We start from the raw sequence: 56,219 nt of genomic DNA on the forward strand, positions 1-56,219 counted from the left end.
GCCCCGGGCGGTCCCGTGCTGGTCAACGAGGCGGGCGGTTCCTGGGCGGCGACCGCGGGCGCGGGCGACGTGCTCTCCGGCATCATCGGGGCGCTGCTCGCGGCGGGGCGGGAACCCGCATGGTCGGCCGCGGCGGCCGCGCGCGTGCACGCGCTGTCCGCGAACCTCGCCGCACATGACGCCGCCCCCGCGGGAACCCCCATCTCGGCAAGCCTGCTGGGAGCTCACCTCCGCCCCGCCATCGGCGTTCTCCGTGGCCTGGCACACCCCTTCTGACTGTTTCCGCCCGCTACGGTGATGGAACCGGTACGAGCCGATGGCCGCATTCAGCCGGACCGACGGGTTCCGGCGGGCGCAAAGCTGAGGCGCTGAGTGCCGGGTGCCGATGGCGTCGACGTATCGATGCTGGTCGTGGCGCTCGACACACCGGCCCGAGCGCCACGGAAACCGATTGGAACCAGAATCGAGCGCGCCAATAGACTCGACCGGAATCAACGCAACGACTGATCTCGAGAGCATATGGGTAACTCGTCGGGCACGCCCGAAATCCAGGCGGCATCAAACGCAGGACCTGAACGTGAATCCTGCGCGTCCGACTGGGACGGCCCGGATACGCGGAGAGGCGGCACAGCGCAAGTGGAAACGGTCATCGACCTGGACGCCATCGCCCACAACGTGCGGATCCTGCGGGAGCACGCGGGTGGCGCCGCGGTGATGGCGGTGGTGAAGGCCGACGGCTACAACCACGGCGCGGTCGAGGTGGGCCGGGCCGCTCTGGCGGCGGGCGCGGCGGAACTGGGTGTCACGACGGTGGGCGAGGCCGTGCAGTTGCGTGCGGCCGGGATCACCGCGCCCATCCTGTGCTGGTTGCACAGCACGGACACCGACTTCGCGCCTGCGGTGGCCGCCGACGTCGAGATCGGGATCTCTTCGGCGGCTCATCTGCGAGCGGTCGAGGCCGCGGCGCGCGAACTGGGCCGTCCGGCGACGGTCACCCTGAAGGTGGACACCGGCCTGAACCGCAACGGCGTGTCGCCGGACGCGTACCCGGAAGTCCTGACGGCGCTGCGCGTTCTGGTCGACGAGGGTGTGGTGCGGTTTCGCGCGATCTTCTCCCACCTCGCGCACGCCGACGAACCCGAGCATCCCAACAACGACGCGCAACGCGCCCGGTTCCTGGAGGCCATCGCCACGGCCAAGGAGCACGGCCTGGAACCGGAGCTGGTGCACATCGCCAACTCCGCCGCTACCCTGACCCGCCCTGACCTGGCCTTCGACTTGGTCCGGCCGGGCATCGCCATGTACGGCCTGTCCCCGATACCGGACGACGATTTCGGCCTGCGGCCCGCGATGACGTTCCAGGCAGAGGTCGCCCTGGTCAAACGAGTGGCCGCGGGCGAAGGCGTTTCCTATGGGCACCAGTGGATCGCGCCGCGCGACACCACCGTCGCGCTGATCCCGGCCGGTTACGCCGACGGCGTTTTCCGCCCCCTGAGCGGACGTTTCGATGTCTGGCTCGGCGGGGCGCCGCGCAGGAACGTGGGGCGGGTGTGCATGGACCAGTTCGTCGTCGACCTCGGAGACAACGCGGCGGGCGTTCAGGAAGGCGACACCGCGATTCTCTTCGGTGCGCGACCGCACGCCCAGGAGTGGGCGGACCTGCTCGACACCATCCACTACGAAGTGGTGTGCTCACCGCGCGGCCGGGTTACCCGGCGCTATGTCGGTGGCGTTCGATGAGCCGCTTCCGGGTGACCCCGCTGCGCGGCGGGCTGGCCACGGCTGGATTCGTCGGTGCGCTGGCAGGCGCCCACGCCTTGCGTCGCGCCGGTGCGCGGGTGTTGTGGCCCGCGCGGGGCGACGACTACCGCGACGAGAATTTCGCGCTGATCGATGCCGACCGCGCGGGGACGGTGCTCGCCGACGACGGCGTGCCGTTGGCCACGCGGATCTGCGGCCCCGACGACGCACCGGTGACGGTGATCTTCGTGCACGGCTTCTGCAACAGCATGGCTTCCTTCCACTTTCAGCGTCGTGACCTGGAAAAGCGCTACGGCGCAGGACTTCGCATGGTGCTGTTCGATCTGCGCGGACACGGCCGTTCCGGTGTGCCGAGCGCCGCGAGTTGTACCGTCGCACAGCTCGGGAGCGACCTCGCCGCCGTGCTGAACGCCACCGCACCGGCCGGGCCGGTGGTGCTGGTCGGGCATTCGCTGGGCGGGATGGCGATCCTGGCCGCGGCCGCGCGATTCCCGGAATTGTTCGCGGCCAGAGTGATCGGGATCGCACTGCTGTCGACCGCGGCCGCCGAGGTCACCGCGGCGGGAATCGGGCAACTGTTGCGCAATCCTGCGATCGACGGGTTCCGGGTGGCCGTGTACACCGCGCCCGCGCTGGTGCAGGCGGGCCGCGTCACCGCTCGGCGGGTGATCACGCCGATCCTGCACGTCAGCTCGTTCCACGGACCGGTGAGCCCGACGCTGTCGCGCTTCACGACGCTGATGATCGACCAGACGCCCGTGGCGACCGTAGTGAAGTTCCTGCAGGCCATCGAGCTGCACGACGAGTCGGCGGCGTTGCCCGCGCTGGCGGGCACACCGATCCTGGTACTCGGCGGCGGGCACGATCTGGTGATCCCGTTCCGGAATTCGCGTGCGCTCGCCGCCGCTCTGCCGGGCAGCGAACTCATCCGGTTGGAAGGCGCGGCGCACATGCCGCATCTGCAATACCCGGACATAGTCAACGCCGCGCTGGATCGCTTGCTGGTGCGCGCGGGCGTGGTCGACCCGGCGCCGGGGGAGGCCTCGGAGGTGGCCCGTGGCTGATCCGGGGCATCGAGTGCTGCCCACCGTCGCCGACACCGAGGCGCTGGGCCGGGAACTGGCCACCGATCTGCGTGCCGGGGATCTCGTGGTGCTGGACGGTCCGCTCGGCGCGGGCAAGACCGCACTGACCCGCGGCATCGCCGAAGGTCTTGGCGTGCAGGGGCGGGTCAGTTCGCCGACGTTCATCATCGCCCGCCAGCACCGCGCGGGGCAGCGCGCAGGCGGCCCGTCGGTGCCCATGGTGCACGTGGACGCCTACCGGCTCGGCGGCGACCTGGACGAGCTGGACGCGCTGGACCTGGACACCGATCTGCATCAGGCGGTCGTCGTGGTGGAGTGGGGCCGCGGCGTGGTGGAGCACCTCGCGGATCGGCATCTGCGTGTGGTGCTGTCGCGGGCGCCGGACTCGGATGTGCGCACCGCCAGCTGGGAATGGGTCAATTAGCTACCGGGTAGCTCTGCGTCGGCCTCACCTACCACCCGGTATCGTTGGCCCAATCATGCTTGTACTAGCCGTCGACACCGCGACACCCGCCGTCACAGCGGGACTGGTGGACTTGGAGCAGGGCGCCGACGCGGCGAATCCCGTCCGGGTACGCACCGTCGCATCCCGGGTGCGGGTCGACCCCCGCGCCCATGCCGAGGTACTCACTCCGCAGATCCTCGAATGCCTCACCGAGGCAGGTCGTTCCAGGACCGAGATCGACGCGCTCGTGGTCGGGGTCGGTCCGGGTCCGTTCACCGGCCTGCGCGTCGGCATGGCCACCGCGGCCGCGTTCGGCGACGCGCTCGGGATACCGGTGTACGGCGCGTGCAGCCTCGACGCGATCGCAGCCGACGCCGCTGTCGACCCCGCGGTGCCGCCCCCCGTCGAGCTCCCGCCCGAAGCCGAACTGCTCGTGGTGACCGATGCCCGGCGGCGCGAGGTGTATTGGGCGCGGTACCGGGAGGGCGCGCGCGTGGCCGGACCCGAGGTGTGCAAGCCCTCCGACTTGGACGCGGGCGAGGCCACGGCGATCGCCGGATCCGCTTCGCACGTCGACTTCTTCGATCTGCCCGTGCTCCCCGCCGAGACGCCCTCGCCCGCCGGGTTGGTCCGCGTCGTCGCCGCCGAGGTGCTGTCTCGCAGCGTGCCGGAGCCGCTGGTTCCGCTGTACTTGCGCAGGCCGGACGCGGTCGAGAACGCCTACCGCCGACTCGACCGGACGGGGGCGTGAAGCCGGTGACTTTCCGAATCGCGCCGATGGTGGCCGCCGACATCACGCGCTGCGTCGAGCTGGAGCAATTGCTTTTTCCGGAGGACGACCCGTGGGCCGCCGTGGCGTTCCAGTCCGAGCTGGCCGGGCGGCACAACCGCTACATCACCGCGCGCGACGACGACGGGCGAATGGTCGGCTACGCGGGTATCGCCCTGCTGGGTGATGCCGAACACCCCGAGGCCGAGGTCCACACCATCGGCGTCGACCCCGGCTGCCACCGCACAGGTGTCGGCACGCTCCTGCTGGAGGCGCTGCTCGCCGAGGCGGACCGGCGCGGTGGACCGGTGTTCCTGGAGGTCCGCACCGACAACGCGCCGGCGATCGCGCTGTACGCCAAGCACGGGTTCCACATCATCGGGTTGCGCAAGAACTACTACCACCCCAGTGGCGCGGACGCGTACACGATGCGTCGCCCCGCGCTGACCAGCGGGGAGCGCTGGCGCACACGGGACGAGGTGTTGTCGTGATCGTCATGGGCATCGAAAGCTCCTGCGACGAAACCGGAGTCGGCATCGTCCGCAGGCACCCCGACGGCACCTGCGTACTGCTCGCCGACGAGGTCGCTTCCAGCGTCGACCAGCACGCGCGCTTCGGCGGCGTCGTCCCCGAGATCGCCTCGCGCGCGCATCTCGAGGCGATCGTGCCCGCGATGCGCCGCGCGCTGTCGGCCGCGGGCATCGCGAAACCGGACGCGTTGGCGGTGACCATCGGCCCGGGCTTGGCCGGTGCGCTGCTGGTCGGTGTCGCCGCGGCGAAAGCGTATGCGGCGGCGTGGGATGTGCCCTTCTACGCGCTCAACCATCTCGGCGGGCACGTCGCGGTGGACACTCTGGAGCACGGGCCGATGCCGCCGTGCGTCGCGCTGCTGGTGTCGGGCGGGCACACGCATCTGCTGCACGTCACGGATCTGGCCGAGCCGATCGTCGAGCTGGGCAGCACCGTCGACGACGCGGCGGGCGAGGCGTTCGACAAGGTGGCGCGGCTGCTCGGGTTGGGCTTTCCCGGCGGTCCGGCGCTGGATGCCGCCGCGACGGCCGGTGATCCGCGCGCTATCGCCTTCCCTCGCGGCATGACCGGGCCGCGCGACCCGCGCTACGACTTCTCCTTCTCGGGTCTCAAGACCGCGGTCGCCCGTTACGTGGAGGCGGCCCAGCGCGACGGCGTCGCCGCGGAGGATCTGCCCATCCCCGATATCGCGGCGTCTTTCCAGGAGTCGGTCGCGGATGTGCTCACGATGAAGGCGGTTCGCGCGGCCCAGGATGTCGGCGTCGGCACGCTGGTGCTCGGCGGCGGCGCGACCGCCAACTCGCGGATCCGCTCGATGGCCGAGGAACGCTGCGCCGCGGCCGGTTTGACCTTGCGGGTGCCCAAGCCTCGGCTGTGCACGGACAACGGGGTGATGATCGCCGCGCTCGGCGCGCATGTCATCGCTGGTGGCGCGGCTGCTTCGCCGCTGACGGTCGCCACCGATCCGGGTCTGCCGGTGTCGGTCAGTATGGTTCGCTGACCGGCTCGGATTCAGCGCACGAAGCGGCGGCGGCCGCACCGGGTTTCTTTCCGGTGAGATCGCCGCGAAGGGCCGTCGTGCGGCCGGATCAGTTCGGTGCGAGCAGTCCGGGATGCGACGCCGACCCCGAATTCCCCCGGAGGAGCGGCAGGCTCGACCGCGCGGGCGCCTGGGTGGGCGTCGGGCTCGTGCCGGGCGCCGGAGCGGTCGGCGCCGCCGGGTACCACGTCCGGCTCGATGGCGATTCGGGCGAACCGTTCGGTGCCGCATTCGGATTCCCGAACAGGGGGCCGAGCAGTTCGGGGAACGGAATCGGCGGAAGGTTCGGATCCGGGCGCAGCGTGGGCTGCGTGGGTGTGATCACCTGCGTGGACGACGGACCGCCGGTCGTGCTCTGCGGTCCGCGTTCCGTGGTCGTCGGTGCGATGCTGGTGTTGTCCGGCGTGCGGTTGTGCGGCGTGGCGGCAGCCGTGGTCGCGGGCGGCGCCGATGTCGGGTTGGGCAGTTGCGACGCGCTGCTCGTGGTCCCCGCGGGAGAGACCTCGTCATCCGAGGTCGGCGCGAACGTCTTGACCCCGTAGCCGACGATCAGTCCGACGACCACGATCGCACCGGCGAGCGTGCCGAACACCTTGGTTACCGTCCCCGCGGGCGCGTCGCCGCCGAGCCCGGCGACCGGGAACACCGACGGCTGCATCGAATCGGCGACCAGCGCCGCGCCTTTGGCGGTCACCGCCTCGGGATCCGGCACGGTGAACACGGGGATGTCCAGGGCGGCGGTGAGCGTATCGAGCACCGCGGGGATGTTGGCGCCGCCGCCGATGACCGTGACCGCCTGCGGCTGCCTGGGCGCCCGGGCGAACGACATCGTGACGAACCGCGCCAGGTCGCGCAGCAGGTCGGCGATCAACTCTTCGAAGTCGGCCCTGGTCAGCTTCAGCGGACGACCGGCGACGTGGTCGATGGTGACCGCGGGCGCGATGGACAGGTGCTCCTTGGCCGCGCGGCCCCGGTTGGTGAGCATGCCGCGGTTCGGGCGGGTACCGCGCCGGGCGAAGTGCAGGTCCACCAGATGGTGGTAGATGAGATCGTCGATCGCCTTGCCGCTGACGGTCGCGGTGCGATCGGAACGGAGCAGGGAGCCGTCGGCGCGGTCGGCGACGGTGACGCCGAGCCCGGAGGCGCCGAGATCGACGATGGCGACCGTGTCGTAGCGGTCCAGCAGGCCGGTGTGCCGCAGGTAGGTCAGCGCGGCGGTGCCCTCCGGGATCAGCCGCAGGTCGCGCTGTTTTCCGGTGGCCGAGCGGATGATCTGGGCCTGCTCCTTGGTGCGGTAGGCGACCGCGACGCTGGTGGGCGGGTGACCCGTCGCCGGCTCGAAGTCGCGTGGCCCGCCCGCGAAACGGCCGCCGACCGGGCGGATGATCTCGCGTGGCGGCTGCGTGGTCGGCAGCTGGGTCGTCATCAGCTCGATCGAGGACGACACCAGGTCACCGAGATCGGAATGAGCCGCGTCGGCGGACACGACGCGGTAATCGAAGCTCTGCGTGCCGTTCGGTGCGGTGGAGACCAACGCCGAGCACACGACCTCTGCCCCGGCCGAGATGCCGAGGGATGTTCGCATGTTCACCTCCCTTCGAGCGGATGGTCATGGTGTCGCCGACCATCTCGAATGGACTGCCGGACCGCCGTATGGATGACGCGCGACCCGGACCGGGAAACGAACCGGCCCCTCGTCCGGGTGGGTCGCGGGGACCGGCCATGGATCACGTGTGTCTTGCTCTCTGGTGAAGCTGGTGGTGCAACGATCGTGCTGCGGCGCTGCGGGTTCGGCGACGCTGTGGTACCTCTGTGCCGCCTGGCCGCCGCTCGGAGGAGCGACGAACCGGCGGCCGGACCGCAACCGTCGTCAATAGTGTCACAATCCGTTATCCGAACGTTACTGTTTTCCCGAACTTATAGCCAAGCTCGCAGTGTCGCCGGGCGCGCCGCGCAAAGTTGGCACCGCCCAGCCTTGAGCGCTGGCACTCTCATGTATAGAGTGCTAGTCGGCACTGTGTGTAGTGCTTGTGCCAGCAGCTTGACCACTGGGCAGGGGTCCCGGCACCCGCGACGACGGGGCTATGCGCAGGGTCAGCATCGTGACCAACCGACGAGTTCGGAGCGACGAGTTCCGGACGACCGAATCCCCTGAAAGTGGAGGGCTCAACGTGGCGAGCGTGAACATCAAGCCGCTCGAGGACAAGATCCTCGTCCAGGCCAACGAGGCCGAGACGACGACGGCCTCCGGCCTGGTCATCCCTGACACGGCGAAGGAGAAGCCGCAGGAGGGCACCGTTGTCGCCGTCGGTCCCGGCCGGTGGGACGACGAGGGCGAGAAGCGCATCCCGCTGGATGTCCAGGAGGGTGACACCGTCATCTACAGCAAGTACGGCGGCACCGAGATCAAGTACCAGGGCGAGGAGTACCTCATCCTGTCGGCGCGCGACGTGCTGGCCGTCGTCACCAAGTAGCCGATCAGGCACGCATGCGTTCCGCCCCGGTGTCTTTCGTGACCCGGGGCGGAGTGCGTTCGGCGCCGACACCACGGCACTGAAACACGCGGTGCGAGCGACGGGCCCTGAGGCGGCAGCCTGCGTGACGACGGGACCCGGGAGCGCCGCAATCCACTACAGGAGCGAATCCCCATGGCAAAGCAGATCGAGTTCGACGAGAAGGCTCGCCGGGCTCTGGAACGCGGCGTCGACAAGCTCGCCGACGCCGTGAAGGTCACCCTGGGCCCGCGCGGACGGCACGTCGTACTCGCGAAGTCCTTCGGCGGCCCGACCGTCACCAACGACGGCGTCACCATCGCGCGCGACATCGAGCTGGAAGACCCGTTCGAGAACCTCGGCGCGCAGCTGGTCAAGAGCGTCGCCACCAAGACCAACGACGTCGCGGGCGACGGCACCACCACCGCCACCGTGCTGGCCCAGGCGCTGGTCCGCGCCGGGCTGAAGAACGTTGCGGCCGGGGCGAACCCGATCGTGGTCGGCTCCGGCATCGCCAAGGCCGCCGACGCGGTCTCCGAGGCGCTGCTCGCGCTGGCCACCCCGGTCTCCGGCGAGCAGGCCATCGCGCAGGTCGCGACCGTGTCCTCGCGGGACGAGGAGATCGGCGAGATGGTCGGCAAGGCGCTGACCACCGTCGGCAAGGACGGCGTCGTCACCGTCGAGGAGTCCTCGACGCTGCAGACCGAACTCGTCGTCACCGAGGGCGTGCAGTTCGACAAGGGCTACCTGTCGCCCTACTTCGTCACCGACCCCGACAGCCAGCAGGCCATCCTGGAGGACGTGTTCGTCCTGCTGCACCGCGAGAAGATCAGCTCGCTGCCGGACTTCCTGCCGCTGCTGGAGAAGATCGCCGAAAGCGGCAAGCCCGTCCTGATCATCGCCGAGGACGTCGAAGGCGAGGCGCTGTCGACCCTGGTGGTCAACGCCATCCGCAAGACGATCAAGGCCGTCGCGGTCAAGGCGCCGTTCTTCGGCGACCGCCGCAAGGCGTTCCTCGACGACTTGGCCGTGGTCACCGGCGGCACCGTGGTGAACCCCGATCTGGGCATCACCCTGCGCGAGGCAGGCCTCGACGTGCTCGGCAAGGTGCGCCGCGTCGTCGTCACCAAGGACGACACCACGATCATCGATGGCGCCGGTTCCGCGGCGGACGTGGAGGCGCGCGTCGCGCAGCTGCGCCGCGAGATCGAGGCCACCGATTCCGACTGGGATCGCGAGAAGCTGGAGGAGCGGCTGGCCAAGCTGGCAGGCGGCGTCGCGGTGATCAAGGTCGGCGCGGCCACCGAGACCGCGCTCAAGGAGCGCAAGTACCGCGTCGAGGACGCGGTGAGCGCCGCCAAGGCCGCCGTGGAAGAGGGCATCGTGCCCGGTGGCGGCACCGCGCTGGTGCAGGCGAGCAGCAAGCTCGTCGAGCTGCGCGATTCGCTGTCCGGTGACGAGGCCGTCGGCGTCGAGGTGGTCCGCACCGCGCTGCGTGCGCCGCTGTACTGGATCGCCACCAACGCGGGCCTGGACGGCGCCGTGGTGGTCAGCAAGGTCGCCGAGGGCAAGGACGGCTTCAACGCCGCCACGCTCACCTACGGCGACCTGCTCACCGACGGCGTCGTCGACCCCGTGAAGGTGACCCGTTCGGCCGTCGTCAACGCGGCGTCGGTCGCGCGCATGGTGCTCACCACCGAGAGCGCCGTGGTGGACAAGCCCGCCGAGGAGCAGAACGACCACGGCCACCACGGCCACGCGCACTGAACCCGGTTTTCTCGGGACAACGCACGGACAAGGCCCCCGAACCACGCGGTTCGGGGGCCTTGCCGTACGCGGCCTCGACTACCGGTTGGACCGAGAGAGTTCCGAATCGCCTGTCTGCCGCGGGATCGGAGGGAGGCCGCAGGAAGCTCAGGACCGCTGGGGTCGGTACGCGCGGGGCGGGAATGCCTGGCGGGACGCCGGATTCAGCTGGCGACCGGTGGCTGCTCGGCGGCGATGGCCGCGAGTAGGCGAGCACGCAGCGACGGCGGCGGAGTGGCCGCCGTGGCTGTGGCGAGAACGGCGAGCGCTTCTTTCGTGTCTCTGACTTCCTGGATGAACTCCGCGCGTAGCACGGGGTCCTCGCTGTCGAACAGCTCCTGCACTTCCTGATGGTCTTCGTCGTCGATCGATCCGAGCGCGACGGTGTGCGCGAGATCGATACGGCGTTCGTTCATCTCACGTCACCCCCAAACTTTTCTTCAGTCGTGTCAATCCGTCCCGAATCCGGGACTTAACCGTAGGTAACCCTACGTCGAGGTAGGTAGCTACCTCCGCATAGGTGCGTCCGCCGTAGTAGGCGAGCGAGATGGCTTCCCGCTGGGTTTCGGTGAGTGTGGCCAGACCGGCCAGGACGGCCTGTTGTTCGAGCCTGCGCTCGACCTCTTCGGTGACCTCGTCGAATTCGTTGCCGAGCACCCGGATCCCGTACGCGACCTCGCGCTGGGTGTGGGCTTGCTCGGCGCGGACCCGGTCCACGGCGCGCCGGTGGGCGAGCGTCATCAACCAGGTGACCGCGGAACCTTTCGCCGGGTCGAAACTCGATGCCATACGCCAGACCTGCAGATAGACCTCTTGCGTGGTCTCCTCCGCGTAGCCCGGATCGTGCAGAACGCGCAAAACCAAACCGAAGACGCGCGCACACGTCCGGTCGTACAACTCGGCGAATGCTTCCTGGTCGGCTCGACCGCATCGATGCAAAAGCGCGGCGAGCTCGATACTTTCGGCTGCGCGTGCCGTAACCGCAGAATCCACCGTGGGTGGGAAGGCTGCTCTTCGGAACGAGTCGCCCTCTGCGGCCGACGGCCGCGTTGTCACAACGCTCCATTCTGTGTCATCGGTCACTACCGTAGCGCGCCGCTATGACCTCCCTTCGGGTGGGGTGGCCACAAGGCTCGTCGTGGACCGGCGCCGCGTTGCGGAAAGCGCCGATACGCCGGACATCTCGGGAGCGACACGCCGTGACACGCCGAACCGTCGCACCGTGCCGGAACGCCGGGTGCACGGCCTCCGGCCTCGCTCGGCGGCCGGCCGATCGATGGTGACGATCGGAACCCACGCGCCGACCTTCGGCGCGGAACCGGTCACCGTGTCATGTGAGCGGCTCGGCCGAAGCATGTTGCAGTGGCCCGTTGTTTGCTAGGAATTCGACGCCCGGCGGCGTGCGGATGGGAGGGGATTGATTCAGACGGCCATGCGGCGGCGGCTGCGCCGCGCGTGCATCTCGCGCTCGGTCTCCGACATGCCGCCCCAGATGCCGTAGGGCTCGCTGACTTTCAGCGCGTGCGCGCGGCACTGCATGAGCACCGGGCAGGTGCGGCAGATCTCCTTGGCGCGCATCTCACGGGCCGTGCGGGCCCGGCCACGCTCACCATCGGGATGGAAGAACACCGCGGAATCCTGCCCGCGGCACGATCCTCGCATCTGCCAATCCCAGACATCGGCGTTGGGTCCCGGGAGGTGGGTCGGCATGGGCATGGTGAACTCCTCGTGGTGCGAGCTCGTCAGCGTTGTCGAGCAGTTGTTCTGCAACAGTTGTGGGCCACGACGCCGTGTCGGCGGGGGTACCCGGGGGGCTCGCCCTTCGTGGTCGCTGCAATTTCGCGCGGCGCCGTCCGTGGCGATGAGCTACGTTAGGTCCAGCCGCGAAATTCCGTCAATAGTTCGGCGCAGCACTTTTCCAAATCTCGCGCTGCCAAATTTAACCTCCGAACTGTTTACTTTTCGTGCTGGTTCCGGCGATACTGTTCGGTTGGCCGGAGGCCCGTGGCTGCCGCATGTGCCGCAACTGATCCAATTTCCGCTGGTAGAGGCGATTTCATGGTCGTAGCGCCGACGCGACGCCGATCTCGTGCCGATGATGTCGGTCACTGCCGCGGCCGAGGGGGTTCGTGGGGTGTGGATCCGAAGATGGCGGTAACGGGGCGGGCAGGTTAATTACGCGAAACACGCATGAATTCCCGGCGTGGCCGCTCGGCGATAGCCAGGACGAGATTTACCTAATGGCAACATCCGCTCGGCGACGGAAATCCCGAGTGTCGCCGGTCGGCCGTCGCTCACCTTCCTCGCCGGAGCCCGGGTGCCGCACGGGATAGAGTGCGCCCGTGTTCGCGCCCGCTCCGCTCGGAGATCCTCACCTCGCGGTCCTCGCCGAGGCCGCCTTCGGCGCCGCTCCGGGTCGCGCCGCCGCCGACCTTCCGTCCGCGTCGGACGCACTCGGCCGGTGGTATCGCGCTGTGGTTCTCGGCGGCCAGGGCCGTTATGCGGCGGCGCGCGCCGAATTGCGAAGGGTATGCAACCACAGCAACGACCCCGTACTCCTCTCACTGGCGGGAAGTACCGAGGGTTCTTTTCTTCGGCAGCTCGGCTGGCATGAGCGCGCCGCGGCGTTCGACGGGCGGGCGGCCGCGTTGATCCTCACCGCCGGCGCCGGAGCGGAGCCGGACAGCGCCGAGGAGTTCGGCGGCTACCGTCCCAGCCGCGCCGACGCGATCTGCGACGCGCTCACCGGACTCGCCGCCGACGCGCTCGGAACCGGGCGCCTCGCGCTGGCCGACCGCTTGCTGCGGCGCAGCGCGTCGGCGGCACAGCAGTATCGGGCCGGTTGGCGTCCCGCGATCCGCTTGCGCTGGGTGTCCGCGGAAACGGCGCTGGCGGCAGGCGATTTCGAGGTGGCGGCGGCGCACGCGGCGGCCGCGCTGGAGCTGGCCGAGCGATCCCCGTCGGTGCGCCACCGGGTCAAGTCACGCTTGCTGGTCGCCGCCGCCGACGTGGCGCTCGACGCGCGGGGAAGATCGGGCGTCTCGGCCGAGGATGTCGCCGAGCAGTGCCGCGAGCACGGCCTGCTGCCGTTGCGCTGGGCTTGTGCCATGCTCCGCACCGGATCGGGCGCGCGGGACGCGGCGGCGGAGGCGGCCGAATGTGCCGCGGCCATCGCCCGCTCCGGCGGCGTGTTGCGCCCCATGGCGGGGTGGTAGGTGATCACGGAGTCCACCGTGTTGACCAGTTCCGGCCAACGGGTCGCTATTGTTAGATCCGTTCCGCCCCTTCGGTGGAAGCATTGGTCGTCACCTGACCATGCCACTTTGTAACGCCGGGAATATCTCTGACGATGACGCACACGGGCGAAGAGTTGGACCTCGCCGTCGCTGCCGCTGCGCAGGGCGACAGATCCGCTTTAGCTCAGGTACTGGAGATGATCCGCCCGCTGGTGGTGCGCTACTGCCGCGCGCGGATCGGAGCCGCGGAGCGTGGGCAGCTCTCCGCGGACGACGTTGCGCAGGAGGTTTGCCTGGCTGTGATGACAGCCTTGCCCAGGTATCAAGACCAGGGCAGGCCCTTCATGGCCTTTGTTTACGGAATCGCTTCGCACAAGGTCGCCGACGCGCATCGCAACGCCGCCCGTAACAAGGCGGAGGCGATGGCCGAAGTACCAGATGTCATATCCACCGACCAGGGACCGGAACAACGAGCTCTCGAGTCCGAGACGAGCAGGCAGATGAACCGTCTGCTCGCGACGCTTCCCGAGAAGCATCGAGAGATCTTGATCCTGCGCTTGGTCATGGGTTTGTCAGCGGAAGAAACCGCGGTCGCCGTGGGCAGTACGGCGGGCGCGGTACGGGTCGCCCAACACAGGGCACTCGCGAAACTCAAGTCACAAGTGGCGAGGGCAGGTGAAATGTATGGCTAGGGATGGCGAGCGCGGTCGGGGTGACTGGAAGGCGCGGCTTGGATCGCGGAACAGCGGTCCCTACGCCGAGGCGTCCGGTGACACCGGCCCGGTCGACATCGCCGCGGTACGCCGCGACGATGCTCTGATCGATGCCATCGCCAGCGATGGTCCGGTGCACACCGACAGCGCCGAGGAGTATCAGCTCGCGACGTTGCTCGCGGACTGGCGAGCGGAGTTGATCGCGCCTCCGATGCCGGCCGAGCCGGACCTGGACGCGATCGTGGCCGCGGTCAACCAGGAGATCGGCGCGCGGCAGGTTCGCATCGGGGCGCACGGCGGCGGCGGGCGACTGCGGCTACTACGTCCGATCATGGGCACGGCGGCCGCGCTGGCCCTGGTCATCGGCGGCATGACGGCGTTCTCGTACAACGCCGAGCCGGGCGATCCGCTGTGGCGGGTCAAAGAGGTCGTGTTCAGCGAACAGGCCCAGACGACCGTGGTCCAGCGGGCGGGCGACGACCTGAACGAGGCTTCCACGCTGGTCACTCAGAACCCGACGCAGGCCAAGGTGCGCCTGGAGCGGGCCAAGGAGAATGCCGCGCAGGTCAGCGATCCGGACAAGCGCGCCGAGCTGATGACCGAGTGGGAACAGTTGCTCGCGAAGCTGCGCGAGGTCAATCCGGAGTTGGCCGATCAGCTGGGTGCGACGGTGCCCAAGACCACCGACCCGCGTGCCACCCCGGGCAACGCGACCACGAAGCCCAGCCCGACGCCAGGTAGCGGGACCTCGACGATCGTGCAGCAGCCCGGTCAGCCGACGAACAAGCCTTCGCCCTCGGCCGACGCCACCGCGCCCAATGGTGGTGGAACGTCGAACAGCGGCGGAACGACGAACGGCGGTGGCGCGCCGACCACGGTGCCGCCGGTGACGACACCGCCGCCCGTGACCACCCAGCCGCCGGCCACCGTGGAACCGACGGCTCCGCAGGAGCCGCCGGTCACCGAGGTCAAGCCGCCTGCGGGCGGACCTACGGGAGACACCGGTAATCCGACGGCGCCGCAGCAGCAGCCGCCGACAGCTCCGGCGCCGGGCAACACCAATACCCACAACAGCAACAATCAGCCGCCGCCGACGTTCAGCGTCCCCGGCATCCCCAACCCGGGCTCGTTCGTGCCGCCCGGCCGCTGACAGAAGAAAACGGTCCAGGCAAGAACCGATCGCCAGCCAGGCGGTCGGCTTTTTGTCTTTCGGGGAGAAGTCGGTCTAGCCAACGGCTGACCATAGGGTGGTAACTCATGGGCGTGTCCGCCCGCGACGGAACCTCGCGGTGCGTCTGCCGAAGTAATCGTGTGCGTCGAAAATCACAGCGGCAAAGGCGAGGTACGCGAGCCTCGAAAGGCCCGCGTGCGGTTCGATCGAGCCCGAATCAGCCGTCGAATCCGTCGAACCCGTCGCCGTGGAAGGCCTCGTTCATCGACGCGTCCGCGTAGCCCCGGCAGTAGTCCCAGGTGACGTACGCTTCCGGCGTCGGGTCGTAGGCGGGCTCGTGCGGGCGGACCGTGCCGTCGACCAGCAACTGAAGCAAGTTGGCGCGCAACATGTCCCAGTCGTGGTAGTGGTCCTGCCTACAGTCTTCGCAGCTGACCACGAGTCCGCGGATGCCGCGGTGGGCCAGCAGCGCCTCGTACACCGCGAGGTCGGCGAGATCCTCCTCGACCGCAAGGCGCTCGTGGGGATCCAGCGGTTCGCCGGGCTCGATGGCATCGAGCGCGGCGGACGGGTCGGAGGGGTCTCCGGCGAACGGATCCGGCGGCAAGCCAGGTGGTAGATGGTCACGCACATCCCCACGGTACGCAGAACAGGGTGGTCTGCGCCAGCTATGCGGCCTGCCAGTTTCGGTGGTGGGCTCACTTCGTCGGCGAGTTCACCGGACAGATACGATGGAGCACAGGCTACGGCGGGTCCCGATCGCACCGCCGCCGAACCACGTCCATCCCATCAGCCGTCACGGCGCCGGTGACACCGGCGCCGGTCGCTATCGACGTCCAGGAGGGGTCGATCCGAATGAGTAATCCCGTATCGGGCGAACGAATCGCAGTCCGCCCTCCTACGGGTGGCGACGATCCGAACAAGATCGCCATGCTCGGCCTCACGTTCGACGATGTGCTGCTGCTGCCTGCCGCCTCGGATCTCATCCCCAGTTCTGTGGAAACCTCCAGCGTGCTGACCAGGGAGATCCGCCTGCGCACGCCGTTGGTCAGCTCGGCCATGGACACGGTCACCGAGGCGCGGATGGCCATCGCGATGGCGCGCGCGGGCGGCATGGGCGTGTTGCACCGCAACCTCTCGACGGCCGACCAGGCCGCCCAGGTGGAGACGGTCAAGCGGTCCGAGGCCGGTATGGTCACCGACCCGGTGACCTGTCGTCCGACCGACACTCTCGCCGAGGTCGACGCGATGTGCGCCAGGTTCCGCATCTCGGGTCTTCCCGTGGTGGACGAGACCGGTGCGCTTGTGGGCATCATCACCAATCGCGACATGCGTTTCGAGGTGGATCAGAACCGCCGCGTCGCCGACGTCATGACCAAAGCCCCCTTGATCACCGCGCAGGAGGGCGTCACCGCGGAAGCCGCGCTCGGACTGCTGCGCAGGCACAAGGTGGAGAAGCTGCCGATCGTCGACGGCAACGGGCGCCTGCGCGGCCTGATCACCGTCAAGGACTTCGTCAAGACCGACCAGTACCCCAACGCCACCAAGGACCGTGACGGCCGCCTGCTGGTCGGCGCCGCGGTCGGTGTCGGCGAGGACGCCTGGTCGCGGGCCATGACACTGGCCGACGCGGGCGTCGACGTGCTCGTGGTGGACACCGCGCACGGTCACCAGGTGCAGGTGCTGCAGATGGTGACCAAGGTCAAGGCCGAGGTCGGCGACCGGATCCAGGTGGTCGGCGGCAACGTGGCCACCCGCCAGGGCGCGGCCGCGCTCGTCGAGGCGGGCGCGGACGCGGTCAAGGTGGGCGTCGGCCCCGGCTCGATCTGCACCACCCGCGTGGTCGCCGGTGTCGGCGCGCCGCAGATCACCGCGATCCTGGAGGCGGTCGCCGTGTGCAAGCCGGCAGGTGTCCCGGTGATCGCCGATGGCGGCATCCAGTTCTCCGGCGACATCGCCAAGGCCATCGCGGCGGGCGCGTCCACGGTGATGCTCGGGTCGTTGCTCGCGGGCACGGCCGAGTCGCCGGGCGAGCTGATCCTGGTCGGCGGTAAGCAGTTCAAGAGCTATCGCGGTATGGGCTCGCTGGGCGCCATGCAGGGCCGCGGCCAGGCGAAGTCGTTCTCCAAGGACCGTTATTTCCAGGACGACGTGCTCGCCGAGGACAAGTTGGTCCCCGAGGGCATCGAGGGCAGAGTGCCGTTCCGCGGCCCGGTCAACCAGGTGATCCACCAGTTGGTCGGCGGTCTGCGCGCGGCCATGGGCTACACCGGCTCGCAGTCGATCGCGCATCTGCAGGAAGCCCAGTTCGTGCAGATCACCGCGGCGGGTCTCAAGGAGAGCCACCCGCACGACATCACCATGACCGTCGAGGCCCCTAACTACACCGGACGGGGTTAGCCCACTAGGTTCATGTACAGGACCAACCGGTCCGTGCATGATGGAGCTTGCCCACCGGCTGTGGCGGTGAGCGACCTGCGGCGAGTTGGCGGTTTTGTGCTGCCCACCTGCCCCCACAAGTAACCACTGGAGGCGCGAGTCTTACGAGCGCCCGTTCGCGGCCCGGCTCGCGTTCCAGCGGTCGAAGCGCATGCGCCGCAGGCGCGAGTCTCGACCGCTGGAACGCGAGCCATAAGGGGCCGCGAACACGCAGCGCCGCAGGCGCTGCAAATCAGACAAGGAGATTTCGCGTGCGCGACATGGTGGAGATCGGCATGGGCCGGACCGCCCGGCGTACCTACGAGCTGGACGACGTCGACATCGTCCCCTCGCGCCGGACCCGCTCGTCGAAGCAGGTCTCGCTGTCCTGGCAGCTGGACGCCTACCGCTTCGAGATCCCGTTTCTCGCGCACCCCACCGACGCCCTGGTGTCCCCGGAGTTCGCCGTCGAACTCGGCCGCCTCGGCGGGCTCGGCGTGATCAACGGCGAGGGACTGTGGGCGCGGCACGCGGATGTCGGCGCGAAGATCGACCAGTTGCTAGAGCTGGTCGGCAAGGGCGGTTACGAGCGCGCCGTGGCGTTGCTGCAGGAGTTGCACGCCGCGCCGATGCAGCCGGATCTGCTCGCCGCCGCGGTGGCGCAGGTCCGCGCCGCCGGCGTCACCGTGGCGGTGCGGGTGAGCCCGCAGAACGCCCGCACGCTCACCCCGGCGCTGCTGCAGGCGGGGATCGACCTGCTCGTGGTGCACGGCACGATCATCTCCGCCGAACATGTCGGCGACGGTGAGCCGCTGAACCTCAAGACCTTCATCGCCGACCTGGACGTGCCCGTGGTCGCAGGCGGCGTGAGCGATCACCGCACCGCGCTGCACCTGATGCGTACCGGAGCGGCGGGCGTGATCGTCGGCTACGGCTCCTACCCCGGCGCGACCACCACCGGCGAGGTACTCGGCATCGGCGTGCCGATGGCCACCGCGATCGCGGATGCCGCCGCCGCCCGCCGCGATTACCTGGACGAGACCGGCGGTCGCTATGTGCACGTCATCGCGGACGGCGACATCTCCACCTCCGGGCAGCTGGCCAAGGCGATCGCGTGTGGCGCGGACGCGGCCATGCTCGGCGTCCCGCTCGCCGTGGCCGCGGAGGCGCCGGGCCGCGGCTGGTACTGGCCGTCGGCGGCCGCGCACCCGTCGGTGCCGCGCGGGTCGATGCTGCACGTCGACGATCCGTGGGATCTCGGTGGCGAGCCGGTCGGCGACACGGTGCGCCCCAGCCTGGAGCGGGTGCTCTTCGGCCCGTCCGACGATCCGTTCGGTTCGCTGAATCTCGTCGGCGGCCTGCGTCGTTCGATGGCCAAGGCCGGTTACTCGGACCTCAAGGAGTTCCAGAAGGTGGGCCTGAGCGTACGCGCTTGAAGGTAGGCCTGAGCGTACTGCGGCGCACCCTCCCAGCCACCCGGCGATCACCGGAGAAGCGAGTCTTACGAGCGCCGTTCGCGGCCCGGCTCGCGTTCCAGCGGTCGAAGCGCATGCGCCGCAGGCGCTGCAAATCGACACAGCGTTCAGCGCACGCGGGTCGGTTTCGTTCGTGCGCGCAGGAACTGCTGGATCGCGTGGTTCACCGGCTCGGGGTGGGTCATCGTCACCGCGAGTCGGGCTTCGGCGATTTCGATGAAGGTCGCGCCGGACAGCCCGTGGGCCAGTTCCTGGGCGCGCTCGCGGTCCATGCCGCTGTGGGTGGGGTGGATCACCAAAGCGGGGCAAGCGATTTCGCGGAGGCGGTCCAGTACCGAATCCCGGCTGAGCAGGCAGCCCGCCGCCACCTCGATGCCGCGGCGGTCGCGCACCAGCCAGCGTTGGGTCCAGATCGAGCGGTACCACTCGTCGTCGCCGATCAGCCAGGAAGCCAGCTGGTGCACGGCTCGTTCGCGGGAGCCGTCGTCGTACCACTCGTCGAGGAATTTCTGCGTCGCGGTGGACTGCTCCGGGGTGGGACCGTGTGCTTCGGTGCTGATCAGGATCAGCGCGGAGACGCGTTCCGGTGCGATCAACGCTGTGCGCAGCGCCGTGAAACCCCCCTGCGCGGTGCCGCCGACGACGGCCCGCTCGGCGCCGAGATGATCCAGGACGGTCAGCGCGTCCCTGGCCGCGGTCCAATAGGTGAAGGGTAGGCCCTCGTCCCTGGTGCGGCCGTGGCCGCGTGCATCCCAGGAGACGATCCGGAATTCCGGTGCGAGAGCGGCCGTTTGGGCGGCGAACATGGTGCGGTCCATGAGGAACTCGTGCGCCAGCAGTACCACCGGGCCGTCCCCGCCGCTGTCCTCGTAGTGGATGTCGGCATCGATCGCGCGGGCGAAGGGCACGAGCAGAAGGATAACCAGCGAGCCGGGCCGCGGGTGACGATTCGGGCGGTCGGCTCGCCTCCCACACGGTGCCGCTGTGCCGATGATTCGCTCGTTTCGCCGCTCACTAAACTGGGCGAGTGGCACAAACCCAGAGACCGGTCCTCGTCGTCGACTTCGGAGCACAGTACGCCCAGCTGATCGCGCGGCGGGTTCGCGAGTCGAGCGTGTACTCGGAGGTGGTTCCGCACACCGCGACGGTGGAGGAGATCGCCGACAAGCAGCCGCTCGCGGTGATCCTGTCCGGTGGTCCGGCCAGCGTGTACGCCGAGGGCGCGCCGCGGCTGGATCCGCGGTTGTTCGATCTGGGGCTGCCGGTCTTCGGCATCTGCTACGGCTTCCAGGCGATGGCCCAGGCGCTGGGTGGAACGGTCGCGCACACCGGCACCCGTGAGTACGGACGCACCGAACTCAACATCGACGGTGGTTTGCTGCACGGCGGCCTGCCCACCATCCAGCCGGTGTGGATGAGCCACGGCGACGCGGTCACCGACGCGCCGGAGGGCTTCGAGGTCACCGGCACCAGCGCGGGCGCGCCGGTCGCCGCCTTCGAGGATCGCGCGCGCCGGTTGGCCGGTGTGCAGTACCACCCGGAAGTGCTGCATTCGCCGCACGGGCAGCAGGTGCTGAGCCGGTTCCTGCACGAACTCGCAGGCATCCCCTCCACCTGGACTCCGGCGAACATCGCCGATTCGCTGATCGCCTCGGTACGCGAGCAAATCGGTGACAAACACGCGATCTGCGGACTGTCCGGTGGGGTGGACAGCGCCGTCGCCGCCGCCCTGGTGCAGCGCGCCATCGGTGACCGGTTGACGTGTGTGTTCGTTGACCACGGCCTGCTGCGGGCGGGCGAGCGGGAGCAGGTGCAGCAGGATTTCGTCGCCGCGACCGGCGCCAAACTGGTGACCGTCGACGCGGTGGACAAGTTCCTCGGCGAGTTGAAGGGTGTGACCGATCCCGAGGAGAAGCGCAAGATCATCGGGCGGGAGTTCATCCGTTCCTTCGAGGACGCGGTGGGCGAGGCGGTGCTCGAGCACGGTGCGGCCGACGGCGAGACGCCGAAGGTCGAGTTCCTGGTGCAGGGCACGCTCTACCCGGACGTCGTGGAGTCCGGCGGCGGCAGCGGCACCGCGAACATCAAGAGTCATCACAATGTCGGCGGTCTGCCCGACGATCTGGAGTTCGAACTCGTAGAACCGTTGCGGTTGCTGTTCAAGGACGAGGTCCGCGCGGTCGGACGCGAGCTCGGGCTGCCGGAGGAAATCGTCGCTCGCCAGCCCTTCCCCGGTCCCGGTCTCGCCATCCGCATCGTCGGTGAAGTCACCGCCGACCGGTTGGAGACGCTGCGCAAGGCCGACGCCATCGCCCGCGAGGAACTGACGGCGGCCGGTCTGGACGCCCAGATCTGGCAGTGCCCGGTCGTGCTGCTCGCGGAGGTCCGCAGCGTCGGCGTGCAGGGCGACGGCCGCACCTACGGACACCCGATCGTGCTGCGCCCGGTCTCCAGCGAGGACGCCATGACCGCCGACTGGACCCGGTTGCCCTACGAGGTGCTGGAACGCATCTCCACCCGCATCACCAACGAGGTGGCGGAGGTCAATCGCGTGGTCTTGGACGTGACCAGCAAGCCGCCGGGCACCATCGAGTGGGAGTGAACTCCCGGCCGCCCAGCGGGCGGTGACTACTCGCCGCCGTCATCGCGTGCGAGATCAGCGGGGGCGGTGGAAAGCGCTGTACAGGATCACGCGGCCCAGAAGTACGCCGTTCGTGATGCCGGGTCTGGGATCGGGCGGTGTGGTCCGGGTGGTGGGTGGCGTCTGATCGGCGGGTTCGTCGCGCTTCATGCGGTTGTCCTGTCGTAGGAATGCGGCCCGGCTACGGCGGCGGTGGCTCGGGGCTGAACGCGAAACGGCCCGTCCAAGTGGACGGGCCGCACGCTCATCGTCGTCTGCGGGGGGAGATCACCAGCACGATGCCGATGACGATGGCGGCGAGCACGACGATCCAACCGATCGAGATCATGCCGGCCGCGGGCCAGGACGCCGGGCCGACGAAAGCCCACACGCTGATCGCGAGGGACAGCAGTCCCGCGATGAGCAGCGAGGCGGCGGGGCCGCGGCGGGAGTCGGTCGTCTCCTTCTTCTCGTTTTCAGCCACGCTGCACCTCCACGTTGCCGACGCGGACGTCGACGTTCAGATCGAGCACCGGCGCGCCGGGAGTACCGGGACCACTGATGCCCTCGGGGCAGAGGGCCTCGGCCATCGTCGCCGTGCACGTGGTGCGGACGGTCATGTCGGCGGGCAGCAGGATGTGGGCTTCGCCCATCCGGACGTCGATGTCCACGGTGCGGTTCTCGGTCAGTTTCAGCGACCGCAGGTCCAGCGTGCCGGTGCCCATGGTCAGCTTGTAGTTCTGGGCCAGATCGGCGGCGGAGGCGGGCGCCCAGGTGCGGTCGCCCAGTTGATCGGATTCGATCGGACCGATCGCGGAGGCGAGCAGGACGAACCCGGCGAGCGGCGCGGTGAGCACGAGCAAGCCGTAGCCGCGCCGCAGGAACGCGCCGACCACCAGGCCGAGGCCGATCACGGCCAGCGCCGCCGCGGCGATCCGGCCGGGGGTCATCCATTCCGCGCCCGAGGCCGCCGCCGCACCGGCACCCGCCGCCGCGAGGATGGCCAGGCCGATCACCACCGGCGTGAGGCGCGAGCGCGGACGCTTCTGCGGCGGGGCGACGACGGTGCGGGCCGGGGTGGGCTCCGGCAGGTCCCAGGCGAGTGGAGCTACGCCGAGCGGATCCCAGGACGGCGGGGTCGGGCCGCCGATGATCGCGGGCTGAGCGGCCGCGGGGCCACGCGAGCTCGGAGCGCGGCCCGGGGCCGGAGCGTCTTTGCCGAGTGAGATCGCAGCGTCGGACGATGACGGTCTCGTGCCTGGTCCGCTTTCGGCTCGATCGTCATGAGTCGAGTCCGATCCGGCCGAATCGGCTCGGTCGGTGTGAGTCGTGTCCGATCCGGCTCCGCCGACCGAATCGATCCGGCCGCTGCCGACCGCCGCCGGGCCGTCTTGATCGCCGACCGTGGCGGGCGAATCGGTCTGATCGGTGACCTGAGCGTCGGTTTCTCTCTCGTCGGCGACCGAACTCGTCGCTGATCCGGCAGCGGGCGCGGCGACGTTGTCCGGTACCACGGTCGCGTCATCGACGGCGGGCTTGTGCAGCGGGACCGTCGCGCCGTCCGCCGCAGGCGCGGACGTCTCCGGGACGTAGGAATCCGGCAGTTTGGTGTACGGCGTGTACACGGCGGTCGGCGGCACGTACAGATCACCGACCGTCCGGGTCGCTCCTTGCGGGAAGACCGCGCCGGGGTAGCCGGTGGCGTTGATTCCGCTCTCCGGGGCGAATCCGCCGAACACTTCGGTGGTCCCGGGTGGCGGGTTGGGGGTGCGCAGGTGCAGCATCCACCAGCCCGCCAGCATCAGGGCGAGGCTGATCAGGCCGGATCCGCCGAGACCGACACCGACCGGTCCCATCGTGCTGACCGCGATGGCCAGCGCCACGATCAACACGATGGTCTTGGTCTGCGACTGCGAGCTGTGGCCTTTGCCGACCAGCGACTCGGCCGCGGATGCCTGGTCGCCCGCCGCGCTCAGCAGTAGCCAGGCCAGCAGGTAGAGCACGATGCCCGCGCCGCCGAAGATCGTCGAGACGACGAACGCGACCCGAACCAGTACCGGATCGATCTCGTAGCGGCGCGCGAACCCCGCCGCGACGCCCGCGACGGGCCCCTGCTGCGGCAATCGGATCGGCCGGGTCTGCCATATCTGCTGGACCTGGTCGCCGAAGCTCGTTTTCGTCATGTTTCCCATGGTGTGCCGATCCGTGAATCGGCGCATCGGGGGGAACCCTGAAAACAGCCTGAACACTTTGGACCGATCCACCGATGCAGCAAACTTTCAGCTATGCACGGGTTCGATCGGGCCCGTCCGCGTCCGCCCTGGTCGGCGCGGGTGTGGTCGAGCAAGCGAGATCAGGGTGAATCCCGATGCTGGCAGCTTCGTCGCCGTGCCAGTATCGAAGACATGTACCCGTCTGTTCCCGCGTTCGACACCCGGGGGTTCGACGCTGCACGTGGGCTGGGTCCCGCGCCCGCGCCGGTCCCATGGCCGCCGCAGGCGCGGATCTTCCGCCGGTCGGGCGGCCGGGTCGTCGGCGGAGTGGCGGGCGGTCTGGCCGACCATCTCGGTGTCGACGTGTTCAAGGTGCGGATGGCGTTCGTGCTGCTGTCCGCGCTGGCCGGGGCGGGCATCGTCGCGTACGGGCTGCTGTGGATCTTCACGCCCGGTGGGTCGGATCAGGCGAAACCCTCCGGTACGGAGCGGCGGCAGGCGATCGGGCTCGCGATGCTCGGGCTCGGGCTCGCGATCGCCGTGTCCTGGGTGTTCAGCGGGACCGCGGCGAAGGTGATCGCGCCGATCATCGTGGTGGCGGTCGGCGCGGCGCTGGTGTGGCGGGAGTACGACGTCGACGGGCCGCGTTCGCTGCTCGGGCTGCCCGCGCGTCCATCGGTGGTCACCTGGTCGCGCATCGTCGCCGGTGCGACGCTGATCGTGGCCGGTCTGGGTGTGGTGGTGCTGGCCAGGATCAATTTGAGCTCGATCGGATCGGCGCTGCTGGCGGTGGCGGTCACGCTGATCGGTGCGGGACTGCTGACGGTTCCGCTGTGGCTGCGCATGATGCGCGCGCTGAACGCCGAGCGCGCCGCCCGCATCCGCAACGAGGAACGCGAGGAGATCGCCTCGCACCTGCACGATTCCGTGCTCCAGACACTCGCGCTCATCCAGCGTCAGGCCGACGACCCGCAGGAAGTGCTGCGGTTGGCCCGCAGCCAGGAGCGGGAACTGCGGAAATGGCTGTTCGAGGATTCCGGGCCCGCGCAGTCGAGCTTGGCCGCGGCCCTGCGGACCATCGCGGGCGAGGTGGAGGACCAGCACGGCGTGAAGGTGGCGCCGGTGACCGTCGGCGACGTATCGATGGACGTCGACGGCTCCGGATCGGGTCTGCCGAAGGAACACTTCACCGCCCTGCTCGGCGCGAGCAGGGAAGCGCTGGTCAACGCCGCGAAGCACGCGGGTGTCCCGGAGATCGATCTGTTCGCCGAGGTCGAGCCGCATCAGGTGAGCATCTTCGTCCGTGACCGCGGCTCCGGCTTCGACCTCGCGTCCGTGCCGGAGGATCGTCGCGGCCTGGCGAAGTCCATTCGCGGCCGGATCGAGCGCCGCGGCGGCCAGGTGGACATCCTGTCGACGCCGGGTCGCGGCACCGAGGTCCGAATCACCATGCCGCGGACCGATTCCGGCTGCGCCCCCTTGGACGAAGAGCCCGCTCCGGCCGCCCACTAGGCACGCGTTGCGCACCTGCCAGGACGAGACAGGCGTGTGGGGGACGAGTGTGGTACGGGTTGGGGGTCAAGGGTCGGTTAGGAGAAGTAGGTGACCGTGCGGGTCTTTCTCGTCGATGATCACGCCGTTTTTCGGTCGGGTGTGCGTGCTGAATTGAGCCGGGAGGCGGACATGGAGGTGGTCGGTGAGGCTGGCGGGGTCGCGGAGGCGGTAGCCGGGATCAATGCCGAGCGACCGGACGTCGTCCTGCTCGACGTGCACATGCCCGACGGCGGTGGGGTGGCGGTGCTGGCGGGTATCGAGCCGGGGCCGGTGTGCCTGGCGCTGAGCGTGTCCGACGCGGCCGAGGACGTGATCGCGGTGATCCGGGCCGGGGCCAGAGGGTATGTCACCAAGACGATTTCGGGAGCCGAGCTGGCCGACGGCATCCGCCGGGTGGCGGGCGGCGATGCGGTCTTCAGCCCGCGCTTGGCCGGTTTCGTCCTGGACTCGTTCACCGGAAGGTCCCCGGTACCCGAGCCGCCCTTGGATCCCGAACTCGACTCCCTGACCCCGCGTGAGCTCGAGGTCCTGCGCCTGCTCGCGCGCGGCTACACGTACCGCGAGATCGCCGAATCACTCTTCATCTCGGTCAAAACCGTGGAGACGCACGCCTCCAACGTCCTGCGCAAGACCCAGCAGTCCAACCGCAACGCCCTGACCCGATGGGCCCACCGTCGCCGCATCGACTGACTGCCGTTCGGCTCCGGGTGCCCGGACGTCAGAGGACGGCGACGATGATCCCGATGATGATGACCAGGCCGATCAGCAGGCCGACGGCGATGGCCAGGGGGGCGTTGCCGGGCTGAGAATTCCTGGTGCGCTGCGGGGGCGTGGCCGCGGCCGCTCCCGCGAGGTTGCGGTGCGGGCGGGGGAGCGGCGTGGAGTGCTGGCTGCGGATCCCGGATGCCGAATTGCGCGCGGCCCAGAACGGGATGGTTCCGTCCTCGGTGCGGACGGGCGCGCCCAGAATGTACGGTCCGGTGCCGGGACCGAAAGCGGCGGTGAGGATTTCGTCGCGCGCCTCGGCCATGGTTGGGCGGCGCTGCGGCGCGGGCTCCATCATGTGCAGCAGCGCCTGGGTGAGCATGCCGCTGCGGGTCGGCGGGATGATCTGCGCCATGGCGGCGCGGTGCACGATGACGTCGCTGTCCTCGTCGAAGCCGTACGGCGGCTGTCCTTCGATCGCGGTGTAGAGCGTGGCGCCCAGGGAGAACACGTCGCTGGCCTTGGTCGGTTGCGCTCCGCGCGCGACCTCGGGGGGCAGGTAGGAGGGGGTGCCGGTGATCACGCCGTCCGGTTCGTCGAGCAGGTCGCCCGCGCCGCTGGAGATGCCGAAGTCGCTGAGTTTCGCCATGCCCACGCCGGTGCCACGGTCGGCGACGAGGATGTTGCCCGGCTTGATATCCCGGTGCACGATGCCGACCGCGTGCGCGGCGGCCAGCGCGTCGGCGACCTGGGCGCCGATCTGCGCGACCTCGATCGGCGGCAGCGTATCGACCAGCGCGAGCGCCTTCGCGACACTGCGCGACGGCAGGTGCTCCATCACCAGCCAGGGCTCACCGGCCTCGAGCACCACGTCGTACACGGCGATCGCGTGGTCGTGCGAGAGTTTCGCGGCGACCCGGCCCTCGTGCATGATCTGGTTGCGGACCGCCTCGGCTTCGGCCTCATCGAGCCCGGCCGTGGTGAGCACCTGCTTGATCGCGACGTCCCGGTCGAGCAGGCGGTCGTGCGCCAGCCATACCGCGCCCATGCCGCCGCCACCCAGCTTCGACTGGAGGCGGTAGCGGCCTGCGACGAGATATTGGGGGCCGACAGTAGGACGAGCGCGTTCGGTCACGGGTGCAGGGTAGCGGAAAATGGGGCTAGCTGGCCTGATTCGTGTTCGCGCATAGGCGGACATGAGGCACTGGTATGTGTCACGCCCGCTCTCGGTTCGAATGTGTGCCCCACACCATACCGATGAACCGGTGCCGGGCGTGGTAGCCGGGCGCGCGCCGGATCCGGTCCCGATGTGTCTTGCGGCGGGGCAGGGGGAAGCTGCGGCGAGGTTGCCCGGCGGCGGTCGCCGGGCGGAGCCGACGGCCAGGCGGCCTCGCCTGCGGAGGGCGCCGCGGGTGCGAAACGAGGGCTGTCGCGGATCGCTCGCACTCCATCTCGTGTCGACACCCGCGTGCTGGACCTGCACAGATTCCACTCGAAGCCGGATCGGACCCGCGTGACCGCGACACGAGGCTGCCGAACCCTTGACGGAAACCCGGGGGTCGGTTTCTACTGTGTCGGTATCGAACGTATATTCGATACGAATCGATAGCTGAGTCGGTGCTGGCGCTCGAATGGAGGGTCGCTCCGCATGCTTCGCCTCGGGTCCATCGCGGGAAGTAGGTGGTTGAGATGGGTTCGGATGCGATCTCGCAGGGAGGGGTGAATCGGGGCGCGCCGGCGCGACGCGGTGGTGGGCGGGAAGGTACCCCATCCCTCACTGAGCTGCGTAGCCGCATGGCTGCGGTGCCGGGTCGCGGTGAATCGGCAGCACAGCGGGCTCCGCTCGGAGACGGGGCGCGCCGAGCGGCATTGCCGGTGCCCACGGCTCTCGCACCGTTGTTGCCGGATGGTGGCTTGGTCAAGGGCTCCGTGGTGGCGTACACGGGAGCGAGTTCGTTGCTGGCCGGTCTGCTCGCCGCGGTGACCGAGGGCGGTGGGCACGCCGCGGTGGTGGGCATGCCCCGGCTCGGTCTGCTCGCCGCGGTGGAGATGGGGGCGCAGTTGCGGCGGCTGGCCGTGATCGCCGATCCCGGCCCCGACCCGGTGGAAGTGGCCGCGGTGCTGCTCGACGGGCTCGATCTGGTCGTACTCGGACTCGGGGGCGCCGCCGTCGCGCCCGCTCGCAGCCGGGTGATCGCCGCCCGCGCCCGCAACAAGGGCGCCACCCTGGTGGTCGCCGACGGTCGCTGGCCCGGCGCGTCCCTCCAGCTCGATGCCCGCATCGCGGGGTATGCCGGTCTCGGCCGCGGGCGCGGACGCTTGCGTTCGCTCGGTTTGACGGTCGAAGTGCGCGGCAAGGCGGGACCGCCACGGCGTGGGCGGCTGGATTTGTGCCCGAATGCGGGGCGCGTGGAATGGGTGCTGCGCGAAAAGGCGGCTCCGCCGGTCGAAGCCGTCGACACACAGGAGGCGGTGTCGTGAGTGCCGCGGCCCGCGGTGCGGCGCCGTGATCCGGCCGGGAGCCAAGCGGGTGCTCGCCCTGTGGTGCCCGGACTGGCCCGCGGTCGCCGCGGCGGCGGTGGCAGGCCTGCCCGCGACACGGCCGGTGGCGGTGCTGTTCGCCAACCGGGTGGTGGCCTGTTCGGCGATCGCGCGAGCCGAAGGGGTGCGCCGCGGTTTGAAGCGCAGGGAGGCGCAGGCACGCTGCCCCGAGCTGTTCCTCGCGCAACAGGATCAGGATCGGGACGCGCGACTGTTCGAACCGCTGGTCGCCGCGGTGGCCGCGACGGTGCCCGGTATGGAGGTGCTGCGCCCCGGCCTGCTCGTGCTCGGCGCGCGCGGCGCGGCGCGGTTCTTCGGATCCGAGGAGGCGGCAGCCGAGCGCCTGGTCGACGCGGTGGCAGCGGCCGGGGCGGAAGCGCAGATCGGGATCGCCGACGAGCTGTCCACGGCGGTGATCGCCGCCCGCCGCGCCGCGATCGTGCCCGCGGGGGAGGGGGCACGGTTTCTCGCACCGCTACCGGTGGGGGAACTCGCGGTCGAACCGAGCCTGGCCGCCCCGGAACGCGCCGATCTGGTCGATCTGCTGCACCGCTTGGGGCTACGCAGGATCGGCGATTTCGCCGTGCTCTCCGCGGCGGAGGTCGCCTCCCGGTTCGGCACCGACGCCGTGCTCGCGCATCGCTGTGCCAGGGCCGAGCCGGAGCGTCCGCCGTCCGCGCGGCAGCCACCGCCGGATCTGGTGGTGGAGTACCGCTGTGATCCGCCGATCGAGCGGGTAGACGCGGCCGCCTTCGCCGGTCGCCTGCTCGCCACCCGGCTGCACAGCGCGCTCGCGGATGCCGGGCTGGCCTGCACCAGGCTTTCGGTGTACGCGGAAACTGCGGCGGGGGAACATCTTTCGCGAATCTGGCGCTGCGCCGAGCCGCTCACGCCGGAGGGCACGGCGGATCGGGTGCGCTGGCAGCTGGACGGCTGGCTCACCCGGCGCGACGGTGCGCGGCCCACCGCGCCGATCACCGTGCTGCGGCTGGAACCGGTCGAGGTGGTCACGGCGGGCGCGCTGCAGCTCGGCTTATGGGGCGGGGACGGGGAAGAGGACGAACGCGCCCGCCGCGCGCTCATCCGAGTGCAGGGTCTGCTCGGCGGGGAAGCGGTGCGTGTCGGCGTGCTGAGCGGCGGACGCGGCCCCGCCGAACGAATCACCATGGTCACGCTGGGTGACGAACTCGTCCCCGCCGCCGACCCCGCGCAGCCATGGCCGGGCCGGCTGCCCGAGCCCGCCCCCGCCGTGATCCTGATGAACCGTCCGCTGGTGCGACTGGAAGCCGCCGACGGCGCGCCCGTCAAGGTCACCGACCGCGCCCTGTTCGACGCCGACCCCGCGCTGTTGCGCTGGGGGAGCAAACAGTGGCGGCTCATCGGCTGGGCCGGCCCGTGGCCGGTGGACGAACGCTGGTGGGCCCCCGATGTGGACGACGCGGAATTCACTGCCCGCGCACAGGTCCAACTCGACGACGCCCCCGCCGCCAGCCGGGTGCTGCTGCTGGTCTATCACGACGAAACCTGGCACGCCGAAGGGATTTACGGCTGAGAGGCTTCATTCCGGGCGCGACCACACGGTCGCCAACGTGAACGGATGTCCGCGCAGGGCGGCCCATTTCGGTTTGCGGGCCAGCCACGCGTCGTCGACCAGTGCCTCGGCTACCTCGGTGAGGACCCAGCCCGCGGCCAAACCGGCCGACAGGTGCTCGCTGACCAAGTGCAGGTGGGTGCTGATCGCCACCGGTTCGCCGGAAGGGTCGGTGTAGTGCGTCGGCATTCCGGAAACCATGATGAATTGCGGGTGGTAGCTGACCAGTACGCAGCGCGCGCCCGGTGCGGCCAGCCGCCACGCCTCCGCGTAGAACGGCGCCAGCTCCGGTAGGTGCTCATCGATCAGCGACGCGATCACCAGGTCGTAGGCGCCTTCCGGCAGACCGGTGGCTCGCACGTCCGCTCGGGTCAGCGTGGTGTGGGCGCCGCGCTCGGCCGCCAACGCCAGCATCCCCTGGCTCACGTCGACGCCGTCGATGTGCGGTATTCCGCGGTCTCGCAACCAGGTTCCGGTTCGCCCGGTGCCGCAGCCGAGGTCGGCCGCGCGCCGCACCCGGCCGAGGTCCAGCCGTAGTCGCCCGAGCAGAGCGAGATCCATCTCGTCCAGGACGGTCTGTTCGTAGGTGGGGGCCCAACCGTCGTACCCCGTGGCCACGTCGACGGTGCGGTAGTCGCGGCGATCGAAATCGGCGAAGGAGGGCATGCGGCGAGTATTGCTCCGAGTTCGCCCACGCGCCAGGGATTTTTCGCGCCGGTCGAAACACCAATGTGGGCAACGAACTTCGCGATGGCGCGGGTATCGGACCTGGTAAGTGCCGTTCGAACTGCGTTTTCGCCGTTGGGTGATCAGCGATACACCACGCCGGGGTATGGCATGACTGCCGGTATCCTCCTATGTCGTGGATCTGACGCTTGGCCAGGTGACATTCGGAGACGTGCGGATCGCCTATCGGGATTCGGGGGTGGGTGCGGTCAGCGACATCCCTGTGCTGCTCGTGCACGGCATGGGCGGCGACGGGTACACCTGGGACCGGTTCGCGCGTGTTCTCGTGCGATCCGGACGCCGCGTGATCATCCCCGATCTCCGCGGACACGGCCGTAGCTCACACACCGATTCCTATCTCTTCGACGAGTTCGGCGACGATCTGCTGCGCCTGTGCGACCACCTGGAACTGCCCGTGGTGGATCTGGTCGGGCATTCGCTCGGCGGTTACGCGGTGTCGCGCGTCGCGCAGGAGCGCCCGGAACTGGTGCGCAGGCTGGTCATCGAGGAATGCCCGCTCCCGCTGCGGTCCGGCGCCGAGGAATTGCGCCTGACCCGCCGGTTTCCCACCGCGCCCGAACTGTGGCACGCCACTTCCAGCCTGGTCCGGCACCCGCGCGCGGTGCTCGCCTTCGACCGCTCCATGACGAAGACCGCGCTGGAGCAGTTCCGTAAGCCGAACCCGGAGTGGTGGGACCGACTCTCCGACATCACCGCGCCCACCTTGGTGTTGTGCGGCGGACCGGGCGGCATGGTCGATCCGGAGAAACTCGCCATCCTGCAAGAAAGCATCACCGACTGCACGGTGACCACCTTCACCTGCGGCCACAGCATCCACCGCGACCGCTACTTCGACTTCGCCGCAACCGTCCGCCCATTCCTGGCGGGTTGAACCGCGAGTGGCACATGGTTGTGCCGGTCACGGACGCCTTACCAGTGCGTGCCGGGGACCCAGCGGGCGGCGCGGCGTAGGGCCGTGCCGGTGAGGCGGCGTGTGGTTGATCGGGGGCGGGGCTGGGGGTGTGGTTCGGCCGGTTCTTCGGGGGTGGTCGACTCGCCTTTGGCTGCGGGGGAGTCGGGTAGCGCGCGGTAGTAGCGGTGTAGGACGCGGTCGCGGATCTTCGGGGTGAGCAGCGCGCCGTATTCGGCGATGGTGCCCAAAGGCACGTCGATGCGCTTGGGCCGTTCGGTCAGGGCGCGCACGATGGTCGCGGCCGCCCACTCGGGCGACTCGGCGGGGCCCTGGTCGCCGCTCGGGGTGATCATGGGCGTGCGCACCAGCGGCATGTGGATGGTGGTGAACGTGACGCCGTCCGCCATGGTCTCGACGGCTGCCACCTCGGTGAACTTGTCCAGTGCCGCCTTGCTGGCCAGATATGCCGAGAACCGCGGCGTGGCCACCTGCACGCCCGCGCTGCTGATGTTGACGACGTGCCCGAACTTGCGTTCCCGCATCTGCGGCAGCAGGGCCAGCGTCAGCCGCAGCGCGCCGAAGTAGTTGACGGCCATGGTGCGTTCGAAGTCGTGCAACCGGTCGGTGGAGCGGTGGATGGCGCGGCGGATGGAGCGGCCGGCGTTGTTCACCAGCATGTCCACGTGACCGTGTTCGTCCAGGACGGTTTTGATCACCTGGTCGACGGAATCGGAATCGGTGATGTCGCAGGAGTACCCGTAGGCCGAGCCGCCCGCCGCCCTGATCTCGTCGACGACCGCGGCGAGTTCCTCACCACGGCGCGCGAGCAGGAACACGGTGGCGCCCTTGCCTGCGACCGCGAGCGCGGCCGCCCGCCCGATCCCGGAGGATGCCCCGGTGATGAGGACATGCCGCCCGGTGAGGTCGCGGTTGTGGCGCCGGCGGCGGGCGGGCTCAGCGGGGGCGTCGGTCATCGCTGCTGCTCCTTTGCAGGTCTGGTGGCCATGAACTTACTCCAAAGTAAGTTCCCTGCCAAGTGCTCTCGGTCGCATCCGGGATCGGCCGCCCCCGGTCGTCGCGGCGTGTCGCGCCGGTGCGGCCTGCCGGTTCGAGAACCGCACGCGGCCTGGGGATTTGCGAATGCGCGAAACGGATCGAACAACTCTCGAAACGTTCGAACATATGTGCGATACTCAGCGCATGTCGGACGATCGGATGGCGGAGGTGTTTGCCGCGGTGCGGCTCGGTGGCGTCGACCCCGCGGCGGGGCGACGGGCGTTGGAAAAGCTCTGGGACGAACTCGGCGAACACGGCGGGGTGTTGCAGCGCTGCGTGGTCGCACATCATCTCGCCGATCTCCAGGAGGAGCCCGCCGAGGCGCTGCGCTGGGATCAGCGCGCGCTGGCCGCGGTGTTCGGGCCCGGTGTGCCGCTCGATGAAGGCCTGCGCGGCTTCTTGCCGTCGCTCTACTTGAACCTGGCCGACAGTCATCGCCGGGTCGGCGAGTTCGAAGTGGCCAGGATGCAGTTGGCCATCGCGCGCGGGCATCTCGACGTCCTCGCCTCCGATGCCTACGGCGCGCTCATCCGGACTCGTCTGAAAGGTGTCGAGGCTGCTCTGTCCGCCGGTTCCGTGGAGCGTCTCCGGGCGTCCTGACCTGCCTGTACATCGTCCGTCTTCGAATGTATGTTCGAGACGAGGAGGTGAGTCGTGGGCTGGGGAAACGGTCCGCCCAGCTGGGCGGAGATGGAGCGGGTGCTGTCCGGGCGGCCGAGCCCCGATGTGACGTATCCGGGCGACGGCGGCGACAGTCCGGCGTGGTCGCGTAAGCGCGGCGAGTACCGGCCCGAGCCGGTGCGCCCTGTCGATGAACCGACGGTCCCGTACGCGGAGCTGCACGCGCATTCGGCCTACAGCTTCCTGGACGGTGCGAGCCAGCCGGAGGAACTGGTGGAGGAGGCGGTGCGGCTCGGCCTGACGGCGATCGCGCTCACCGACCACGACGGCTTCTACGGCACCGTCCGTTTCGCCGAGGCGGCCAAGGAATGGGGCATGCCCACCGTCTTCGGAGCCGAACTGTCGCTCGGCACGGCACTCGAACCACACGTGCCGGGCGCCGTGCGCGGGCACGCCGCCGCCCCCGACTCGGCGCCGCGCACCGGCGCGCCGGACCCGGCCGGGCCGCACCTGCTGGTGCTGGCCCGCGGCCAAGAGGGCTACCGCAGGCTTTCCCGAGAGATCGCCGCCGCGCACATGGCCGCAGGGGAGAAGGGCATCCTGCGCTACGACCTCGACACGCTCACCGCGGCGGCCGAGGGGCACTGGCACATCCTGACCGGATGCCGGAAGGGTCACCTGCGCCAGGCGCTCGAACTCGACTCGCGCGCGGGCAGCACCCGGCTCGAGCGTTCGGAAGCCGCGTTGCGGGAACTCACCGACCGCTTCGGCGCCGATCGGGTGAGCGTGGAACTCACCCATCACGGCATCCCGGAGGACGACGAGCGCAACGCTCATCTCATCGCCCTGGCCGATCGTCTCGGCCTCCCGGTGCTCGCCACCACCGGAGCGCATTTCGCCGCACCGAGCGGGCGTCGCCGAGCCATGGCGCTCGCGGCGATCCGGGCCAGGCAGAGCTTGGACGAGATAGCGGGCTGGCTGGCCCCTGCGGGCGGTGCGCACCTGCGGTCCGGGGCGGAGATGGCGCGGTTGTTCGCCGACTGCCCGCAGGCGGTGGCGAACGCGGCGGCCCTGGCTCGCGAATGCGCCTTCGACCTGCAGTTGATCGCTCCGAACCTGCCGCCCTTCGACGTGCCCGCCGGACACGACGAGCAGTCCTGGCTGCGCGAACTCGCCATGGCGGGCGCCGCGGCGCGCTACGGGACTCCCCAGGAGAACCCGGAGGCCTACCGGCAGATCGAGCACGAGCTCGCGGTGATCAACGACCTGGAATTCCCCGGTTACTTCCTGGTGGTGCACGACATCGTCAGCTTCTGCAAGGACAACGACATCCTCTGCCAGGGCCGCGGGTCGGCGGCCAACTCCGCGGTCTGCTACGCGATCGGCATCACCAATGTCGACCCGGTGCGCAACCACTTGCTGTTCGAGCGTTTCCTCTCCCCGGAGCGCGACGGCCCGCCGGACATCGACGTCGACATCGAATCCGATCGCAGAGAAGAGGCGATCCAACACGTCTACCGCAAGTACGGCCGCGAATACGCCGCGCAGGTGGCCAATGTGATCACCTATCGCGGCAAGTCCGCGGTGCGCGATGCCGCACGGGCGCTGGGCTTCTCGCCCGGCCAGCAGGACGCGTGGAGCAAGCAGGTGAGCCGCTGGACCGGCGTGGGCGCGGAGACGAACACCGACATCCCCGCCGAGGTGCTGGAACTGGCCGCCGATATCGAGGGGCTGCCGCGGCATCTCGGCATCCATTCCGGCGGCATGGTGATCTGCGACCGGCCGATCGCCGACGTCTGCCCGGTGGAATGGGCGCGCATGTCCGGCCGCAGCGTCCTGCAGTGGGACAAGGACGATTGCGCGGCCATCGATCTGGTGAAGTTCGACATGCTCGGCCTCGGCATGCTCTCCGCGCTGCACTACATGATCGACCTGGTGCGCGAGCACGAAGGCGAGACCGTCGAGTTGCACGCGCTCGACCTGGCCGAACCCGAGGTCTACGAGATGCTTTCGCGCGCGGACTCGGTCGGTGTCTTCCAGGTGGAGTCGCGTGCGCAGATGGCCACCCTGCCCCGGCTGCGCCCGCGCAGCTTCTACGACCTGGTGGTCGAGGTGGCGCTGATCCGCCCCGGCCCGATCCAGGGCGGGTCGGTGCATCCCTATATCCGCAGGCGCAACGGGGCCGAGGACGTCGTCTACGACCATCCGGCGCTGAAGAATTCGCTGGAACGCACGCTCGGCGTGCCGCTGTTCCAAGAGCAGCTCATGCAGATGGCCGTCGACGTCGCCGGATTCACCGCCGTGGAGGCCGATCAGCTGCGCCGCGCCATGGGCTCCAAGCGGTCACCGGAGCGCATGGAACGTCTCAAAGCGCGGCTCTACCAGGGCATGCGGGAGCGGCACGGCATCACCGGCGAGGTCGCCGACCGTATCTACGAGAAGCTCTACGCCTTCGCGAATTTCGGCTTTCCCGAGAGTCATTCGCAGAGCTTCGCCTCGATCGTCTACTACTCGGCCTGGTTCAAACTGCATCATCCCGCCGCCTTCTGCGCGGGTCTGCTGCGCGCCCAGCCGATGGGGTTCTACTCGCCGCAATCACTGGTCGCCGACGCGCGCAGGCACGGGGTCGTGGTGCACGGTCCCGACGTCAACGCCAGCCGCGCCGAGCCCACCCTCGAGGCGAAGGGCACCGAAGTGCGCCTCGGTCTCGCCGCGATCCGCCAGATCGGCGACGACCTCGCCGAGCGCATCGTCGCCGCCAGGGGCGAGCGACCTTACACGTCTTTCCTCGACCTGACCGGCCGGGTGGAACTCACTGTCGCGCAAGCGGAATCGCTCGCCACGGCGGGCGCGCTCGGCAGCCTGGGCAGCGCCCGCCGGGAAGCGCTCTGGGCGGCGGGCGCCGCCGCGGGTGAGCGCCCGGACCGGTTGCCCGGCACCGGCGCGTCCACCACCGCGCCCGTCCTGCCCGGGATGAGCGATCTGGAGACGGCCGCCGCCGACGTCTGGGCCACGGGCGTTTCGCCGGGCAGTTACCCGACGCAGTTCCTGCGCTCCCACCTGGACGCCCTCGGCGTCATACCCGCCTCCGGCCTGCGCACCGTGCCCGACGGCTCGCGGGTCCTGGTGGGCGGCGCGGTGACGCATCGGCAGCGTCCCGCGACCGCGGAGGGCATCACCTTTCTCAATCTGGAAGACGAAACCGGCATGGTGAACATCGTCTGCTCGCTGGGGCTGTGGCGGCGCTACCGGCGACTGGCCCAAGGCGCGGCCGCGCTGCTCATCCGCGGGCGGGTGCAGAATGCCGAGGGCGTGGTCAGCGTGGTCGCCGAACATCTGCAGCGCATGGATCTGCGGATGGCGTCCAAATCGCGCGACTTCCGTTGAGCCGGTTGCTTTAAGGAAGTGTTAGAAGCGTTCTAGAGAACCGTTATGCGCGGCTTTTCGCGCAGTGCGAACGGCTACTGTGCCAGGCATGAGGAAGCTTGCTGTGCTGTGCGTCGGCGCGCTGGGGTTGATCTTGCTCACCGGCTGCGGTGACGACAACGCGGCACCCGCTCGGGATCGGACGCCGACGATCGTCACCGGGCCGGGACCCGCGGCTCCCGCGCTCGTGCCCCCGGGGCTGCACGAGCAGGCGCCGCCCAAGCGGGAGGACAACTCCGGCGCCGAACCGACGTCCACCCGCAAGGAGGTGGTCACCGGCAGCGTCGAGATCACCGCGGACGCGCCGGTCACCGCGGCGGGCACGATCATCGACCAGGTGCGCGCCGCGGGCGGCCGAGTCGACAGCCGCACCGAGCAGCCCGGCACCGACGACACCGAGCCAAGCGCCACGCTCGTCGTCCGACTGCCCGCGGACAAGACCGACGCGTTCATCGCGGGCCTCGGCGGGGTCGGACAGATCACCCGGGTCACCACCAATCGCGACGACGTCACCATGCACTGGGAGGACCTGGACGCGCGGATCAAGGCACTGCAAGCCTCGGTCGACCGGCTGCGCGGACTCATCGCGGGCGCCACCACCACCTCCGACCTGATCGCCGCCGAGCAGGCGCTGTCCAGCCGCCAGGGTGAGCTGGACAGCCTCACCGCGCAGAAGCGCAGGCTCGACGACCAGGTCGCCCTGTCCACGCTGACCATCGACGTCACCACCGATCACAAGAACTCCGGCGACGACCCCGACAACTTCTGGGACGGCATCGTCTCCGGCTGGAACTCGCTGGTGGACTGGCTGCAGGACGCGATGGTGTTCAGCGGCAAAGCGATTCCGTGGCTGGGCTTCCTCGCGGTGGTAGCCGCCGTGCTGTGGGGGATCGTGCGCCTGGTGCGGCGGCGCAAGCCCACGCCTGGTGCGGGAGAATCGGCACCGGAGCCGGTGAGCAGCGCCTCGGATGGCGCGGAGACCAGCGCAGGAGGCAAGAGTGCCGACGGTGGTAAGGGCGACGATCAAGCCGAACAGCCGTAAGGGACCGCTGGTGGAGACCCTCGACGACGGGAGCCTGCAACTGTACGTGCGGGCTCCCGCCGTCGAAGGCAAGGCCAACAAGGCCGCCATCGAGTTGCTCGCAGGCCACTACGGAGTCCCCAAGTCCGCCGTCCGGCTGACGGCGGGTGCGACCTCCCGCTTCAAACGATTCGAAATCGACATGCCTTGACGTCGCCGCCGCAGCTCAAATGCCGCCGGGGAATCCGAGTTGGCGCCATGCTTCGTAGACGGTCACCGCGGCCGCGTTGGAAAGGTTCATGGAGCGGCGACCGGGCAGCATCGGGATGCGCAGCCGGTCGGTGATGCGCGGATCGGCCAGCACCTCCGCGGGCAGGCCGGTGGGTTCGGTGCCGAACAGCAGCACGTCGTTCTCGCGATAGGCCACGTCCGTGAACCGAGTGGTGCCCTGGGTGGTGAACGCGAAAACTCGCTCCGGGCGCAGTACCTCCCATGCCGCCGCCAGATTCGGGTGCACCGTCACCGACGCCAGATCGTGGTAGTCCAACCCGGCCCTGCGCAACTTCGGCTCCGACAGATCGAATCCCAACGGCTCGATCAGATGCAGATGACACCCGGTCCCCGCGACCAACCGGATCGCGTTGCCGGTATTCGGCGGAATGCACGGCTCATGGAACATCAGATGGAACACGACGCATCAGTCAACCAGGTCACCGGAGCCGTCCGCCCGCACCCCACACGAGTGGCACACCGCCGCGGGGAGTACTCGCGATTCGCCGCAGCCATGCGCCACTCGTCGACCACCGGACCGGTCTGCAAGAATCGGGAAGGTGACCGATGCCGATACGCCTATCGCCCGGGCCGGACGCCGCGGTTCGGGAGCGGAGTTCTTGCGTTCTCATCTGCCGATGGTCGTCGTGACGCTGGTCATCGTGGTGGCGGTGGTGTTCGTGGCGTCCGATCGTTGGCGGCGCGGGACGTTCTTCTTCGGCGGTGCGACGCTGCTGGCGGCGGCATTCCGGCTATGCCTGCCGACTACCCGGGTGGGGCTGCTGGCGGTGCGCAGCAAGCCGTTCGACGTCGGCGCGCTGACGCTGCTGGGGTCGAGCATCCTGTTCCTCGCGGCCACGATCAACACGCTCGGCGTCGGCTGAGGGCGGGCGACCCAGCGATGGCCGGGTCGCCCTTGTGCTCAGCGGGCAGCGGCGAATCGCTCGGCGAAGACCGTCCGCTCGCGCGGACGACGCCCCGGGTGCGGAGGGGCGGCGTCGCTGTAGCCGATGGTGACCAGTACCGCGATGGCGAGATCTGCCCGGTCGCCGATACCGATGGCCTGCTTCACCGACTCCGCGTCCCAGCCGTTCATCGGCGCCGAGGCCAAGCCGAGCCCGGTCGCCGCGAGCATCGCGTAGGTGGCCGCGATCATCGCGTTCTTGACGGCGTTCTCCCGCAGCAGTCCGCGCTGTTCCAGCGCCAAATACTCGGCGCGTGTGTCGAACATGGCGGTGAACTCGGCGTTCCACGCGCCGTTGCGACCGGCTAGTTCGGCGATGTCGGCGTTGCGGTCTCGCCAGGCGGCGGCGTCGGCGACGAAGACCAGCACCACCGGCGCCTCCCTCGGCTGCGGCTGGCCGAACGCCGCCTCCGACAGCGCGGCGCGGCCGGATTCGCTGGTCACCACCACGATCGACCGGTCCTGCATATTCCATGCGCTCGGCGCTTGCATCGTCAGCTCGAGCAACTCTTCGATCAGTTCGGGTGCCACCGGGTCGGGGCGATAGTGCCGCACCGTGCGACGTCCACGGATCGCATCGGCTACCGAAAGTGTCTTTGTCTCCATATTTCTAACTATCGGAGAGTCACACTCCAATGGGAAGAAGGCACTATTTGGTGCGCTACACTCTAATAGGTGCCCACTTATATAGAAGGTTCCGGCCTACCCGCCGACGTGTACTCCGCCAAGTGCCCCACGCGGGAGATCCTCGACCACATCGCGGGGAAATGGACGGTCCTGATCATCGACGCGCTCGCCGACGGCACCATGCGCTACACCGATCTGCGCCACCGTATCGATGGCATCTCCCAGAAGATGCTGACGCAGACGTTGCGGCAACTGGAGAGCGACGGTTTCGTCACGCGCACAGTGCATCCCACGATCCCGCCACGAGTCGACTACACGCTGACAGGGCTGGGGCACAGTCTGCGCACGCCGATAGCGGCGCTGCGGGAGTGGATCGAAACCAACATCAACCACATCGAAGCGGCGCGGCGAGCCGCAGCGCTCTGAGAGTGGACGGCATCACGGCGCGAGGTACCGATCAGTGCGGGCGCGAGGGGAAGTGGACCCTTGTCAGCGTTCGGGGCGCACACCGGCGCGGGCCAGGCGCATGGTCTCGGTCAGCAGTTTGGACACCGCCGCCGCCTCGGTGAGGAATCCGTCGTGCCCGTCGCGGGAGTGCACGATCTCCAGTCCGTCGCATCCGGGCAGCAGATCGGCGAGTTCCTGCTGGGTCCGCAGCGGATAGAGCCGGTCGGAGTCGACGCCGCCGACCACGCACGGCACCGGCGTCGCCGAGAGCGCCGCCTCGATGCCGCCCCGGCCGCGGCCGACGTCGTGGCGGTTCATCGCCTCGGTCAGCAGCACATAGGTGGCGGGATCGAAACGCTTGCAGAGCTTTTCGGCCTGATGGTCCAGGTAGCTCTGCACCGCGTAGCGTCCGCCGTTCCACGGGTCCTCGTCGCCCTGCGGCTTGTTCTCGAACCGGTGATCCAGCTCGAACTCGGTGCGGTAGGTCAGGTGCGCGATCCGCCGGGCCAGCGCCATCCCCGTCGTCGGGGCGCGGCCGGTGCCGTGATAGTCGCCGCCCTGCCAGTCCGGATCGGACGTGATCGCCGCGATCTGGGTGGTCTGGGTGCCGATCTGATCGGCGGTGGCGCGGGCTCCGACCGCGAGCACCAGCGCCGCGGCGACCCGATCCGGTGCGCCGACCATCCACTCGAGCACCCGCATACCGCCCATCGACCCGCCGACCACGGCCGCGAGCCGCTCGACACCGAGCAGGTCGAGCAGAGCGGCTTCGGCGGTCACCTGATCGCGGATGGAGATCTCGGGAAAACGCGAGCCCCACGGCTTTCCGTCCGGAGCGGCAGTGGACGGCCCGGTGCTGCCCTTGCAGCCGCCGAGCACGTTCGTCGCGAGCACACACCATTCGTCGGTGTCCAGCGGCGCGCCGGGACCGACCATGCCGTCCCACCAGCCGGGCAGCGGGTGCACGCCGTCGGGCTTGCCGACGACGTGCGAGTCGCCGGTCAGCGCGTGTTCGACCAGCACGATGTTGTCCATGCCGGGGGAGAGCTCACCCCAGCGTTGTACCGCGAGGTGGACGTCCGGGATGACCGCGCCGTTCTCCAGCCGCACGTCTCCGATGGCGATGGTGCCGAGCTGTCCATCCGGGGGCGGCAGGGCGATGCCGGAGGTCCGCGCGATCGGTTCGGTGTTCACGGTCATGTCGCCGCCCCCGCGAAACCGGCGGGCGGAGGATCCGGGAGGAAGCGCACGACCCCGAACTCGGCACCACGGCTGTGCGGGGCCGACTGCGCCGGGCCTCGCTCGGCCCCGGGCGCGGTGAATTCACTCATGGTTTGCTCCCAAGCAGGTGTTCGCCGGTACAGCAGGGGTTAGCGGTGTGTGGGTAACGAACAACAACACATGCCGGCGACCTCCTGTTACGCGCTTGCTCCCGGCTCTCGGGAGCCAGGTCATCACCCGGAGCACCCCACCGCGGCTGGAGGGTTGCCGACCAGCGAGCCGGGGCTTGACGCTGGTACTCATGACCTGCCCGGCATCATAACCGGCGGGCGGTCAGCGCCCGAAATCCTCCGTCGAACTCACTGGTCCGCAGCGGTCGGTGCCCCGCAGCAGGTGCGCACGAACTCGTCGTAGGCCTCGGTGAACGCCGCCCGCCCCGCCCTGGCCGCGACCGCCAGGTCGTCGTCGAGGAACACATCGTCGGAGCACTCCATGCCGATGTGGCCGATCAGTTGCCAGGTGCCGACGATCAGCCGCACCGGGCGCGCGTCCGGCGTGGTGCCGAGGCGCTCGGCGACCACGGCGGCGATCGCGTGGTTCTTGTCGTCGGCGTGCTCCATGCTGCGCGCGCTGACCGACGGGCTGCTGCGCAGAATCCGCTGCATCTTCTGGAACTGCCGGAACGACAGCGGATCCGCCTCGCCCGCCGCGGCGGCTTCATCGACCACGTGCAGGAAGGCCTGGCGCAGCGCCCCGAGTTCGTTGCCCGTGCGGGGCAACTCGCGCAGCGTCTCGGCGATGGTCTGCCCGAAATCCTGCACGGGCCCCAGGACGATGTCTTCTTTGCTGTCGAAATAGCGGTTGATCGTGCGCGGCGAGACGTCCGCGGCGTTGGCGATCTGCTCGATCGTGGTGGCGTCGAAGCCCTGTGTGTCGCACAGATCCAGGGCCGCGGCGATGATCCGCAGCCTGGTCTGTTGCTTCTTGCGTTCGCGCAGGCCCTGGGTCGCCGGGCCGCCGGCGGCGCGGTCGGCCGCTGCGCCCGCGCCCGTCGGCGCCGATAACTCGAGCATGCCCCCATGTTAACGCAACCTGCCGTTTTCCTGTCCGTAACGGTCAAATGTCGTAACACGACATTTTGCGCTTGACGACAAATGTCGCTAGATGACAGGATTGCTCCGGACATCGAGGACGAGGAGAAGACCGTGACCGAGACCGCGACAGCGGTGCACGCGCCGCAGCGGGCGAGCGGTTCAGCGCGTTGGCTCGCGCTGGGAGTGATCGCGTTAGCCCAGCTCATGGTGGTGCTGGACGCCACCATCGTGACGATCTCGCTGCCGTTCGCGCAGCGGGATCTCGACATCAGCGACGGCAACCGGCAATGGATGCTCACCGCCTACACGCTGATCTTCGGTGGCCTGCTGCTGCTCGGCGGCAGGCTGGCCGACTACCTCGGCCGACGCCGGATCTTCATCGTCGGCCTGATCGGCTTCGCGAGTGCGTCGGCGCTGGCCGGTCTCGCGCAGACCGGCGCGGAACTGTTCGCCGGACGCGCGTTGCAGGGCGCGTTCGCCGCACTGCTGGCTCCGGCCGCGCTCTCGCTGCTGTCGGTGACCTTCACCGAGCCCGGCGAGCGGGCCACCGCGTTCGGTGTGTTCGCGGGCATCTCCGCGGGTGGTGCGGCGCTGGGGCTGATCGCCGGTGGCGCGCTCACCGAATACGCCTCCTGGCGCTGGTGCCTGCTGGTCAACACGCCGATCGCGCTGATCGCGCTGCTCGGCGCGCTGGCCTGGGTGGCGAAGGACGTGCCCGCGCCGCGCAGCGGGGGATACGACGTGCCAGGAGCCGTCACCGTGACGCTCGGTCTGATCTCCATCGTGTACGGCTTCAGTCGTGCCGCCGACGACGGCTGGCTGGCGGGCAGCACGCTGGCGCTGCTGGTCGCCGGGCTGGCCTTGCTCGTCGCCTTCGTCGCGATCGAACGGCGCTCGGCGAACCCGCTGCTGCCGTTGCACATCCCGGGTGAGATCAACCGGGGCGGCGCGTTCCTCGCCGCGCTGCTCATCCCGATCGCGATGTTCGCGATGTTCCTGTTCCTGAGCTTCTACTTCCAGATCACGCTGGGCTACTCCGCCCTGAAGGCGGGCTTCGCGTTCCTGCCCTTCCCGGCGGGCATCGCGATCTCGGCGGGTGTCACCAGCGCTCTGCTGCCGAAGCTCGGCCCGCGTCCGCTGATGCTGGCCGGGGCCGTGCTGGGCGTCGTCGGCCTGGTGCTGCTGGCTCAACTGAGCTTCGGTGACAGCTTCCTCGCCGGTGTGCTGCCCGCTCAGGTGCTCATCGCGCTCGGTATGGGTCCGCTGTTCGTCGGCATGCAGACGGTCGCGCTGCATCAGGTGGAGGAAGAGGACTCCGGCGTCGCTTCCGCGCTGCTGAACGCGGCGCAGCAGGTCGGCGGGGCGGTCGGCACGGCGCTGCTGACCACCATCTCGGTGCAGGTCGCCAAGACCTTCGCGCATGACAACCCTGGCATCGACAACTTGGCCGCGCGGGCCGCGATCCACAGTTACGACGTGGCCTTCTACGTCGGCGCCGGGTTCTTCTTGGCGGCCGTCCCGATCATCGCGCTGATGATCCGGGACCGGCCGGAGAACCTGATCGAAGGTTCCGAGGACGGGGCACGGCTTCCGGTCGCGGTCTGATCCACCGGAACGAGGTCCGCGCGGCGTGCTGACGCCGCGCGGGCCTCGTCGTGTGCCAGGCGGTTGCTGTGCTGGAACGGAAGGCGGATCATGGCGGCGACGGCGGTTGCGCGGGTGCCCGCCGAGGCGCTGGAAGGCATTGCCTACCAATCGGTAGCAAAGGTGGTCCAGCTCACTCCGGGGGCTGCCCGTGCGGTGAGGACTTCGGCAGCAGTACGCTTGTCTTGTTTGCACCACATGTCCCGCCGACAACGCGGGACATATACGTTGTCTGTTGGAACAGCTGGGGTCCGCTCACAAGCGTGTTCGCCTGGCCGTGCAATGAGGGCACCATCCTAGGAGGACACGAAGATCCATGTCCAAGATCAAGGTTGAAGGCACCGTCGTAGAACTCGACGGCGACGAGATGACCCGGATCATCTGGCAGTTCATCAAGGACAAGCTGATCCACCCCTATCTCGACGTGAACCTCGAGTACTACGACCTCGGCATCGAATACCGCGACAAGACCGATGATCAGGTCACCGTCGACGCCGCCGAAGCCATCAAGAAGCACGGCGTCGGTGTGAAGTGCGCCACTATCACCCCGGACGAGGCGCGAGTCAAGGAATTCGGCCTCAAGAAGATGTGGCGGTCGCCCAACGGCACCATCCGCAACATCCTGGGTGGCACCATCTTCCGGGCCCCGATCATCATCTCGAACGTTCCGCGGCTGGTGCCGGGCTGGACCAAGCCGATCATCATCGGCCGTCACGCCTTCGGCGATCAGTACCGCGCCACCGACTTCAAGGTGTTCCAGGGCGGTACCGTCACCGTGACCTTCACCCCGGACGACGGCAGCGAGCCGATCGTGCACGAGGTCGTGAAGATGCCCGAGGAGGGCGGTGTCGTCCTGGGCATGTACAACTTCCGCAAGTCCATCGAGGACTTCGCGCGGGCGTCGTTCAACTACGGCCTGCAGCAGAACTACCCGGTGTACATGTCGACGAAGAACACCATCCTCAAGGCCTACGACGGCATGTTCAAGGACACGTTCCAGGACATCTTCGACGCCGAGTTCAAGAGCCAGTTCGACGCCGCGGGCCTGACCTACGAGCACCGGCTGATCGACGACATGGTCGCCTCCTCGATGAAGTGGGAGGGCGGCTACGTCTGGGCGTGCAAGAACTACGACGGCGACGTGCAGTCCGACACGGTGGCGCAGGGCTTCGGCTCGCTCGGCCTGATGACCTCGGTGCTGCTGACTCCGGACGGCCGCACCTGTGAGGCCGAGGCCGCCCACGGCACCGTCACCCGGCACTACCGCCAGCACCAGCAGGGCAAGCCGACCTCGACCAACCCGATCGCGTCCATCTTCGCCTGGACCCGCGGGCTCGAGCATCGCGGCAAGCTGGACAACACCCCCGAGGTCATCGGCTTCGCGCAGACCTTGGAGGACGTCGTCATCAAGACCGTCGAGGGCGGCCAGATGACCAAGGATCTCGCGCTGCTCGTCGGCGGTGACCAGGGCTATCTGAGCACCGAGGAGTTCCTCGGCGCGCTGGACGCCAACCTGGCTCGCGCGCTGCGCTGATCCCGGGGCCGAGCCGCGTCGCTCGGCCGACTCCGGCGCTGGGTGGTCACCCAGCGCCGGGCTGAACATCGGGCACCCGCCCCACCTCCGGTGGAACGGGTGCCCGGACTGTTTCGCGACCGATTCGCTGGGGGCGTCGGCCCGTCGCGCATGCCTCGCGATGTCGCCGCTTGTCAGCTCGCGCCGACTCCGGCGGGATCGAGCAGGCCCGCGAAAGCGCGGGTGAAACCGGCCGCCCCGTTGCCGCGTTCGACCTCCGTTTCGAACAGTCGCAGCAGGGGATCGAGCAGATCGGTCGCCACGCCTTGCTTGCGGCTGGCCGTGCGGATGTCGCGTGCTCGGCCTGCGCGGCGGGGGAGCCGCTGTACAGCAGTATCGGCGGATGCGCATCGCCGGGGCGCGGCGATCTTCCGGCGCGGGCATGGCCCGAGCCGATAGCTGGCACCGCGACGATGCTCGAAGGTGGCGGGCCGACTACGGTCGCCCGTCCGTATTGGGCGAATTCTCCTGTTCACCTGCGTAGTTCGTCGGCGGCACGTGGGCGAACTCACGTTCGCTGGGGAAGCGATCGCAGGCCGAGGCCGGTTACATGAACACGTGACCAGCGCCCTGACCACCAGCACCTCCGCGCCGCCCGGACGAACCGATTGGCACGTGCCCGCGATGCTCGCCCTGGCCATCGGCGGATTCGGGATCGGGACCACCGAATTCGTCACCATGGGTTTGCTGCCGGACATCGCGTCGGCGATGCGGGTCTCCGAGCCGACCGCGGGGCACGCGGTATCGGCCTACGCGCTCGGTGTGGTGATCGGCGCGCCACTGATCGCGGCGCTGTGCGCGCGGATGCCGCGCAAGCGCCTGCTCGTCGCGCTCATGGTGGCGTTCACCCTGGGAAATGTGGCGACCGTCCTGGCGCCCTCGTTCGAGACGCTGGTTCTCGCGCGATTCGTCTCAGGTTTGCCGCACGGTGCCTACTTCGGTGTCGCCTCGTTGGCCGCCGCCACTCTCGCCCCGGTAGGGCAGCGGGCAAAGGCGGTTGCCGCGGTTATGCTGGGATTGAGCGCCGCCAATGTTGTCGGCGTTCCCGCCGCTACTTGGCTCGGCCAGCATCTCGGCTGGCGCGATGCGTTCGTGGTCGTCGCGCTCATCGGAGTGACCACCGTGGCGGCGCTGCTGCGCTTCGTGCCGGAACTCACCGGCATCACGGTGACCAACCCGATGACCGAACTCGGCGCGTTGCGTCGCCCGCAGGTACTGCTGACGCTGCTGGTCGGCGCCGTCGGGTTCGGCGGCATGTTCGCCGTCTACACCTACATCGCGACAACACTCATCGACGTGGCGGGTCTGCGGGCCGGCGCGGTTCCCTTGGTGTTGATGCTGTTCGGCGTGGGCATGGTGATCGGGAACATCGTCGGCGGCGTGCTCGCCGATCGCGGCGTGGACCGCGCCATCCTAGTGTCGATGGTCGCGATGACCGTCATCCTCGGTGGCTTCGTCGCCGCCGCGCACAACCCGTACACCGCGGCCTTCGGCGCGTTGCTGGTCGGCGCGTCCGGAGCTGCCTTGGCGCCGGCACTGCAAACCCGTCTGATGGACTTCGCGGCCGACGCCCAGACCCTCGCCGCCGCCCTCAACCACGCCGCCTTGAACATCGCCAACGCCGCGGGCGCCTGGCTCGGCGGCCTGGTCATCGCCGCGGGCCTCGGTTACACGGCTCCGGCCGTGGCCGGGGCGGCCCTCGCGGCGATCGGCGTCGCGTTGTTCACAGTGACCGCTTGGACCGCGCGGAGATCACGCCCGCAGCGAGCGACGCGGTAGCGATGTCGAAGCGGGCCCCGAGGTTGTCGGCGGCTTGTCGGGATTGGGACTCGCCGGGTCGGGCGCGGACTATCCGGCGGGGCGGCCGGCCAGGGCGCGGCCCGCGATGTCGTGCAAGTGCGCCGAGGCGCGTCGCCACCGGCGGCGGGCGCGCTCGTCGTCCGGGTCGATGAAATTCGAGATCAGGATTCCGCGCAGCGCGTCCATGGCCGTGTAGATGAAGTCGCGCGCTTCCTTGCGGCGCACGTCGTCCGGCACGAAGCGGGCGACCGCAAGCAAGACGGCGTTGTTGACGAACGGCTCGACCTTCTCCATCGCCGCGGCCAGCACCGGGTCGGTCCGCCCCGCCACCCACAGTTCGACGGTCGCGATGAACAGCGGACCCTGGTGCAGGTCCCACAGGAACTCCAGCGCCGCGGCCACCGGATCGTCGCCGGTTTCGACCCGCGACATCTCCCGCATGGCGGTCTCGGCGCGCAGTTGCGCCAGGTGGCTGATCGCGGCCACCACCAGATCGGTCTTCGAGCCGAAGTGATGGACCTGCGCCCCACGGGTCACCCCGGCGCGCTCGGCCACCCGCGGCGTCGTGGTGCCCGAGTAGCCGTACTCGACCAGACAGTCCACCGTCGCGTCCAGCAGCCGGGTGCGCATCTCGGTGCTGCGCTGTTCCTGCGTCCGGCGCTGCTGCTTCACGACTACGCTCCTGGCCACCGCCCGATCCTACACTTACATACAGTGCTGTATGTTCCGCCGTTTCGGCGGGGAAATGGGCGATATCGAGGCTGCCGGGCGGACGGCATCCGACTGCGGCCGAGCGTGCCTTCGGAGGCGGTGCTGATGAAAACATGCATGTCTCACTGTATGTAGCAAGTGAAATGCAATCGGCTGGTTACTGGGGTCGTGGTCGCGCTTCCGCGCGGACCTCTTGCTCACTTACATACAACCTTGTATGTTTGTTTTCGCTCGTTCGGCCGCTCGCGGCGTACGCACAATCTGAGGAGTTCGATGACGAACAAGGTCTACGTCGTCGGTGTCGGCATGACGAAGTTCGAGAAGCCGGGCCGCCGCCTGGTCGAGGAAGCCGACGGCACTACTCGCGCCTGGGACTACCCGGACATGGCCAGGGAATCGGGCACCAAGGCGCTCGCGGACGCGGGCATCAGCTACGACCTGGTGGAACAGGCCTACGTCGGCTATGTGTACGGCGAATCCACCTCGGGCCAGCGTGCCGTCTACGAACTCGGCATGACCGGCATCCCGGTGGTCAACGTGAACAACAACTGCTCCACCGGTTCGACGGCGCTGTATCTCGCGGCCCAGGCGATCCGGGGCGGCCTGGCCGAATGCACGCTGGCGCTGGGCTTCGAGAAGATGCAACCCGGTTCGCTGGGGTCCACCTGGGACGATCGCGAGCAGCCGATGGCCAAGCACATCATGGCGCTGGCCGAGATCTCCGAGGTGCTGTTCCCCGTGGCGCCGTGGATGTTCGGCGCGGCCGGGCGCGAGCACATGAAGCAGTACGGCACCACCGCCGAGCACTTCGCCAAGATCGGCCACAAGAACCACAAGCACTCGGTGAACAACCCGTATTCGCAGTTCCAGGACGAATACACCCTCGAAGACATCCTCGCCTCGCGGATGATCTACGACCCGCTGACCAAACTGCAGTGCTCGCCGACTTCCGACGGGTCCGGCGCGGTGATCCTCGCGAGCGAGGACTTCGTCGACGCCCACGATCTCGCCGGGCAAGCGGTGGAGATCGTCGGCCAGGCGATGACCACCGACTTCGCCTCGACTTTCGACGACACCGCCAAGAACCTGATCGGCTACGACATGAACGTGCATGCCGCGAGGAAGGTCTATCAGCAGTCCGGGCTGGGCCCGGAGGACTTCCAGGTCATCGAGCTGCACGACTGCTTCTCGGCCAACGAACTGCTGCTCTACGAGGCGCTCGGCCTGTGCGGCGAGGGCGAGGCGGGGCAGCTGATCGACGACGGCAAGACCACCTACGGAGGCAAATGGGTGGTCAATCCCTCCGGCGGGTTGATCTCGAAAGGGCATCCGCTCGGCGCGACCGGTCTCGCGCAGTGCTCCGAGTTGACCTGGCAGCTGCGCGGAGCGGCGGACAAGCGGCAGGTGGACGGCGTCACCGCCGCTCTGCAACACAACATCGGCCTCGGCGGCGCGGCCGTCGTCACCGCCTACCAGCGCGCCGACCGCTGAACGCCGACCAACTCGACGAGGAGTGCGACACATGGGACATATCGAAGCCACCAAGGACGTCAACGCCGCCCCCGAAGCCCTGTGGGCGGTCGTCTCCGACCCGCAGACCTGGGACAAGTGGTTCACCATCCACGAACGCTTCATGGAGGAGCCGCCCGCCGTGCTCAGCGCGGGCGCCAAGCTGGTCGCCAAGATCGTGATGCTCGGCATGGCGAACAAACTGGAATGGACCATCGTCGCGGTGGACGCGCCGAACAAGCTGACGCTCGGCGGCACCGGCATGGCCGGCGTGCGGACGGAGTTCACCTTCGACATCCGGCCCAACGGCGAGGGCAGCACCATCCTCGTGTCGGGTGACTTCGAGGGCGCGTTGATCAAGGGCGCGCTCGGCAAAGCGGTGGAGAAGGACGGCATCAAACAGCTCGACCGTTCGCTCGACCAACTCGACACGTTGGCCTCGGCGGCATGAGCGGTCAGGCCCGGAGGCGGCAGCGGAGCGTGACCACGCAGGGCCCCGCTCGTGCCGGAAAGGAAACAGCATGAGCGGTCAGGCCCGGAGGCGGCAGCGGAGCGTGACCACGCATGGCCACGCTCGTGCCGGAAAGGATGCGGCATGAGCGCCGAAACGAGCGCTCGCACAGTCGAGTTCGACGACAGCGGCTTGGAGACGTGGTCCGACGAGGACCGTTTCGCGGTCACCGCCGAGCGGATCGCGGAGTACGCCGCCGCGACGAACGATCCGATCGCCGCGCACCTGGCCGGTACGGTGGCCGGACCGGTCTTCGCCATCGTCCCGGTCTTCGAGGCCATGATGATGCCCGTCATCGACGTCGCGCCGATGGACATCTTCGGCCGGGTCGTGCACGGGGAGCAGGACTTCCACTTCCACCGCGCGATCCGCCCCGGCGACCGGCTGGTGTCGCGCGCCAAGGCGATCGGCTACGCCAGCCGCCCCAACGGCACGGCCATCACCATTCGCATCGAATGCCGTACCGAGGCGGGAGAGCCGGTCAACGACCAATACCTCACCGCTTTCTTCCGCAACATCGATGCGGGCAAGACGGTTGGCGCGGCCGCTCCGGCGCACAAGTTCGACGAACGGCTGCGCGAGCAGGACCCGGTCGCCGTCGTCGCGCAGCACGTGGACCACGACCAGACCTTCCGCTACGCACCGGCGTCCGGCGATCCCGTGCCGCTGCACCTGGACGAGCAGGTCGCCAAGGACGCCGGACTGCCCGGCATCATCGCGCACGGGCTGTGCACCATGGCGTTCGCGTCGTGGGCGGTGCTGACCGAGGTCGCGGAGTCGGATGTGCACCGGCTCCGGCGCTTCGCGGTGCGCTTCGCAAAGCTGGTCTTTCCCGGCGACGATCTGGAGACCCGCATCTGGAAGGCGGGCTCCGCCGACGGCGTCACCCGCTACGCCTTCGAGACCGTGCGCGGCGACGATCTCGTGCTCAGCGACGGACTGGCCGAGATCGCCGACTGACATCCATCGCGCGGCGGCACGGTGTCCGCCGCGCCCTTTCCCCTTCGCCGGATTCGGCACGACTACAGGAGATAGACAACACATGGGCGTACTGGCCGGGCGGGTCGCCGTCATCACCGGCGCGGGTCGCGGCATCGGCCGCGAGCACGCGTTGCTGTTCGCGAAGGAGGGCGCCGCCGTGGTCGTCAACGATCTCGGCGGCAGCAACGCGGGCGAGGGGACCGATGCCGGTCCCGCCCAGGAGGTGGTGCGCGAGATCGTCGCCGCGGGCGGGAAGGCGGTGGCCAACACCGACGACGTCGCCACCTGGGACGGTGCGCAGAAACTGGTCGAGCAAGCGGTCAGAGAGTTCGGCGGCCTGGACGTCGTCGTCAACAACGCGGGCATCCTGCGTGACGCGTTTATCGCGGGCATGGACGAGTCGCAATGGGACGCGGTGATCGCCGTGCACCTCAAAGGCCACGCCGCGGTGCTGCACCATGCCGCCGCGTATTGGAAGCAGCAGTCCAAGGCGGGCAATCAGCCGAACGCGGCCGTGATCAACACGGCATCGGCGTCGGGCACCACCTTGCCCAACCCGGGACAGGCCAATTACGGCGCGGCCAAGGCCGGGATCGCCGCGCTGACCCTGGTGGCCGCCGACGAACTAGCGCGCTACGGCGTGCGGGTCAACGCGATCGCGCCGATCGCGCGCACCCGGCTCACCCTGGCCACACCCGGCATGGGCGAGATGCTGGCGGCCGAAGCGGAGGAGTCCGACGGCGGGTTCGACGCCTTCGCCCCGGCCAATATCGCGCCGCTGGTCGCCTACCTGGCCGCCGAAGACTGCCCGATCACCGGCAAGGTGTTCGCGGTGCAGGGCGGCGCGATCTCCGAGCTGGCCGGTTGGCACGATGTGAAGACCATCGAGACCGAGGGGCCCTGGCTGATCGACGACATCGCCGCCCGGCTGCCCTGACCTCGGGGAATGTGAGGAGAACGACGATGTTCGAATGGTCCGAGACCGATGTCATGATCCGCGATGCCGTCCGGGCGTTCATCGACAAGGAGATCCGCCCGAATCTGGACGCGCTCGACAGCGGTGCACTGCCGCCGTACCCCGTGATCCGGAAGTTGTTCCGCGAGTTCGGGATCGATGTGATGGGCGGCGAGGCCGTGCAGAAGATGCTGGCCAGGCAGGCGGCGCGGGAGAGCGCTCCCGCCGAAGCGGAACGGAAGCCGAAGTCATCCGGCTCGAGCCCGTTCGCCGGGCAGGAATCGCTGATGGCGGTGCTCATCGGCGAGCTGTCCGGAGTGTGCATGGGTCTGGTCTCGGCGATGGGCGTGAGCATCGGTCTCGGCGCGACCACGATCATGTCGCGGGGCACGCTGGCGCAGAAGCAGCGCTGGCTGGAGGACATCGTCACCATGCGGAAGGTCGCGTCCTGGGCGATCACCGAACCGGACTCCGGTTCCGACGCGTTCGGCGGCATGAAGACCTACGTCAAGCGCGACGGCGAGGATTACCTGCTCAACGGCCAGAAGACGTTCATCACCAACGGCCCCTTCGCCGACGTGATGATCGTCTACGCGAAGCTCGACGACGGCGCGGGCGGCGACAAGCGCGACCGCAAGGTGCTCGCCTTCGTGCTGGACAAGGGCATGCCCGGCCTCACCCAGGGCAAGCCGTTCAAGAAGATGGGCCTGCACTCCTCACCGACCGGCGAGCTGTTCTTCGACAACGTGCGCCTCGGCCGGGACCGCCTGCTCGGCGAAACCGAAGAACACAAGGGCGGCGACGGCAGGGACAGCGCCAGGTCCAGCTTCACCGCCGAGCGCGTCGGCGTGGCCTTCATGGCGCTGGGCATCATCAACGAGTGTCATCGGCTGTGCGTGGAGTACGCCAAGAACCGCAAGCTCTGGGGCCAGGAGATCGGACGGTTCCAGCTGGTCCAGCTGAAACTGGCGAAGATGGAGATCGCGCGGATCAACGTGCAGAACATGGTGTTCAACACGCTGGAGCGGGGACGGGCGGGCAAACCCCCGACCCTGGCCGAGGCCTCCGCGATGAAGCTGTACGCCTCCGAGGCCGCCACCGAGGTGGCCATGGAAGCGGTGCAGCTGTTCGGCGGCAACGGCTACATGACCGAGTACCGCGTGGAGCAACTCGCCCGCGACGCCAAGTCACTGATGATCTACGCGGGCAGCAACGAGATCCAGGTGACCCACATCGCGAAAGGGTTGCTCGCGCAGTAGTTTCCGAATCGGCTGGCTCGCCGTACGCACTGCGCGGTGAGCTACGGCCGCGCGCAACCAAATCGGCCCGACCACCGGTCGTGGGCGGGGAGACCGAGCCCAGCCGGTTGACGATCCGGCTCGTGCCCGGTTTGTCCACCGCATCAGTGGCCAGCTGGCCATAGAGCGGTCATCATCACCCACCGTCGCCGCGTTCGGGCGTGTCGGAACGGGCACTCGGGAGGCCGCGTGCACTTGGTCCTGAACTCGAAAGCCGACGTGCTCAGCGCACCATAACTACGTCTTTCGAGCGAAGCGAGACCGAGCCTGTTCCGTTCGCGAGCCATAAGAGGGCCGCGAACACCCAGCGCCGCAGGCGCTGGAAAGATCAACACAGCACACGCCGCGACGAAGTCGCGGCCGAACTACACAGCGCGTAGCCGGGTGCGGCTGGCGTAGACGTGTTCGGCGATGAGGGTGGCGATGCGGTCGGGCGCTTCCAGCATCGGCACATGGCCGACGCCGTTGACCAGGATGCGGTCGGCGGATTCGGGCAGTTCCTTCAGGTAGCGCCGCGCGTAGACGCGGTTGGGGATGACCCGGTCGTACTCCGACAGCAGCAGCCGGACCGGCGTCCGCAGGGTGGACAGGTCGTCCTGTGCCGGCGCCCGCATCGCGCCGAGAATCATCGGCACCATCGCCGGGCAATGCAGCGCGGCGGCGAGCGCGGCCGCGGCGTCGCGCCGGGACACCGCGGAGGCCTGCTTGCTCAACGCGAGCAATGCGACCCGCTGGGCGAGTGGGTTGCCGATCACGAATCCACCCATGCGCTTGCCGATCTCGACGAGCGGTATCAGGGAGAGGAATTTCAGGTTGACCCGCCATTGGGTCAACGAGGGCGCGTGCCAGCCGCCCGCGGGCGCGATCAGCGTCAGGGTGCGGGCGCGTCCGCGGCGGGCGAGTTCGACGCCGACCAGTCCGCCGAGCGAGTTGCCCGCGATATGGCAAGTCCGCCAACCCAGTTCATCGAGCTGCTCGCAGATCCGGTCGGCCAGCGAACCCACGTCCACCGACGGGCCTCCGGTGGGCGCGCCGCCCCAGTGGCCCGCGAACGCGGGCGCGAACACCTCGCAGTGCGTCGACAGCCGCGCCGCCGTCTGCTCCCAGCAGTGCGGCGACATCATGAATCCGTGCAGCAACAGCAAGGGATCGCCGGATCCCACGTGCAATGCCTTGATCGGCTGGGGCTGTTTCGCCCGGGTGGATCCGCGCGCGGGGGCGGAGGAGGACTGGGAGGTGTCGGACGACATCGTCATCACCCCTTCCTGGACGGCAGTGTCCAAGGGACTTCATCTGACCAGCATTGTACGGTCGTGGTGTGCCGTATATCTCGACAGTGAACGTGAACGGTGTCCGCGCGGCTGCGGGCAAGGGGCTGCTCGCCTGGCTCGCGGCCACCGAGGCGGACATCGTCTGCGTGCAGGAGACTCGCGCCACCGACGACCAGGTCCGGGCCGCGCTGGCGCCCGCGCTGGACGCGGGATGGCAGCTGTCGCACGCCGAACCGGAGTCCAAGGGCCGCGCCGGTGTCGGCATCCTGTCCCGGCGGGCGCCCAGCGCCGTGCGAGTCGGCTTCGGCAGCAGTGAGTTCGCGGCGGCGGGCCGCTATCTCGAGGCCGATTTCGACGATGTCACCGTGGCCAGCGTCTACGTGCACTCCGGTGACGCGGGCACGGTGCGTCAAGACGAGAAGTATCGCTTCATGGCCGAACTCGGCGCCTACCTCGCCGCGCGAACCGGTGATTTCGTGGTCGCCGGGGACTGGAACATCGCCCACACCGAGCGCGACCTGAAGAACTGGAAGGGCAACCTGAAGTCGGCCGGGTTCCTGCCGCAGGAGCGGGCGTGGATCGATGAGCTGCTGGCCGCGGGGTACGTCGACGTGGTGCGGCAGTTGCACCCGGCGGGCGACGGTCCCTACAGCTGGTGGTCCTACCGGGGCCGCGCGTTCGACAACGACAGCGGCTGGCGCATCGACTACCACCTCGCCCGAGGAGAGCTGGCCACCCGAGCCAAGGACGCGGTGGTCGAGCGCGCCGCTACCTATGATCAACGCTGGTCGGACCACGCGCCCGTCACGGTGCAGTACCGATGAACCGGGCGCGACTGATCAAGCGCGGTGTCGGCCTGCTGGTCGCGGTGGCCCTGGTGGTGCTCGCCGCGGTGCTCGCGCTGTACGACGGTGGCGCTACCACCACATCCACCCCGGCGAGTCGCGCGACCACCGCCGCGATGAGCACGGTCACCCCGACCGGCGCGGCGCCGCGCGGTGCGGACAGCGCGTCGCCGGTCACCCAGGCGTCCGGTGTCCCGGAACGCGCGTACGCCACGCTGAGGGAGATCGACGCGGGCCAGTGGCCGGACTCGGCGAACGCACCCGGCACCAAAGGGGGCGAGCGATGGATGAATCGGGGTGGGGACCTGCCCGCGACCGATGGCTCCGGTAAGCCGATCATCTATCAGGAATGGGACGTCAATCCCAAGCAGTCCGGCCGATCCCGCGACGCCGAACGCATCGTCACCGGTAGCGACGGTTCGGCCTGGTACACCGGCGATCACTACAAGACCTTCACGAGGATGCGCTGATGACAAAGACCGTCACGCTGTCGCAGTTCCTTGCCCGCTCCGACGCCGACGACGCGCCGCCCGGCGCCGCACTCACCCCGCCGCGTGTCACGTTCGGCAC

56 protein-coding genes and 1 riboswitch (2 of these 57 cut by a window edge) are annotated in these 56,219 nt (G+C 69.1%); of the genes, 37 read left to right on the forward strand and 19 right to left on the reverse strand.

All coding sequences use genetic code 11. The features are described 5' to 3' along the window. The 7 genes from ACWESM_RS15770 to tsaD all read left to right on the forward strand — a co-directional run. Positions 1-276, forward strand: partial view of an NAD(P)H-hydrate dehydratase gene (locus ACWESM_RS15770; RefSeq protein ID WP_452492298.1) — the final stretch only. The gene continues 1,170 nt to the left of window position 1, outside the view; only the last 276 of its 1,446 coding nucleotides appear in the window; its start codon lies off the left edge, out of view; its stop codon occupies positions 274-276. 243 nt (positions 277-519) lie between these two features. Then, entirely contained in the window at positions 520-1,740 is a 1,221-nt protein-coding gene (gene alr / locus ACWESM_RS15775; RefSeq protein ID WP_452492300.1) for an alanine racemase, read from the forward strand. Beyond that, a complete protein-coding gene (locus tag ACWESM_RS15780) occupies positions 1,737-2,825 on the forward strand; it encodes an alpha/beta fold hydrolase (protein WP_412807023.1) in 1,089 nt (362 codons plus the stop codon). Before alr ends, ACWESM_RS15780 begins: the two co-directional genes overlap by 4 nt. Further along, positions 2,818-3,270: a tRNA (adenosine(37)-N6)-threonylcarbamoyltransferase complex ATPase subunit type 1 TsaE gene (tsaE, locus tag ACWESM_RS15785; protein WP_355076288.1), complete on the forward strand. Its 453-nt coding sequence runs from the start codon at positions 2,818-2,820 to the stop codon at positions 3,268-3,270. The genes ACWESM_RS15780 and tsaE overlap by 8 nt, the downstream gene beginning before the upstream one ends. Before the next feature lie 55 nt (positions 3,271-3,325). Further along, positions 3,326-4,042, forward strand: coding sequence for a tRNA (adenosine(37)-N6)-threonylcarbamoyltransferase complex dimerization subunit type 1 TsaB (tsaB, locus tag ACWESM_RS15790; RefSeq protein ID WP_452492302.1), 717 nt, complete (start codon positions 3,326-3,328; stop codon positions 4,040-4,042). A 5-nt stretch (positions 4,043-4,047) separates the two neighbouring features. Then, the gene (gene rimI / locus ACWESM_RS15795; RefSeq protein WP_355076292.1) at positions 4,048-4,551 is read left to right on the forward strand and encodes a ribosomal protein S18-alanine N-acetyltransferase; all 504 of its coding nucleotides are present in this window, start codon (positions 4,048-4,050) and stop codon (positions 4,549-4,551) included. Continuing rightward, a complete protein-coding gene (gene tsaD, locus ACWESM_RS15800) occupies positions 4,548-5,591 on the forward strand; it encodes a tRNA (adenosine(37)-N6)-threonylcarbamoyltransferase complex transferase subunit TsaD (protein WP_355076294.1) in 1,044 nt (347 codons plus the stop codon). Before rimI ends, tsaD begins: the two co-directional genes overlap by 4 nt. An 88-nt stretch (positions 5,592-5,679) precedes the next feature. Here the strand turns inward: tsaD and ACWESM_RS15805 are convergent, their stop codons facing one another. After that, complete coding sequence (locus ACWESM_RS15805) at positions 5,680-7,215, reverse strand: Hsp70 family protein (RefSeq protein ID WP_364430977.1); 1,536 nt, start codon at positions 7,213-7,215, stop codon at positions 5,680-5,682. 586 nt (positions 7,216-7,801) lie between these two features. On the opposite strand from ACWESM_RS15805, the gene groES reads away from it, so the two are divergent. Together groES and groL are read left to right on the forward strand one after the other, a co-directional pair. Further along, the gene (gene groES / locus ACWESM_RS15810; protein ID WP_028479292.1) at positions 7,802-8,104 is read left to right on the forward strand and encodes a co-chaperone GroES; all 303 of its coding nucleotides are present in this window, start codon (positions 7,802-7,804) and stop codon (positions 8,102-8,104) included. A gap of 174 nt (positions 8,105-8,278) precedes the next feature. After that, complete coding sequence (groL, locus tag ACWESM_RS15815) at positions 8,279-9,889, forward strand: chaperonin GroEL (protein WP_356964710.1); 1,611 nt, start codon at positions 8,279-8,281, stop codon at positions 9,887-9,889. Positions 9,890-10,092: 203 nt separating this feature from the next. On the opposite strand, the gene ACWESM_RS15820 is transcribed toward groL, so the two are convergent. The 3 genes from ACWESM_RS15820 to ACWESM_RS15830 all read right to left on the reverse strand — a co-directional run bounded on the left by ACWESM_RS15820 (position 10,093) and on the right by ACWESM_RS15830 (position 11,644). Beyond that, complete coding sequence (locus tag ACWESM_RS15820) at positions 10,093-10,344, reverse strand: RskA family anti-sigma factor (RefSeq protein WP_355076299.1); 252 nt, start codon at positions 10,342-10,344, stop codon at positions 10,093-10,095. Between the two features lies 1 nt (position 10,345). After that, on the reverse strand, positions 10,346-10,921 hold the full coding sequence (locus tag ACWESM_RS15825; protein WP_355076300.1) for a sigma-70 family RNA polymerase sigma factor: 576 nt from the start codon (positions 10,919-10,921) through the stop codon (positions 10,346-10,348). Between the two features lie 429 nt (positions 10,922-11,350). After that, positions 11,351-11,644 (reverse strand): WhiB family transcriptional regulator, encoded by a 294-nt coding sequence (locus ACWESM_RS15830; RefSeq protein ID WP_355076302.1) that lies wholly within the window; start codon positions 11,642-11,644, stop codon positions 11,351-11,353. A gap of 626 nt (positions 11,645-12,270) precedes the next feature. On the opposite strand from ACWESM_RS15830, the gene ACWESM_RS15835 reads away from it, so the two are divergent. From ACWESM_RS15835 to ACWESM_RS15845, 3 genes are all read left to right on the forward strand, one after another. Then, a complete protein-coding gene (locus ACWESM_RS15835; protein ID WP_364430985.1) occupies positions 12,271-13,143 on the forward strand; it encodes a hypothetical protein in 873 nt (290 codons plus the stop codon). Positions 13,144-13,277: 134 nt separating this feature from the next. Further along, positions 13,278-13,856 carry a sigma-70 family RNA polymerase sigma factor gene (locus tag ACWESM_RS15840; RefSeq protein WP_039795737.1) on the forward strand — a complete coding sequence of 193 codons (579 nt, stop codon included), beginning with the start codon at positions 13,278-13,280 and terminating at the stop codon, positions 13,854-13,856. Next, on the forward strand, positions 13,849-15,027 hold the full coding sequence (locus ACWESM_RS15845) for an anti-sigma-D factor RsdA (RefSeq protein ID WP_355076306.1): 1,179 nt from the start codon (positions 13,849-13,851) through the stop codon (positions 15,025-15,027). The genes ACWESM_RS15840 and ACWESM_RS15845 overlap by 8 nt, the downstream gene beginning before the upstream one ends. 238 nt (positions 15,028-15,265) lie before the next feature. Here the strand turns inward: ACWESM_RS15845 and ACWESM_RS15850 are convergent, their stop codons facing one another. Continuing rightward, positions 15,266-15,679: a DUF5319 domain-containing protein gene (locus tag ACWESM_RS15850; protein ID WP_039795739.1), complete on the reverse strand. Its 414-nt coding sequence runs from the start codon at positions 15,677-15,679 to the stop codon at positions 15,266-15,268. 224 nt (positions 15,680-15,903) lie between these two features. Between ACWESM_RS15850 and guaB the strand changes: the two genes are divergently transcribed. Both guaB and ACWESM_RS15860 read left to right on the forward strand, forming a co-directional pair. Beyond that, positions 15,904-17,448 carry an IMP dehydrogenase gene (gene guaB / locus ACWESM_RS15855; RefSeq protein WP_355076308.1) on the forward strand — a complete coding sequence of 515 codons (1,545 nt, stop codon included), beginning with the start codon at positions 15,904-15,906 and terminating at the stop codon, positions 17,446-17,448. A 290-nt stretch (positions 17,449-17,738) separates the two neighbouring features. Then, complete coding sequence (locus ACWESM_RS15860; RefSeq protein WP_355081654.1) at positions 17,739-18,902, forward strand: GuaB3 family IMP dehydrogenase-related protein; 1,164 nt, start codon at positions 17,739-17,741, stop codon at positions 18,900-18,902. 146 nt (positions 18,903-19,048) lie between these two features. On the opposite strand, the gene ACWESM_RS15865 is transcribed toward ACWESM_RS15860, so the two are convergent. Beyond that, complete coding sequence (locus ACWESM_RS15865; protein WP_355078982.1) at positions 19,049-19,849, reverse strand: alpha/beta fold hydrolase; 801 nt, start codon at positions 19,847-19,849, stop codon at positions 19,049-19,051. A 119-nt stretch (positions 19,850-19,968) separates the two neighbouring features. On the opposite strand from ACWESM_RS15865, the gene guaA reads away from it, so the two are divergent. Beyond that, positions 19,969-21,543, forward strand: coding sequence for a glutamine-hydrolyzing GMP synthase (gene guaA, locus ACWESM_RS15870; RefSeq protein ID WP_355078984.1), 1,575 nt, complete (start codon positions 19,969-19,971; stop codon positions 21,541-21,543). Between the two features lie 54 nt (positions 21,544-21,597). On the opposite strand, the gene ACWESM_RS15875 is transcribed toward guaA, so the two are convergent. From ACWESM_RS15875 to ACWESM_RS15885, 3 genes are all read right to left on the reverse strand, one after another. Continuing rightward, a complete protein-coding gene (locus ACWESM_RS15875) occupies positions 21,598-21,732 on the reverse strand; it encodes a hypothetical protein (RefSeq protein ID WP_355078986.1) in 135 nt (44 codons plus the stop codon). A gap of 94 nt (positions 21,733-21,826) precedes the next feature. After that, positions 21,827-22,045, reverse strand: coding sequence for a hypothetical protein (locus tag ACWESM_RS15880; RefSeq protein ID WP_355078988.1), 219 nt, complete (start codon positions 22,043-22,045; stop codon positions 21,827-21,829). Beyond that, positions 22,038-23,744, reverse strand: coding sequence for a PspC domain-containing protein (locus tag ACWESM_RS15885; protein WP_452492306.1), 1,707 nt, complete (start codon positions 23,742-23,744; stop codon positions 22,038-22,040). Before ACWESM_RS15885 ends, ACWESM_RS15880 begins: the two co-directional genes overlap by 8 nt. Positions 23,745-23,966: 222 nt before the next feature. Between ACWESM_RS15885 and ACWESM_RS15890 the strand changes: the two genes are divergently transcribed. Both ACWESM_RS15890 and ACWESM_RS15895 read left to right on the forward strand, forming a co-directional pair. Further along, complete coding sequence (locus tag ACWESM_RS15890) at positions 23,967-25,286, forward strand: PspC domain-containing protein (protein WP_355078992.1); 1,320 nt, start codon at positions 23,967-23,969, stop codon at positions 25,284-25,286. Positions 25,287-25,382: 96 nt separating this feature from the next. Next, positions 25,383-26,018: a response regulator gene (locus ACWESM_RS15895; protein ID WP_157111826.1), complete on the forward strand. Its 636-nt coding sequence runs from the start codon at positions 25,383-25,385 to the stop codon at positions 26,016-26,018. A 28-nt stretch (positions 26,019-26,046) separates the two neighbouring features. On the opposite strand, the gene ACWESM_RS15900 is transcribed toward ACWESM_RS15895, so the two are convergent. Continuing rightward, positions 26,047-27,168 (reverse strand): serine/threonine-protein kinase, encoded by a 1,122-nt coding sequence (locus ACWESM_RS15900; protein ID WP_355078994.1) that lies wholly within the window; start codon positions 27,166-27,168, stop codon positions 26,047-26,049. Between the two features lie 554 nt (positions 27,169-27,722). On the opposite strand from ACWESM_RS15900, the gene ACWESM_RS15905 reads away from it, so the two are divergent. Beyond that, the gene (locus tag ACWESM_RS15905) at positions 27,723-28,514 is read left to right on the forward strand and encodes a hypothetical protein (RefSeq protein WP_397277165.1); all 792 of its coding nucleotides are present in this window, start codon (positions 27,723-27,725) and stop codon (positions 28,512-28,514) included. Between the two features lie 25 nt (positions 28,515-28,539). Further along, complete coding sequence (locus ACWESM_RS15910; protein ID WP_452492308.1) at positions 28,540-30,126, forward strand: DNA polymerase Y family protein; 1,587 nt, start codon at positions 28,540-28,542, stop codon at positions 30,124-30,126. A 6-nt stretch (positions 30,127-30,132) separates the two neighbouring features. Here ACWESM_RS15910 and ACWESM_RS15915 read toward each other — a convergent pair whose 3' ends face one another. Beyond that, positions 30,133-30,831 (reverse strand): class I SAM-dependent DNA methyltransferase, encoded by a 699-nt coding sequence (locus ACWESM_RS15915; protein ID WP_364437833.1) that lies wholly within the window; start codon positions 30,829-30,831, stop codon positions 30,133-30,135. A 196-nt stretch (positions 30,832-31,027) separates the two neighbouring features. Here ACWESM_RS15915 and ACWESM_RS15920 point away from each other — a divergent pair, with 196 nt between their 5' ends. Then, on the forward strand, positions 31,028-31,783 hold the full coding sequence (locus ACWESM_RS15920) for an alpha/beta fold hydrolase (RefSeq protein ID WP_355079002.1): 756 nt from the start codon (positions 31,028-31,030) through the stop codon (positions 31,781-31,783). Between the two features lie 38 nt (positions 31,784-31,821). Here the strand turns inward: ACWESM_RS15920 and ACWESM_RS15925 are convergent, their stop codons facing one another. Next, a complete protein-coding gene (locus ACWESM_RS15925; protein WP_355079004.1) occupies positions 31,822-32,778 on the reverse strand; it encodes an SDR family NAD(P)-dependent oxidoreductase in 957 nt (318 codons plus the stop codon). Between the two features lie 226 nt (positions 32,779-33,004). On the opposite strand from ACWESM_RS15925, the gene ACWESM_RS15930 reads away from it, so the two are divergent. The 4 genes from ACWESM_RS15930 to ACWESM_RS15945 all read left to right on the forward strand — a co-directional run bounded on the left by ACWESM_RS15930 (position 33,005) and on the right by ACWESM_RS15945 (position 38,139). Then, positions 33,005-33,460 carry a hypothetical protein gene (locus ACWESM_RS15930; protein ID WP_356964698.1) on the forward strand — a complete coding sequence of 152 codons (456 nt, stop codon included), beginning with the start codon at positions 33,005-33,007 and terminating at the stop codon, positions 33,458-33,460. 54 nt (positions 33,461-33,514) lie between these two features. After that, positions 33,515-36,868, forward strand: a complete 3,354-nt coding sequence (locus tag ACWESM_RS15935) for an error-prone DNA polymerase (RefSeq protein ID WP_364437828.1) — start codon at positions 33,515-33,517, stop codon at positions 36,866-36,868. Between the two features lie 88 nt (positions 36,869-36,956). Next, positions 36,957-37,949 carry a DUF4349 domain-containing protein gene (locus ACWESM_RS15940; protein WP_364437825.1) on the forward strand — a complete coding sequence of 331 codons (993 nt, stop codon included), beginning with the start codon at positions 36,957-36,959 and terminating at the stop codon, positions 37,947-37,949. Then, positions 37,906-38,139 carry a DUF167 domain-containing protein gene (locus tag ACWESM_RS15945; RefSeq protein WP_364437822.1) on the forward strand — a complete coding sequence of 78 codons (234 nt, stop codon included), beginning with the start codon at positions 37,906-37,908 and terminating at the stop codon, positions 38,137-38,139. The genes ACWESM_RS15940 and ACWESM_RS15945 overlap by 44 nt, the downstream gene beginning before the upstream one ends. A gap of 15 nt (positions 38,140-38,154) precedes the next feature. Here the strand turns inward: ACWESM_RS15945 and ACWESM_RS15950 are convergent, their stop codons facing one another. Continuing rightward, entirely contained in the window at positions 38,155-38,619 is a 465-nt protein-coding gene (locus ACWESM_RS15950) for a tRNA (cytidine(34)-2'-O)-methyltransferase (RefSeq protein WP_355079013.1), read from the reverse strand. A 217-nt stretch (positions 38,620-38,836) separates the two neighbouring features. Between ACWESM_RS15950 and ACWESM_RS15955 the strand changes: the two genes are divergently transcribed. Next, positions 38,837-39,082, forward strand: coding sequence for a DUF3017 domain-containing protein (locus tag ACWESM_RS15955; RefSeq protein WP_355079114.1), 246 nt, complete (start codon positions 38,837-38,839; stop codon positions 39,080-39,082). A 38-nt stretch (positions 39,083-39,120) separates the two neighbouring features. Here ACWESM_RS15955 and ACWESM_RS15960 read toward each other — a convergent pair whose 3' ends face one another. Next, a complete protein-coding gene (locus ACWESM_RS15960) occupies positions 39,121-39,768 on the reverse strand; it encodes a nitroreductase family protein (RefSeq protein WP_355079015.1) in 648 nt (215 codons plus the stop codon). 69 nt (positions 39,769-39,837) lie between these two features. On the opposite strand from ACWESM_RS15960, the gene ACWESM_RS15965 reads away from it, so the two are divergent. Next, positions 39,838-40,215, forward strand: coding sequence for a winged helix-turn-helix transcriptional regulator (locus ACWESM_RS15965; protein ID WP_452492312.1), 378 nt, complete (start codon positions 39,838-39,840; stop codon positions 40,213-40,215). A 63-nt stretch (positions 40,216-40,278) separates the two neighbouring features. Here ACWESM_RS15965 and metX read toward each other — a convergent pair whose 3' ends face one another. Together metX and ACWESM_RS15975 are read right to left on the reverse strand one after the other, a co-directional pair. After that, positions 40,279-41,436, reverse strand: coding sequence for a homoserine O-acetyltransferase MetX (gene metX / locus ACWESM_RS15970; RefSeq protein ID WP_397277174.1), 1,158 nt, complete (start codon positions 41,434-41,436; stop codon positions 40,279-40,281). A gap of 217 nt (positions 41,437-41,653) precedes the next feature. Further along, positions 41,654-41,764, reverse strand: a riboswitch (SAM riboswitch). A 52-nt stretch (positions 41,765-41,816) separates the two neighbouring features. Continuing rightward, positions 41,817-42,530 (reverse strand): TetR family transcriptional regulator, encoded by a 714-nt coding sequence (locus ACWESM_RS15975; RefSeq protein ID WP_355079021.1) that lies wholly within the window; start codon positions 42,528-42,530, stop codon positions 41,817-41,819. Positions 42,531-42,611: 81 nt separating this feature from the next. Between ACWESM_RS15975 and ACWESM_RS15980 the strand changes: the two genes are divergently transcribed. Both ACWESM_RS15980 and ACWESM_RS15985 read left to right on the forward strand, forming a co-directional pair. Then, a complete protein-coding gene (locus ACWESM_RS15980; RefSeq protein ID WP_452492313.1) occupies positions 42,612-44,156 on the forward strand; it encodes an MFS transporter in 1,545 nt (514 codons plus the stop codon). Between the two features lie 355 nt (positions 44,157-44,511). Continuing rightward, on the forward strand, positions 44,512-45,729 hold the full coding sequence (locus ACWESM_RS15985; RefSeq protein ID WP_355079025.1) for an NADP-dependent isocitrate dehydrogenase: 1,218 nt from the start codon (positions 44,512-44,514) through the stop codon (positions 45,727-45,729). A 173-nt stretch (positions 45,730-45,902) separates the two neighbouring features. Here ACWESM_RS15985 and ACWESM_RS15990 read toward each other — a convergent pair whose 3' ends face one another. Next, on the reverse strand, positions 45,903-46,031 hold the full coding sequence (locus ACWESM_RS15990) for a hypothetical protein (RefSeq protein ID WP_364437807.1): 129 nt from the start codon (positions 46,029-46,031) through the stop codon (positions 45,903-45,905). Between the two features lie 361 nt (positions 46,032-46,392). On the opposite strand from ACWESM_RS15990, the gene ACWESM_RS15995 reads away from it, so the two are divergent. Further along, on the forward strand, positions 46,393-47,547 hold the full coding sequence (locus tag ACWESM_RS15995; RefSeq protein ID WP_452492344.1) for an MFS transporter: 1,155 nt from the start codon (positions 46,393-46,395) through the stop codon (positions 47,545-47,547). 69 nt (positions 47,548-47,616) lie between these two features. Here the strand turns inward: ACWESM_RS15995 and ACWESM_RS16000 are convergent, their stop codons facing one another. Then, a complete protein-coding gene (locus ACWESM_RS16000; protein ID WP_364437856.1) occupies positions 47,617-48,198 on the reverse strand; it encodes a TetR/AcrR family transcriptional regulator in 582 nt (193 codons plus the stop codon). 354 nt (positions 48,199-48,552) lie between these two features. Here ACWESM_RS16000 and ACWESM_RS16005 point away from each other — a divergent pair, with 354 nt between their 5' ends. The 5 genes from ACWESM_RS16005 to ACWESM_RS16025 all read left to right on the forward strand — a co-directional run bounded on the left by ACWESM_RS16005 (position 48,553) and on the right by ACWESM_RS16025 (position 53,494). Further along, complete coding sequence (locus tag ACWESM_RS16005; RefSeq protein ID WP_364437804.1) at positions 48,553-49,770, forward strand: lipid-transfer protein; 1,218 nt, start codon at positions 48,553-48,555, stop codon at positions 49,768-49,770. Positions 49,771-49,801: 31 nt separating this feature from the next. Then, positions 49,802-50,239: a type II toxin-antitoxin system Rv0910 family toxin gene (locus tag ACWESM_RS16010; protein WP_356964688.1), complete on the forward strand. Its 438-nt coding sequence runs from the start codon at positions 49,802-49,804 to the stop codon at positions 50,237-50,239. 144 nt (positions 50,240-50,383) lie between these two features. Next, on the forward strand, positions 50,384-51,259 hold the full coding sequence (locus ACWESM_RS16015; RefSeq protein WP_452492316.1) for a MaoC/PaaZ C-terminal domain-containing protein: 876 nt from the start codon (positions 50,384-50,386) through the stop codon (positions 51,257-51,259). 82 nt (positions 51,260-51,341) lie between these two features. Further along, complete coding sequence (locus ACWESM_RS16020) at positions 51,342-52,217, forward strand: SDR family oxidoreductase (protein WP_356964686.1); 876 nt, start codon at positions 51,342-51,344, stop codon at positions 52,215-52,217. Positions 52,218-52,243: 26 nt separating this feature from the next. Further along, positions 52,244-53,494, forward strand: a complete 1,251-nt coding sequence (locus ACWESM_RS16025; protein WP_356964685.1) for an acyl-CoA dehydrogenase family protein — start codon at positions 52,244-52,246, stop codon at positions 53,492-53,494. Positions 53,495-53,898: 404 nt separating this feature from the next. On the opposite strand, the gene ACWESM_RS16030 is transcribed toward ACWESM_RS16025, so the two are convergent. After that, a complete protein-coding gene (locus tag ACWESM_RS16030; protein WP_355079039.1) occupies positions 53,899-54,789 on the reverse strand; it encodes an alpha/beta fold hydrolase in 891 nt (296 codons plus the stop codon). A 62-nt stretch (positions 54,790-54,851) separates the two neighbouring features. On the opposite strand from ACWESM_RS16030, the gene ACWESM_RS16035 reads away from it, so the two are divergent. The 3 genes in view from ACWESM_RS16035 to ACWESM_RS16045 are tightly spaced (each overlapping or abutting the next) and all read left to right on the forward strand, a layout consistent with a single transcriptional unit that may run on beyond the window. Next, entirely contained in the window at positions 54,852-55,628 is a 777-nt protein-coding gene (locus tag ACWESM_RS16035; protein WP_364437792.1) for an exodeoxyribonuclease III, read from the forward strand. Further along, entirely contained in the window at positions 55,625-56,119 is a 495-nt protein-coding gene (locus ACWESM_RS16040; RefSeq protein WP_397073719.1) for a ribonuclease domain-containing protein, read from the forward strand. Before ACWESM_RS16035 ends, ACWESM_RS16040 begins: the two co-directional genes overlap by 4 nt. Beyond that, positions 56,119-56,219, forward strand: partial view of a barstar family protein gene (locus tag ACWESM_RS16045; protein ID WP_355079045.1) — the 5' end (the start) only. The gene runs 394 nt beyond the window's last position; 101 of the gene's 495 nt are visible here — the first part of the coding sequence; it begins with the start codon at positions 56,119-56,121; its stop codon lies beyond the right edge, outside the window. Before ACWESM_RS16040 ends, ACWESM_RS16045 begins: the two co-directional genes overlap by 1 nt.

This window comes from Nocardia sp. NPDC003999 (genome assembly GCF_053604885.1).

Coding starts and splice junctions, on each gene's coding strand:
- alr (WP_452492300.1), top strand. CDS start 520: ATGGGTAACTCGTCGGGCACGCCCGAAATCCAGGCGGCATCAAACGCA.
- ACWESM_RS15780 (WP_412807023.1), top strand. CDS start 1,737: ATGAGCCGCTTCCGGGTGACCCCGCTGCGCGGCGGGCTGGCCACGGCT.
- tsaB (WP_452492302.1), top strand. CDS start 3,326: ATGCTTGTACTAGCCGTCGACACCGCGACACCCGCCGTCACAGCGGGA.
- ACWESM_RS15805 (WP_364430977.1), bottom strand. CDS start 7,215: ATGCGAACATCCCTCGGCATCTCGGCCGGGGCAGAGGTCGTGTGCTCG.
- groL (WP_356964710.1), top strand. CDS start 8,279: ATGGCAAAGCAGATCGAGTTCGACGAGAAGGCTCGCCGGGCTCTGGAA.
- ACWESM_RS15820 (WP_355076299.1), bottom strand. CDS start 10,344: ATGAACGAACGCCGTATCGATCTCGCGCACACCGTCGCGCTCGGATCG.
- ACWESM_RS15830 (WP_355076302.1), bottom strand. CDS start 11,644: ATGCCCATGCCGACCCACCTCCCGGGACCCAACGCCGATGTCTGGGAT.
- ACWESM_RS15840 (WP_039795737.1), top strand. CDS start 13,278: ATGACGCACACGGGCGAAGAGTTGGACCTCGCCGTCGCTGCCGCTGCG.
- ACWESM_RS15845 (WP_355076306.1), top strand. CDS start 13,849: ATGGCTAGGGATGGCGAGCGCGGTCGGGGTGACTGGAAGGCGCGGCTT.
- guaB (WP_355076308.1), top strand. CDS start 15,904: ATGAGTAATCCCGTATCGGGCGAACGAATCGCAGTCCGCCCTCCTACG.
- ACWESM_RS15875 (WP_355078986.1), bottom strand. CDS start 21,732: ATGAAGCGCGACGAACCCGCCGATCAGACGCCACCCACCACCCGGACC.
- ACWESM_RS15885 (WP_452492306.1), bottom strand. CDS start 23,744: ATGACGAAAACGAGCTTCGGCGACCAGGTCCAGCAGATATGGCAGACC.
- ACWESM_RS15890 (WP_355078992.1), top strand. CDS start 23,967: ATGTACCCGTCTGTTCCCGCGTTCGACACCCGGGGGTTCGACGCTGCA.
- ACWESM_RS15905 (WP_397277165.1), top strand. CDS start 27,723: ATGGGTTCGGATGCGATCTCGCAGGGAGGGGTGAATCGGGGCGCGCCG.
- ACWESM_RS15915 (WP_364437833.1), bottom strand. CDS start 30,831: ATGCCCTCCTTCGCCGATTTCGATCGCCGCGACTACCGCACCGTCGAC.
- ACWESM_RS15925 (WP_355079004.1), bottom strand. CDS start 32,778: ATGACCGACGCCCCCGCTGAGCCCGCCCGCCGCCGGCGCCACAACCGC.
- ACWESM_RS15930 (WP_356964698.1), top strand. CDS start 33,005: ATGTCGGACGATCGGATGGCGGAGGTGTTTGCCGCGGTGCGGCTCGGT.
- ACWESM_RS15940 (WP_364437825.1), top strand. CDS start 36,957: ATGAGGAAGCTTGCTGTGCTGTGCGTCGGCGCGCTGGGGTTGATCTTG.
- ACWESM_RS15955 (WP_355079114.1), top strand. CDS start 38,837: ATGGTCGTCGTGACGCTGGTCATCGTGGTGGCGGTGGTGTTCGTGGCG.
- ACWESM_RS15960 (WP_355079015.1), bottom strand. CDS start 39,768: ATGGAGACAAAGACACTTTCGGTAGCCGATGCGATCCGTGGACGTCGC.
- metX (WP_397277174.1), bottom strand. CDS start 41,436: ATGACCGTGAACACCGAACCGATCGCGCGGACCTCCGGCATCGCCCTG.
- ACWESM_RS15975 (WP_355079021.1), bottom strand. CDS start 42,530: ATGCTCGAGTTATCGGCGCCGACGGGCGCGGGCGCAGCGGCCGACCGC.
- ACWESM_RS15980 (WP_452492313.1), top strand. CDS start 42,612: ATGTCGCTAGATGACAGGATTGCTCCGGACATCGAGGACGAGGAGAAG.
- ACWESM_RS15985 (WP_355079025.1), top strand. CDS start 44,512: ATGTCCAAGATCAAGGTTGAAGGCACCGTCGTAGAACTCGACGGCGAC.
- ACWESM_RS15995 (WP_452492344.1), top strand. CDS start 46,393: ATGCTCGCCCTGGCCATCGGCGGATTCGGGATCGGGACCACCGAATTC.
- ACWESM_RS16000 (WP_364437856.1), bottom strand. CDS start 48,198: ATGCGCACCCGGCTGCTGGACGCGACGGTGGACTGTCTGGTCGAGTAC.
- ACWESM_RS16005 (WP_364437804.1), top strand. CDS start 48,553: ATGACGAACAAGGTCTACGTCGTCGGTGTCGGCATGACGAAGTTCGAG.
- ACWESM_RS16010 (WP_356964688.1), top strand. CDS start 49,802: ATGGGACATATCGAAGCCACCAAGGACGTCAACGCCGCCCCCGAAGCC.
- ACWESM_RS16015 (WP_452492316.1), top strand. CDS start 50,384: ATGAGCGCCGAAACGAGCGCTCGCACAGTCGAGTTCGACGACAGCGGC.
- ACWESM_RS16020 (WP_356964686.1), top strand. CDS start 51,342: ATGGGCGTACTGGCCGGGCGGGTCGCCGTCATCACCGGCGCGGGTCGC.
- ACWESM_RS16025 (WP_356964685.1), top strand. CDS start 52,244: ATGTTCGAATGGTCCGAGACCGATGTCATGATCCGCGATGCCGTCCGG.
- ACWESM_RS16030 (WP_355079039.1), bottom strand. CDS start 54,789: ATGACGATGTCGTCCGACACCTCCCAGTCCTCCTCCGCCCCCGCGCGC.
- ACWESM_RS16040 (WP_397073719.1), top strand. CDS start 55,625: ATGAACCGGGCGCGACTGATCAAGCGCGGTGTCGGCCTGCTGGTCGCG.